66 protein-coding genes, 1 tRNA gene and 2 pseudogenes are annotated in these 52,983 nt (G+C 60.2%); 38 read left to right on the forward strand and 31 right to left on the reverse strand.

Features of this window, described 5'->3' with window-relative positions:
* Window positions 1–189: 189 nt before the first annotated feature.
* The 4 genes from CKW37_RS32400 (at window position 190) to CKW37_RS11040 (ending at window position 3,096) form a co-directional block, all read left to right on the forward strand.
* The gene (locus tag CKW37_RS32400; RefSeq protein WP_143501978.1) at window positions 190–411 is read left to right on the forward strand and encodes a hypothetical protein; all 222 of its coding nucleotides are present in this window, start codon (window positions 190–192) and stop codon (window positions 409–411) included.
* Window positions 412–836: 425 nt separating this feature from the next.
* Entirely contained in the window at window positions 837–1,019 is a 183-nt protein-coding gene (locus tag CKW37_RS11030) for a type II toxin-antitoxin system HicA family toxin (protein ID WP_095155731.1), read from the forward strand.
* 84 nt (window positions 1,020–1,103) lie between these two features.
* Window positions 1,104–1,508 (forward strand): type II toxin-antitoxin system HicB family antitoxin, encoded by a 405-nt coding sequence (locus CKW37_RS11035; protein ID WP_095155732.1) that lies wholly within the window; start codon window positions 1,104–1,106, stop codon window positions 1,506–1,508.
* 139 nt (window positions 1,509–1,647) lie between these two features.
* Complete coding sequence (locus tag CKW37_RS11040; protein ID WP_095155733.1) at window positions 1,648–3,096, forward strand: SEC-C domain-containing protein; 1,449 nt, start codon at window positions 1,648–1,650, stop codon at window positions 3,094–3,096.
* Between the two features lie 3 nt (window positions 3,097–3,099).
* On the opposite strand, the pseudogene CKW37_RS33185 reads toward CKW37_RS11040, so the two are convergent.
* Window positions 3,100–3,321 (reverse strand): annotated as a pseudogene (locus CKW37_RS33185) (hypothetical protein); the annotation flags it as partial.
* Between the two features lie 545 nt (window positions 3,322–3,866).
* Between CKW37_RS33185 and CKW37_RS32405 the strand changes: the two are divergent.
* From CKW37_RS32405 to CKW37_RS11055, 3 genes are all read left to right on the forward strand, one after another.
* A complete protein-coding gene (locus tag CKW37_RS32405) occupies window positions 3,867–4,055 on the forward strand; it encodes a hypothetical protein (RefSeq protein WP_143501980.1) in 189 nt (62 codons plus the stop codon).
* 410 nt (window positions 4,056–4,465) lie between these two features.
* On the forward strand, window positions 4,466–4,957 hold the full coding sequence (locus CKW37_RS11050; RefSeq protein ID WP_095155734.1) for a helix-turn-helix domain-containing protein: 492 nt from the start codon (window positions 4,466–4,468) through the stop codon (window positions 4,955–4,957).
* Window positions 4,958–5,006: 49 nt separating this feature from the next.
* Window positions 5,007–5,522, forward strand: coding sequence for a hypothetical protein (locus tag CKW37_RS11055; protein ID WP_095155735.1), 516 nt, complete (start codon window positions 5,007–5,009; stop codon window positions 5,520–5,522).
* Between the two features lie 323 nt (window positions 5,523–5,845).
* On the opposite strand, the pseudogene CKW37_RS11060 reads toward CKW37_RS11055, so the two are convergent.
* The 15 genes and pseudogenes from CKW37_RS11060 to CKW37_RS11135 all read right to left on the reverse strand — a co-directional run bounded on the left by CKW37_RS11060 (window position 5,846) and on the right by CKW37_RS11135 (window position 16,941).
* Window positions 5,846–6,120, reverse strand: a pseudogene (locus CKW37_RS11060) (hypothetical protein).
* On the reverse strand, window positions 6,117–7,097 hold the full coding sequence (locus CKW37_RS11065) for an integrase domain-containing protein (protein WP_095156093.1): 981 nt from the start codon (window positions 7,095–7,097) through the stop codon (window positions 6,117–6,119). The pseudogene CKW37_RS11060 and the gene CKW37_RS11065 overlap by 4 nt, the downstream one beginning before the upstream one ends.
* 905 nt (window positions 7,098–8,002) lie before the next feature.
* A complete protein-coding gene (locus CKW37_RS11075) occupies window positions 8,003–9,331 on the reverse strand; it encodes an integrase arm-type DNA-binding domain-containing protein (RefSeq protein WP_095155736.1) in 1,329 nt (442 codons plus the stop codon).
* A 307-nt stretch (window positions 9,332–9,638) separates the two neighbouring features.
* Entirely contained in the window at window positions 9,639–10,817 is a 1,179-nt protein-coding gene (xerC, locus tag CKW37_RS11080; protein ID WP_095155737.1) for a tyrosine recombinase XerC, read from the reverse strand.
* Window positions 10,814–11,026: a DUF4224 domain-containing protein gene (locus tag CKW37_RS11085; protein WP_095156094.1), complete on the reverse strand. Its 213-nt coding sequence runs from the start codon at window positions 11,024–11,026 to the stop codon at window positions 10,814–10,816. The genes xerC and CKW37_RS11085 overlap by 4 nt, the downstream gene beginning before the upstream one ends.
* 88 nt (window positions 11,027–11,114) lie before the next feature.
* Window positions 11,115–11,663 carry a hypothetical protein gene (locus CKW37_RS11090; protein WP_095155738.1) on the reverse strand — a complete coding sequence of 183 codons (549 nt, stop codon included), beginning with the start codon at window positions 11,661–11,663 and terminating at the stop codon, window positions 11,115–11,117.
* A gap of 12 nt (window positions 11,664–11,675) precedes the next feature.
* The gene (locus CKW37_RS11095; RefSeq protein WP_095155739.1) at window positions 11,676–11,909 is read right to left on the reverse strand and encodes a hypothetical protein; all 234 of its coding nucleotides are present in this window, start codon (window positions 11,907–11,909) and stop codon (window positions 11,676–11,678) included.
* Window positions 11,906–12,319, reverse strand: coding sequence for a DUF2528 family protein (locus CKW37_RS11100; RefSeq protein WP_256587728.1), 414 nt, complete (start codon window positions 12,317–12,319; stop codon window positions 11,906–11,908). The genes CKW37_RS11095 and CKW37_RS11100 overlap by 4 nt, the downstream gene beginning before the upstream one ends.
* On the reverse strand, window positions 12,316–12,594 hold the full coding sequence (locus tag CKW37_RS11105) for a hypothetical protein (protein WP_143501982.1): 279 nt from the start codon (window positions 12,592–12,594) through the stop codon (window positions 12,316–12,318). Before CKW37_RS11105 ends, CKW37_RS11100 begins: the two co-directional genes overlap by 4 nt.
* Before the next feature lie 79 nt (window positions 12,595–12,673).
* Window positions 12,674–12,976 carry a hypothetical protein gene (locus CKW37_RS11110; RefSeq protein ID WP_095156096.1) on the reverse strand — a complete coding sequence of 101 codons (303 nt, stop codon included), beginning with the start codon at window positions 12,974–12,976 and terminating at the stop codon, window positions 12,674–12,676.
* A gap of 5 nt (window positions 12,977–12,981) precedes the next feature.
* Entirely contained in the window at window positions 12,982–15,684 is a 2,703-nt protein-coding gene (locus CKW37_RS11115) for a toprim domain-containing protein (RefSeq protein ID WP_095156097.1), read from the reverse strand.
* 8 nt (window positions 15,685–15,692) lie between these two features.
* Entirely contained in the window at window positions 15,693–15,926 is a 234-nt protein-coding gene (locus CKW37_RS11120; protein ID WP_095155741.1) for a hypothetical protein, read from the reverse strand.
* 68 nt (window positions 15,927–15,994) lie between these two features.
* The gene (locus CKW37_RS11125) at window positions 15,995–16,234 is read right to left on the reverse strand and encodes a hypothetical protein (protein ID WP_095155742.1); all 240 of its coding nucleotides are present in this window, start codon (window positions 16,232–16,234) and stop codon (window positions 15,995–15,997) included.
* Window positions 16,231–16,710 carry a YmfL family putative regulatory protein gene (locus tag CKW37_RS11130; protein ID WP_095155743.1) on the reverse strand — a complete coding sequence of 160 codons (480 nt, stop codon included), beginning with the start codon at window positions 16,708–16,710 and terminating at the stop codon, window positions 16,231–16,233. Before CKW37_RS11130 ends, CKW37_RS11125 begins: the two co-directional genes overlap by 4 nt.
* A gap of 30 nt (window positions 16,711–16,740) precedes the next feature.
* On the reverse strand, window positions 16,741–16,941 hold the full coding sequence (locus tag CKW37_RS11135; RefSeq protein ID WP_095155744.1) for a DNA-binding protein: 201 nt from the start codon (window positions 16,939–16,941) through the stop codon (window positions 16,741–16,743).
* A gap of 84 nt (window positions 16,942–17,025) precedes the next feature.
* On the opposite strand from CKW37_RS11135, the gene CKW37_RS11140 reads away from it, so the two are divergent.
* Together CKW37_RS11140 and CKW37_RS11145 are read left to right on the forward strand one after the other, a co-directional pair.
* Window positions 17,026–17,364, forward strand: coding sequence for a transcriptional regulator (locus tag CKW37_RS11140; RefSeq protein ID WP_095156098.1), 339 nt, complete (start codon window positions 17,026–17,028; stop codon window positions 17,362–17,364).
* An 87-nt stretch (window positions 17,365–17,451) separates the two neighbouring features.
* Window positions 17,452–17,634, forward strand: coding sequence for a hypothetical protein (locus CKW37_RS11145; RefSeq protein WP_095155745.1), 183 nt, complete (start codon window positions 17,452–17,454; stop codon window positions 17,632–17,634).
* A 48-nt stretch (window positions 17,635–17,682) separates the two neighbouring features.
* Here the strand turns inward: CKW37_RS11145 and CKW37_RS11150 are convergent, their stop codons facing one another.
* From CKW37_RS11150 to CKW37_RS33190, 3 genes are all read right to left on the reverse strand, one after another.
* On the reverse strand, window positions 17,683–17,943 hold the full coding sequence (locus tag CKW37_RS11150; RefSeq protein WP_095156099.1) for an ogr/Delta-like zinc finger family protein: 261 nt from the start codon (window positions 17,941–17,943) through the stop codon (window positions 17,683–17,685).
* A gap of 73 nt (window positions 17,944–18,016) precedes the next feature.
* Complete coding sequence (locus tag CKW37_RS11155) at window positions 18,017–18,886, reverse strand: phage portal protein (protein WP_256587744.1); 870 nt, start codon at window positions 18,884–18,886, stop codon at window positions 18,017–18,019.
* Window positions 18,798–20,849, reverse strand: a complete 2,052-nt coding sequence (locus CKW37_RS33190; protein ID WP_095155747.1) for a terminase large subunit domain-containing protein — start codon at window positions 20,847–20,849, stop codon at window positions 18,798–18,800. Before CKW37_RS33190 ends, CKW37_RS11155 begins: the two co-directional genes overlap by 89 nt.
* Window positions 20,850–21,020: 171 nt before the next feature.
* Here CKW37_RS33190 and CKW37_RS32785 point away from each other — a divergent pair, with 171 nt between their 5' ends.
* The 25 genes from CKW37_RS32785 to CKW37_RS11280 all read left to right on the forward strand — a co-directional run bounded on the left by CKW37_RS32785 (window position 21,021) and on the right by CKW37_RS11280 (window position 39,248).
* Window positions 21,021–21,938, forward strand: coding sequence for a GPO family capsid scaffolding protein (locus CKW37_RS32785; protein WP_095155748.1), 918 nt, complete (start codon window positions 21,021–21,023; stop codon window positions 21,936–21,938).
* 1 nt (window position 21,939) lies between these two features.
* On the forward strand, window positions 21,940–22,962 hold the full coding sequence (locus CKW37_RS11170) for a phage major capsid protein, P2 family (RefSeq protein WP_095155749.1): 1,023 nt from the start codon (window positions 21,940–21,942) through the stop codon (window positions 22,960–22,962).
* Window positions 22,959–23,702 (forward strand): phage terminase small subunit, encoded by a 744-nt coding sequence (gpM, locus tag CKW37_RS11175; RefSeq protein WP_095155750.1) that lies wholly within the window; start codon window positions 22,959–22,961, stop codon window positions 23,700–23,702. Before CKW37_RS11170 ends, gpM begins: the two co-directional genes overlap by 4 nt.
* A gap of 95 nt (window positions 23,703–23,797) precedes the next feature.
* Window positions 23,798–24,259, forward strand: coding sequence for a head completion/stabilization protein (locus CKW37_RS11180; protein ID WP_095155751.1), 462 nt, complete (start codon window positions 23,798–23,800; stop codon window positions 24,257–24,259).
* Entirely contained in the window at window positions 24,256–24,702 is a 447-nt protein-coding gene (locus tag CKW37_RS11185) for a phage tail protein (protein WP_095155752.1), read from the forward strand. Before CKW37_RS11180 ends, CKW37_RS11185 begins: the two co-directional genes overlap by 4 nt.
* Entirely contained in the window at window positions 24,692–25,372 is a 681-nt protein-coding gene (locus CKW37_RS11190) for a phage virion morphogenesis protein (RefSeq protein WP_095155753.1), read from the forward strand. Before CKW37_RS11185 ends, CKW37_RS11190 begins: the two co-directional genes overlap by 11 nt.
* 11 nt (window positions 25,373–25,383) lie before the next feature.
* Entirely contained in the window at window positions 25,384–26,490 is a 1,107-nt protein-coding gene (locus tag CKW37_RS11195; RefSeq protein ID WP_095155754.1) for a DUF2586 domain-containing protein, read from the forward strand.
* Between the two features lie 12 nt (window positions 26,491–26,502).
* Window positions 26,503–26,952: a phage protein gene (locus tag CKW37_RS11200; RefSeq protein ID WP_095155755.1), complete on the forward strand. Its 450-nt coding sequence runs from the start codon at window positions 26,503–26,505 to the stop codon at window positions 26,950–26,952.
* Window positions 26,952–27,161: a TraR/DksA family transcriptional regulator gene (locus CKW37_RS11205; RefSeq protein WP_095155756.1), complete on the forward strand. Its 210-nt coding sequence runs from the start codon at window positions 26,952–26,954 to the stop codon at window positions 27,159–27,161. Before CKW37_RS11200 ends, CKW37_RS11205 begins: the two co-directional genes overlap by 1 nt.
* A gap of 38 nt (window positions 27,162–27,199) precedes the next feature.
* Entirely contained in the window at window positions 27,200–27,454 is a 255-nt protein-coding gene (locus CKW37_RS11210; RefSeq protein ID WP_256587729.1) for a hypothetical protein, read from the forward strand.
* Window positions 27,451–27,984 carry a lysozyme gene (locus tag CKW37_RS11215; protein WP_095155758.1) on the forward strand — a complete coding sequence of 178 codons (534 nt, stop codon included), beginning with the start codon at window positions 27,451–27,453 and terminating at the stop codon, window positions 27,982–27,984. Before CKW37_RS11210 ends, CKW37_RS11215 begins: the two co-directional genes overlap by 4 nt.
* Window positions 27,981–28,469 (forward strand): lysis system i-spanin subunit Rz, encoded by a 489-nt coding sequence (locus CKW37_RS11220; protein ID WP_095155759.1) that lies wholly within the window; start codon window positions 27,981–27,983, stop codon window positions 28,467–28,469. Before CKW37_RS11215 ends, CKW37_RS11220 begins: the two co-directional genes overlap by 4 nt.
* Window positions 28,466–28,753 carry a putative phage tail assembly chaperone gene (locus CKW37_RS11225; protein ID WP_095155760.1) on the forward strand — a complete coding sequence of 96 codons (288 nt, stop codon included), beginning with the start codon at window positions 28,466–28,468 and terminating at the stop codon, window positions 28,751–28,753. The genes CKW37_RS11220 and CKW37_RS11225 overlap by 4 nt, the downstream gene beginning before the upstream one ends.
* A 23-nt stretch (window positions 28,754–28,776) precedes the next feature.
* Window positions 28,777–28,917 carry a hypothetical protein gene (locus tag CKW37_RS33595; RefSeq protein WP_371864283.1) on the forward strand — a complete coding sequence of 47 codons (141 nt, stop codon included), beginning with the start codon at window positions 28,777–28,779 and terminating at the stop codon, window positions 28,915–28,917.
* Window positions 28,918–28,922: 5 nt separating this feature from the next.
* Entirely contained in the window at window positions 28,923–30,905 is a 1,983-nt protein-coding gene (locus tag CKW37_RS11230; RefSeq protein WP_095155761.1) for a phage tail tape measure protein, read from the forward strand.
* The gene (locus CKW37_RS11235) at window positions 30,905–31,225 is read left to right on the forward strand and encodes a DUF2590 family protein (protein WP_095155762.1); all 321 of its coding nucleotides are present in this window, start codon (window positions 30,905–30,907) and stop codon (window positions 31,223–31,225) included. The genes CKW37_RS11230 and CKW37_RS11235 overlap by 1 nt, the downstream gene beginning before the upstream one ends.
* On the forward strand, window positions 31,222–32,397 hold the full coding sequence (locus tag CKW37_RS11240; RefSeq protein WP_095155763.1) for a baseplate J/gp47 family protein: 1,176 nt from the start codon (window positions 31,222–31,224) through the stop codon (window positions 32,395–32,397). The genes CKW37_RS11235 and CKW37_RS11240 overlap by 4 nt, the downstream gene beginning before the upstream one ends.
* Entirely contained in the window at window positions 32,390–32,914 is a 525-nt protein-coding gene (locus CKW37_RS11245; protein ID WP_095155764.1) for a phage tail protein, read from the forward strand. The genes CKW37_RS11240 and CKW37_RS11245 overlap by 8 nt, the downstream gene beginning before the upstream one ends.
* 8 nt (window positions 32,915–32,922) lie before the next feature.
* Window positions 32,923–34,785 (forward strand): phage tail protein, encoded by a 1,863-nt coding sequence (locus tag CKW37_RS11250; protein WP_095155765.1) that lies wholly within the window; start codon window positions 32,923–32,925, stop codon window positions 34,783–34,785.
* 9 nt (window positions 34,786–34,794) lie between these two features.
* Entirely contained in the window at window positions 34,795–35,361 is a 567-nt protein-coding gene (locus tag CKW37_RS11255) for a hypothetical protein (protein ID WP_095155766.1), read from the forward strand.
* Window positions 35,358–36,281: a hypothetical protein gene (locus tag CKW37_RS11260; RefSeq protein ID WP_095155767.1), complete on the forward strand. Its 924-nt coding sequence runs from the start codon at window positions 35,358–35,360 to the stop codon at window positions 36,279–36,281. The genes CKW37_RS11255 and CKW37_RS11260 overlap by 4 nt, the downstream gene beginning before the upstream one ends.
* The gene (locus CKW37_RS11265; RefSeq protein WP_095155768.1) at window positions 36,278–36,823 is read left to right on the forward strand and encodes a DNA-binding protein; all 546 of its coding nucleotides are present in this window, start codon (window positions 36,278–36,280) and stop codon (window positions 36,821–36,823) included. Before CKW37_RS11260 ends, CKW37_RS11265 begins: the two co-directional genes overlap by 4 nt.
* Complete coding sequence (locus CKW37_RS11270; RefSeq protein ID WP_095155769.1) at window positions 36,820–37,530, forward strand: hypothetical protein; 711 nt, start codon at window positions 36,820–36,822, stop codon at window positions 37,528–37,530. Before CKW37_RS11265 ends, CKW37_RS11270 begins: the two co-directional genes overlap by 4 nt.
* Entirely contained in the window at window positions 37,503–38,450 is a 948-nt protein-coding gene (locus tag CKW37_RS11275) for a hypothetical protein (RefSeq protein ID WP_095155770.1), read from the forward strand. Before CKW37_RS11270 ends, CKW37_RS11275 begins: the two co-directional genes overlap by 28 nt.
* A 33-nt stretch (window positions 38,451–38,483) precedes the next feature.
* Complete coding sequence (locus CKW37_RS11280) at window positions 38,484–39,248, forward strand: hypothetical protein (RefSeq protein ID WP_095155771.1); 765 nt, start codon at window positions 38,484–38,486, stop codon at window positions 39,246–39,248.
* Between the two features lie 325 nt (window positions 39,249–39,573).
* Here CKW37_RS11280 and CKW37_RS11285 read toward each other — a convergent pair whose 3' ends face one another.
* The 9 genes from CKW37_RS11285 to CKW37_RS11325 all read right to left on the reverse strand — a co-directional run bounded on the left by CKW37_RS11285 (window position 39,574) and on the right by CKW37_RS11325 (window position 47,217).
* Complete coding sequence (locus CKW37_RS11285; protein ID WP_095155772.1) at window positions 39,574–40,341, reverse strand: hypothetical protein; 768 nt, start codon at window positions 40,339–40,341, stop codon at window positions 39,574–39,576.
* Window positions 40,342–40,825: 484 nt separating this feature from the next.
* The gene (locus tag CKW37_RS11290) at window positions 40,826–41,185 is read right to left on the reverse strand and encodes a hypothetical protein (RefSeq protein WP_095155773.1); all 360 of its coding nucleotides are present in this window, start codon (window positions 41,183–41,185) and stop codon (window positions 40,826–40,828) included.
* Between the two features lie 540 nt (window positions 41,186–41,725).
* A complete protein-coding gene (locus tag CKW37_RS11295; RefSeq protein WP_095155774.1) occupies window positions 41,726–42,307 on the reverse strand; it encodes a hypothetical protein in 582 nt (193 codons plus the stop codon).
* A gap of 92 nt (window positions 42,308–42,399) precedes the next feature.
* Window positions 42,400–42,475, reverse strand: a tRNA-Thr gene (locus tag CKW37_RS11300).
* Between the two features lie 424 nt (window positions 42,476–42,899).
* A complete protein-coding gene (locus tag CKW37_RS11305) occupies window positions 42,900–44,144 on the reverse strand; it encodes a methyltransferase (protein WP_095155775.1) in 1,245 nt (414 codons plus the stop codon).
* Between the two features lie 96 nt (window positions 44,145–44,240).
* Complete coding sequence (locus tag CKW37_RS11310) at window positions 44,241–44,930, reverse strand: ABC transporter permease (RefSeq protein WP_095155776.1); 690 nt, start codon at window positions 44,928–44,930, stop codon at window positions 44,241–44,243.
* Window positions 44,927–45,622, reverse strand: a complete 696-nt coding sequence (locus tag CKW37_RS11315; protein ID WP_095155777.1) for an ABC transporter permease — start codon at window positions 45,620–45,622, stop codon at window positions 44,927–44,929. Before CKW37_RS11315 ends, CKW37_RS11310 begins: the two co-directional genes overlap by 4 nt.
* Before the next feature lie 55 nt (window positions 45,623–45,677).
* Window positions 45,678–46,430, reverse strand: coding sequence for an ABC transporter substrate-binding protein (locus CKW37_RS11320; RefSeq protein ID WP_095155778.1), 753 nt, complete (start codon window positions 46,428–46,430; stop codon window positions 45,678–45,680).
* 13 nt (window positions 46,431–46,443) lie between these two features.
* A complete protein-coding gene (locus tag CKW37_RS11325; RefSeq protein WP_095155779.1) occupies window positions 46,444–47,217 on the reverse strand; it encodes an ABC transporter ATP-binding protein in 774 nt (257 codons plus the stop codon).
* Between the two features lie 112 nt (window positions 47,218–47,329).
* Between CKW37_RS11325 and CKW37_RS32415 the strand changes: the two genes are divergently transcribed.
* The 3 genes from CKW37_RS32415 (at window position 47,330) to ycaC (ending at window position 50,047) form a co-directional block, all read left to right on the forward strand.
* The gene (locus tag CKW37_RS32415; protein WP_143501986.1) at window positions 47,330–47,608 is read left to right on the forward strand and encodes a hypothetical protein; all 279 of its coding nucleotides are present in this window, start codon (window positions 47,330–47,332) and stop codon (window positions 47,606–47,608) included.
* 217 nt (window positions 47,609–47,825) lie between these two features.
* Window positions 47,826–49,220, forward strand: coding sequence for a GABA permease (gabP, locus tag CKW37_RS11330; RefSeq protein ID WP_095155780.1), 1,395 nt, complete (start codon window positions 47,826–47,828; stop codon window positions 49,218–49,220).
* Between the two features lie 197 nt (window positions 49,221–49,417).
* Window positions 49,418–50,047 carry an isochorismate family cysteine hydrolase YcaC gene (gene ycaC, locus CKW37_RS11335; protein ID WP_095155781.1) on the forward strand — a complete coding sequence of 210 codons (630 nt, stop codon included), beginning with the start codon at window positions 49,418–49,420 and terminating at the stop codon, window positions 50,045–50,047.
* A gap of 118 nt (window positions 50,048–50,165) precedes the next feature.
* On the opposite strand, the gene CKW37_RS11340 is transcribed toward ycaC, so the two are convergent.
* On the reverse strand, window positions 50,166–50,597 hold the full coding sequence (locus CKW37_RS11340; protein WP_095155782.1) for a hypothetical protein: 432 nt from the start codon (window positions 50,595–50,597) through the stop codon (window positions 50,166–50,168).
* Between the two features lie 57 nt (window positions 50,598–50,654).
* Window positions 50,655–51,089 carry a hypothetical protein gene (locus tag CKW37_RS11345; RefSeq protein WP_095155783.1) on the reverse strand — a complete coding sequence of 145 codons (435 nt, stop codon included), beginning with the start codon at window positions 51,087–51,089 and terminating at the stop codon, window positions 50,655–50,657.
* Between the two features lie 120 nt (window positions 51,090–51,209).
* Between CKW37_RS11345 and CKW37_RS11350 the strand changes: the two genes are divergently transcribed.
* Entirely contained in the window at window positions 51,210–51,752 is a 543-nt protein-coding gene (locus CKW37_RS11350; protein WP_095155784.1) for a hypothetical protein, read from the forward strand.
* Window positions 51,753–51,756: 4 nt separating this feature from the next.
* Here the strand turns inward: CKW37_RS11350 and ppk2 are convergent, their stop codons facing one another.
* Window positions 51,757–52,809 (reverse strand): polyphosphate kinase 2, encoded by a 1,053-nt coding sequence (gene ppk2 / locus CKW37_RS11355; RefSeq protein WP_095155785.1) that lies wholly within the window; start codon window positions 52,807–52,809, stop codon window positions 51,757–51,759.
* Window positions 52,810–52,983 lie beyond the last annotated feature (174 nt).

A 52,983-nucleotide genomic window follows, 5' to 3' on the forward strand; every position in this document is an offset into this window, starting at 1 on the left:
CTTTCTCGGTCACTTGCTTGACCGCTTCGATCTTGAATTCTTCGGGGTAACGCTGACGACTCATGGCTCCTCCTATTTGGGCCTCATTATGAGGCTTGGAGGTGTCTACGAAACTAGGGGCGATTCAGTGTTTCATCATTTGGAACGACTAAATGGGTCGACTGCTGTAGTTTAGACAAGGGGGCAGTCATGATCGATGAGAAAAAGGGGACAGATTTATTTCTCGCCGGAGATCAATGGACGGCTGAACCCAAACACTGCCCCTTAAATCGTGCGCACTCTCGAATTCCAACGGAACCCCAAAACGAAAAAACCCGCCAAAAGGCGGGTTTTTCGGAGGTCCCAGAGATGTCAAAAGCCTTCTCTGAACCCTTATATGGTGCCGGCACCATCGAACCCGGGACCTACTGATTACAAGTCCAAATTCGCAGCCAGTGTTCACAGTGAAAATCACTCAATCCGTTGTTTTTATTGGATATTGACGGATATTTGGGCCGCATATCCGTGCTCGATGTGGACACTATGTGGACGCTCTATACCGCACTTTCCTTCACTCTTTTTCAATTCCTTGCACACCGTGCAATGCCTCTCACCTGTCTTGCACCCACGGCGGGCCTGATCCGCGCGCCCGTGGCACCGTACCTGGTCTTTGCACTTTTTTCTGACGCAGAGCGCGTCGGCGGGAGGGGGATAAGTGATTTTCTCGATCTTTTTTTTCCGCGCTGCAGGTTTTCTAGCTTCTCGCTCAGGCGTGTGTATCGTGTGTATAAAATAGTTGCTCATGTGCTCTCCGGTGTGTATCATACACACCATCGTTAGGCAGAAAGGAGGGCCGGATGCGAAGCAGAGAGGTGATTGAATTGATTAAGGCGGATGGTTGGTACGAGGTGGCAGTGAAAGGTAGCCACCACCAGTTCAAGCATCCAACGAAGGCTGGCCGGGTAACTGTTCCACACCCTAAGTCAGAGATCGCTGTAGGAACGCTTCAAAATATCCTGAAACAAGCCGGCCTCAGGTGAGGCCGGCAACACCTCTCAAGTGCTCGGCCCCTTGTGTTACCCGGACTGTGCTACCCAGTCCACCAATCGTTAGAGGTTCAGAAAATGAAATTTCCAGTAGTGCTGCACAAAGACGCTGATTCGGACTATGGGGTGACTGTGCCCGATGTGCCGGGCTGTTTCTCGGCAGGCGCCACTGTCTCGGAGGCTTTAGAAAACGCGCAGGAGGCGCTTGCTCTTCATTTTGAGGGCTTAGTCGCTGATGGTGACCCGCTTCCCCAGCCTCAAGAAGTAGATGTCCATATGGGTAATCCTGACTATACCGGTGGGGTGTGGGCTGTAGTTGATTTCGACGTGACACCTTACCTGGGCAAAGCTGTTCGCTTCAACGCTACCCTTCCAGAGAATCTGCTGCAGCGGATTGATGACCTGGTGAAGAGAGATCATCGCTACGCTTCCCGTTCTGGTTTTCTCGCTACTGCCGCATTGCGAGAGCTATCAGTGGCTTGAGTCAGTAACTAAATAACAAGGGCGCCAAATGGCGCCCTTGTTATTTGTGAATGGTGATAACCAGCTAACGAAGCTTGTGCGTTTTATTTGATTATAGTATGAAGTGCTGCACTGCCCACATTTGAGTCAAGGAAGAATTATGCTCAAGCCAATAGTTAAAGAGCCAAGTGTAAATGAAAGTGAGAGGATTTTAGCAAAGGTTGCTAATAATAATTTCTTTAGCCTTTGGAGTTATCCTAGTCTCTTTCGGTCCGTTGGTAAAGGAAAGGAGTTGGCTGACTTGACTATATACTTTGACAATACGTTGATCTTGTTTTCAGATAAAGGGCAGGTTAAGTTTCAATCTCAAAATGAAACGCTTTTGGCTTGGAGTCGGTGGTATAGAACGGCAGTAAAGGAATCAGCAAAGCAATTGCATGGTGCGGAAAAGTTTGTCAGAAATTTACCGGATCAAATTTTTCTCAACAGCAAGCTCGTGGATCAATTTCCTTTTGATATATCAAATAAGGATCTTAAGATTCATCTTGTTGCAGTTACGCGGGGTATTACCAAAGAAGCAAAGAGATATTTTGATAGTGTCAAGCCCGGTAGTAGTGGCTCCTTGGGATTTTGCTATGCTATGACGGAGAAAGAGATATTACAGCATCCTTTCTTTGTAGGGGATGTAGACCCAAGTCAGACTTTCGTGCATATCCTAGATGAGTCAAGTATTGAGCTTTTACTTGAGGAGCTGTGCACGCCCTCTGACTTTATCCATTATCTCGAAGCCAAAGAGCAGGCTGTACGGCGGGGAGGATTGGTAGTTAGCTATGGTGAAGAGGAGACACTCGCGCACTATTTATTGCATGAGGATAAGCATGGATTTGGAGCGATTGAGGGAGGCAGTTACGAGAAATTTATAATCCCTGAGTGGCAATGGCGAGAGTTCAAAGGCTCTATCCCTTATGGCTTGCGATATGAACTTAGAAAGTATGCAAAAATTTGGAATAGTTTAGTCGCTCGTTTTTCGGACTGCGTCGTGAATGCGACGGTTGGCGAAGGCGGACATCTGCCTCTTCTCACGCATGCAAATGCCATTCAGGTTTTGGCCTCTGAAAACGTTGTTTCCAGTGCGGTATTAGCCAAGGCGCTATTTCAGAAATACGGCACAGTTCCCGAAATGGCTAGGTCGGCTCGTATTGTCTCGTCAACAATGCAGCCTGGAAGGATATATGTTTTTATTTTTTTTCCATGGGATACGGATTATAAAGATTATGAAAAATATCGGGAGGCCAGGCTTGAGTGTATGGGGCTCTACGCGCTGGTCGCACGATACAAATATCAGAAGGCCAAAGAGATTTTAGTGTTTGGTTCTGCAACCAAGGGCGGAACTCCGGGGTCGGAAACAATATTCGTGGTGGATAATTCCGTTCCACTCGCCGGCGAAGAGCGACTATTAGCTCAACGAGTCATGAAAAATGAGAACATACTCAATAGCGTTACCGAAAAACGGACTTCACTACCCGGAGGCGTAGGCAGAAATGAATTATGCCCATGTGGGTCCGGTAAGAAATTTAAGAAATGTCATTATCAAACTGGTTTCGCCTGATGTTCATGAACGCTGCAAAGTAATCGACTTCAATTGCGCTGCTAACTGCTGTGTGTTCGCCGCCTCGATCGTGAACGCCGCTGCGTTATTCGGTGGTGGACTCGATGCATGAACGTGTGCTGCGATCTGTGTGTTCATGTCCTGGACTAGGTCCAGCAGATCACACAGCACCTGCAGCACGTTCACCCCTTCCGACCCTAGCCAGGTCTTCGGCGCAACGCTCCGGGGAAAAAGGGGACAGATTTATTTCTCGCCGGAGATCAATGGACGGCTGAACCCAAAACACTGCCCCTTAAATCGTGCGCACTCTCGAATTCCAACGGAACCCCAAAACGAAAAAACCCGCCAAAAGGCGGGTTTTTCGGGGTTCCCAGAGATGTCAAAAGCCTTCTCTGAAACCTTATATGGTGCCGGCACCAGACGAACGGTTGCTTTCGGCGAGGCCAGGTTTTCCGGGCGTCTGGAATTTGGTGGAAAATTTGGCGTACCCCAACTAGTAACTATAAATAAATCAGCTAGTTATGGCTTTCTGTGGAATCGAACCCGGAATGCGGGATGCTGAGTAAATTTCGCGCCGGTGTTCTGGGCCGGCCGCTGGCGATCCTTTCCATTGCCGGAGGCTTGTCTCTGGTCCACTTCTTACCCTTTGTGCACAGGCCCAGCTAACGAGGAGTTGAACTATCGCCGCGCCAAGATAAATCCTGCTGATCAGATTCGATCCGAAGTCTGTCGTGACGGCATATTGGTCCAAACCGACGGAGGCCTTGGTCATGAGCGCAGCAAAACAGTTTCACGCCCAAATCGATGGCAAACAGATTCAGGGCTGGGTGGTGAAGGACGGACGCTCATACCTAGCTTATGCGGATTTTCGCGGAAAACAGATCGTTGTCCGTGGAAGTTCCGAACCAAATGCCATTAGCAAATGGCGTGAGGAAGCCAACTACGCAGCTAACGAATAGGACATTCAGTTCCAGGCGAGCACCCAATGACCCCTACGACCAGAAAAAACAAGCCGATGATTGCGAAATATGGGGCTTGAGTCAGTCGTAAAGCGCGTCTATGAGACGCCTTTTGAAAAAAAACTCAGAAAAATCAGTTTTTTTTTCACGATAGGGGAGGCTTTTATGACCCCCACTGGAGGCGTGGATGTCTTCCTCCTTAGAGGCGTAGCTTTCTCCCTCCAGGAGACATTGTCGACTCCCAAAACATACTCATCGCTAAACACATCCAACTTTGAAACACATTTAGCCAATCGAGACACAGTAAACTTAACTTAAGGGGCTGACACAGGCGCCTCCCCCCCCACCGTTGCCAGCCCTGTTTAGAGCCACCATACTCCAGCCAACGGTAAATTAAGGGGGATCAGGGGATGACTAAGTTAACGACAACGGTGAAGGCGAAAAAGCCGGCGCCGGTAGAAAGCAAGGAAATCGAGAAACGGTGGGGAAAGGATTTGGTAGCGGCGGGATGGACAGCCATTCCCAATGTGCTTTTCGACTGCTCACAACAACTGGGGCTGAAACACCTGCATATCGTGATTATTCTGCATCTGGCCGGCTACTGGTGGCAGGCGGGCAATGATCCTTATCCGACCAAAGAGACCCTTGCTAAGAAAATTGGGGTAACGGCCCGGACAATCCAGCGGTCAATCGCCGAGCTTGAGGAAATGAAATTCATCACTCGACACGCCCGAAAGTCGAAGTTGGGCGGTAACCTCGCGAATCGCTATTCCTTCGATGGGATCATCGAGGCCGCTACCCCGTACGCTAAAGCCATCGTGGACGCGCGCGAGAAGCAAAAAGCTACTGGTGACGGCCGTGCTACACGTAAAAAGCCAGCCACTTTGGAATTGGTCAAATAAGAGGACAGCGGTGGACGATTCAGTCGTCGAACCCAAAGGAAGTACGACGATGAAAAAAACCGCCACACAACTGGGTGATGAAAGCCTGGCACATGCCTTCCGTGAGTTGATGAGCGTCGTCATCAGCATGCGCGAGGCAGGTGTCGAATTGAGCCAGGTGCAGCATGCGCCTGAATTCACCTACTTGCTGACTCCCAAGCAGTTTGACCGGATAAAGCGTATTTGCCGTGAAAAGGGCTGGTCGGAGCCAAACCGGAGGGGCATTTTGATTGACCTTCAAGCCATCGCTCATCCATTGGATTCTCGCGAGAGCAAAGACCACTGCACCCCAGAAGAAGCTTTGCAGATCCTGGTGAACGCGTACTGCGCTTACAGCCAGATAGGCTTGAACAAGCCCAAGCATGCTCAGGGTATTCTCTTTAACACCGGCAGAAAGGTCAGCGTAGGCAACGGCAGCTATTACGCCTTGGCGGTCGTAAAAGTATGCGAGGACGGGGCTATAAGGTACTTGGCCCCGGTTACTGCGTATCACGCAACCGAGGCCAAGATCCGAAACATTAAGTGACTACGAGGAAGGACGGCCTCGAAGGCAAGTCTCCTGCACTGAAGCAGAACAACCCATATGCCTGCGATTTCCCTTCATATGACCCTGGCTAGCCAGGCCTCCGCAGCTCCGCCGACAAATTTTCTGCTGTCTGCGTAGTCGAGATCAATGTTAAGCAAGCGCTAAGCAAATTGCAAACATTTCTCCCCCTCCAGTCCCCTACGCCTCCCCCCTAGATCCCCAGAATGTCATCATTTGGCTCGCTCGATGCCGCCGGTTTGACTCTCTTTCAAGCACATCAGGTGATGCTTGGACCGGATAGCCGGCTCTCAGCGTGGTTCCGCTTAGCGGTTGAATTGCCAGAGTTTTCCTAGGCGATGAGTGAGCAATTGCAGGGTCAGCAAATAGTAATAGCGCGTCGATTCAGTGTGCTGGTTTAAGTGGTGATTCAAAAACCACGCAAGATGTTTTCTCTGCAAGTCCATGGATTGTCGCGTTGCCAGCGTTCAGCGATAACTGTTTGGATAGTCTTCGCCTGACGAAGGTGGCGCTGGCGTGTGGTATGTGACCCGGTCAGGATGCCCGCCAAGAACAGCTCCATATGGAATGGCTTGCTCATGCTCGGCCACCGATGTAAGCCGATACCACGCTGATACGGCCGTGCCCCAGCTCATAGCTGATTTGCAGTCGGGCCTCCTGATCAAGGCGTCGGTCGAGCTGGTAGCAGTTGCCGCCGTAGATGGGCGCAAGATGTCGAGTGATTTGCTCATAGCGTTCGCACGCGTAGGCTGCCCGCAATTCGTGGAAGCCTTTGAGGTTGTGCTGATGGAGGATGTCCCGTGCGGGGCGGACGATTCCCTGCAAGAAATCGAGGTAGCGTTCGTTCGGTGCAAGCAGGTTGCGGCTACCGTCGGGCGAGACCTGTCCGGCAAACCTCAGTGCGTCACGAATATGATCATTTACCGTAATCCAACGAGGTGCTGATGCGCCTGAACGGCCACCTTTGGTGCCGTCCTGGATGTTGATCTTGCCAAATTGTTTGGCTTCACGTTTTAGACGGGGAAGGTCGGCCAAAATCGCCTCGCGCAAGCGCATACCGGTGGCTCGGGCCAATTGCACAATGGCTGCGGCACGGAGTAGTTGGTCTTCGCACAGTGCGTTGACGACCCCCTTAACCTGTTCAAGATCCTGGCCTTGCGGTGTTGATATTCGGACGGTGGTGCGCTGCATGCCCAACGCCTTGCTCGGGCTCGGCACTTTCATATACTGATCACCGCGAAGCGCGGCCATGGTCCGATTCACACTGGACAACCGGTTTTGTGCGGTTGCGATGGTAAGGTCCCCGTTCTCAACTTGCTGACGCAAATGTTCGGCATAGTCCAACAAGGTCTGCCGATCAATCTGCCGCGCATCGTTAAATCCTGGTCCATCCTCCGACCGACACCACCGAACAAACGCCTGCCAGCGATCACTGTGCGCTTTGACCGTCCCGTAATGCCCACCGCCAAACAGATCTTTCAGCGCTTGCGGCCCCGCATAGCTCAATTGCCGGCCATAGCCAAAATTGCGCCCATCCCGTCTACCTACCAATGCCATGATCAAACCTCTCAAAGCCAAAACCTTTGAAACCTTCCCCACGTCATCCCGCCTAGGATGTTGAGTGTTATCAGGGATCAAGGCCCCTGCGGCCTGTGAGGGTTGTCCACTGACGCGGGACTGGCGGCTCTTTACGGCCGGGAGCTTGGGCATCTCATGATCTGACCTCCTGAGCACTTCCGAAGAAGTGGGCGGGTGGAGGTTGCGCTGGCTGACGAGACCAGTGCCGCGAGATCCTGAGTCGGGTGAAGGCAGTGAAGCGATGACCGGGGCATGCCTGACTGTCAGTCAGGTGCAGTCCATTCCGTGGGCTGCGGCACCATCATCTGCATCGCTGTTGCTGGTGACTTTTCGGTGTTTGTCACGCCGATTGTCACAAAGGGGAATGCCGCAAAGCCTTGTACGAGTTGGGCTGCAGCAGCGGTAGGAGCGCCCGTCTCTTTCCGGGAGAAAGAGACGGGCGCAGGTTGGCGCAGTGAAATGGCCAAGCGGATAGGTTGCTGCAGGGCAGCTGGGTAGGGGGATGTATTTGCGCAATGGCAATGATCTGAAGTTGGCATCCATCACTCGGTGAGTGACCGTGCGAGCCGCCGGACGCTAATCGCACTTTGGGAGAACCACCACGGTGTGGCGTAGCCTCAAAGGCTCTGGCTACCTGGGTTGCTGTCAACGACAGCGCTTTGCCCGATCTTTTCTACGCCTGTGGATAATTTGGGTCAAGGCTCGAATTTTCGGGAATTCTACGGCTGTGGATGAAATTATCCACCGGTGGAAATCTGTGGTTTTCCACAGACAGTTTGCGTGGGCTTTAGCTTTTTTAAATGAGGTCCATCCAAGCAGGGCGGCTTTGCAGCCCCGCTTGGATGGACCCGCGTGGAAGGGCGGACTGCGGTGATCTCATTGGCTTACCCGCGTTTGGATGCGCCAGGGCTATTTTGTAGGGCGGTAATGTTATCGCCGACGGGATGAGCGAATTCGTGAGGCGTTACATGTCCGCTGCGGTTGGCATCGATGTAGTTGCTCCACCACGCCATGATCAGCCGGCGCTGCTCCAGAAATTCAGCTTTGTGGATATACGCGGCGCGCACGCGGTTGCGTTCCTTGTGACTCATTTGCCGTTCGATGGCTGCGTCGGTCCATAACCCGGACTCCAGCAGGGCGCTACAGGCCATGGTCCTGAAGCCGTGGCCGCACACGTCCTTGCTGGTGTCATAGCCGACGTTGCGGAGCATGGTGTTCACCGTGTTCTCGGACATGGGCTTCCAGTACTTGTGGTCGCCCGGTAGCACCAACTCGGAAAAGCGACTCAGGCTGCGCAGGCGCTCCAGTATTTCGATGACCTGCGGCGATAGCGGAACCATTTGAATGTCGCCGTTCATCTTGGTCCCACGTGTGGAGTTGCGTACTCCTTCAATCGGTGCGCGCGTATCGGGGATTTCCCACATGGCGCGTTGAAGGTCGAACTCACTCCATCGAGCGAAGCGCAGTTCGCTGGAGCGGACGAATACATGCAGAGTCAGCAGCACAGCAAGGCGCGTTAGCTCGCGGCCGTTGTAGTTGTCGATACGGTGTAGCAGTTCGGGTAGGCGGTTGAGGGAGAGGGCCGGGCGATGGACTGTGCGCGGCGCGTGAATCGAGCCTGCCAGATCCAGTGCAGGATTCATGGTGATCTGCCGAGCCCTTTTGGCTCCGCGCATGATGGTGGATAAGTAGTTCTGTACCCTTAACGCCACATCCATGGTGCCGCGCTCCTTGATGCGCTGGGTGATTTCTAGCAGGTCGTGGGTATCAAGTTCGGCGATGGGTCGTTGGCCGATCAGCGGGAAGACGTGGGTGCGCAGTCGGCTCATCACGGTTTTTGCGTGTCCTTCTGTCCAGCGACGAGACATGTCGGCGTGCCACTCCAGAGCAACGGTTTCGAAAAGCAGTGCCGCCCGCTGGGCTACGATCTTGGCCTTCTTCTTTTCTTCCATTGGGTCGAGGTTGTCGAGCAGCAACGCCTTGGCTTCGTCTCGCTTACGCCGTGCGACGGAAAGGGTAACGATGGGGTAATTGCCGATGATGAGCGTCCCTTCCTTGCCGCTGGGCTTGGTGTACTTCAAGCGCCAGGTCTTCACGCCATTGGGTTTGACGAAAAGGTACATGCCGCCGCCGTCGAACAGTTTGTAGGCGCGTTCGCGGGTTTTTGCCGTGCGGCATTGCAGGTCGCTGAGGGGGATCGCTAGACGTGGCATAGGGGTACGCGCTCCTGACCGGGAAATCGCAGTACCCCTAACATACCCTCGGGGAAGGGGGATTTTGTTGGATCCCGACAGAGGGTCCTGGAACGAAAAAACCCGCCAAAAGGCGGGTTTTCGGGGCTTCCAGAGCATTCGGTGGAATGCAATGGAGCCTAATGTGGTGCCGGCACCAGGAATCGAACCCGGGACCTACTGATTACAAGGCACCTGCGCTCAACAGTGAAATCAAGGACTTAGGTTGCATCCTTGTTACGCACGCACACCCGGAAACCTAGACTTTTCGGGGGGCTGCACGCACTTGTTACGCATGGGGAGGGGAGGATTTTGGTGTGTTGGACGGGTTTACCAGGGGGAGGCCTAGATCGTAGATGTCGAGCATTGCCTCGTTGCGGTGGCCGCTGGCTTGCTGCTTGTCGGCGCGTGTTCCGTGGGTATCGGTGATACCCCGCCGCTTTAGGTCATGCAGGCCATACCGCTGCTCTTCGAGAATCACCCCGACCTCGATCGCCTTGGCCATGAAGCGCTGCCACGCGGTGTCGAGGCCTGACTTGCCCAGGGCAGAGCCGTGGCTGTTCACAATGAGAGGACGGCGGGAGGGGTGAAGGTGGGCAGGGAAGTTGCGCTGCATCCATATGCTCGCGCGCAGCTGCTTCGCTTCGTTCCACACCGCTCGCAAGCGTGGAGTCCAACGCACGATGTTGTCTCGGCTTCCTTTACGGCGGTTGGTCTGGACGCCCTCGTCCAGTTCGTTCGCGTCAGTGAGGGTCACAACCTCGATACCGCGCAGCCGGCAGAGGTAGGCCAGCTCCATCACGATGCTGAGGTAGGCAGGGCAAGCACCCGGTATGTTGCGCGGCAAGCGCCCCATTACCTTGGCTCGGCCAATCAAGGTTTCCATCAAGTCAGCTGCAGGCAGTCGGCGCTGCTTGCGTTCGGCTGGCGCCTCTACGCCCTGGGCAGGGTTTTCGGTCAGGTTGCCGATGCCGCGGTTCCTGCCCCACTGCAGGAGCCGCCGCAAGTAGCGCAGCACGTGAGCCGCTTTCGACGGCGTGCCCTCGTCGGCGATCTTGTCGACCAGCCGCTGGATCAGGGCAGGGGAGAATCCTCGCACCGCGAGCTCGCCCAGCGGCTTGCCCATCCTGGTTTCCTGGCCGACGAGTACGTCGCGGCAGTAGTTGTAGTCGGCCTGGGTACTTGGAGCGAGCTTCTTGAACTTGGGGCTGTCGTGGAACTGCTTGCACAGGAAGCGCAGGGTGTCCCGGTCAGGATTACTGACTTCGTCCATGATGCGGTGCAACTCTGCCAGCGTTGCGTCGGCCGGAGCGACATTGTGCCGGCGTTGCTTGCCGTTCTCGTCGCGGTGCGAGGTGTACCAGATCCCGAACCCACGATGGTCAAAGTAAATAGCCGCGGGGAGCGCGGCTTGGTCGATGTGGCTGGGAATGTGCGGGTTATGCTTCCGCTTGCGGGCCTTTCTCATAGGATGTCAGCGTCGTATCGCTCCGAGTGGCCGGGGGCGATGCCGGCGGCACGGTTGATCAAATCAATGGTAGTCCAGGGCCCGGTTCTGCCGCGGAACATGCGAATGCCCTGCTGGACCAGGGTTCGCTCTACGTCCGATCGGCGCTGGTAGCCGGTGATGCGCTGCAGGTCCTCGAAGCTGAGAACGTCGGTAGTTCCATGCGCCATGATGCGTCTCGCAAAAGCACCCGCCGACATTGTTGTTCAATGCCGGCGGGGTCGTTATCAGAAGTTGTGATCAGACTTTCTAGGGTTGTTACGCCGGCGCGCTGCAGGGGACCAGCGGCACTACTGCTTGGCCCGTCAGCTCCGCGTCTCGCTCAGCCTCGGCCTGGCTCCACCAGATTGCGGTGCCAACGATCCAGGCGACAGCATTGTGAGAGCCAGCAGGTCGGGCGTCGCGGGCTGCAGTGAGATCAGCAATGATGCTCTCGTAAGCGTCAACGCCTTCTCGCAGGATCTGGAGCTCCTGCAGATGCAGCTTGCGCTCTACCTCCAGCCTCTTGACCACCACCAGGCACTCCTGCAGACAGCCGTTGTACTGCTGTGCCATGTCCCAAGCGTTGTAGATGTCATCACCGACAACGGGCAGCTCGGAGTCGTCGACAGGTTCTGGCATTTCGCTGGACACCACATCTGCGATCCGGGGTGGCTGAGGTGCTGCAAGCACCATCGCTTCGTAAATTGCATAGAGGTTGTTTCCACCCGTGCGCTCCATGTACTCACGGGCGGCGTCGGCGCCGGCTTGTTCCATGTCCTTATTCGCTTTGGTTGGCAGAACCAGCCACTGAACGTTGTTCGTCATTTTTTGCTTCCTTCAGTTACTGCGCTGGGCGGTGTATTGCACAAATTGATCGGTGCTGGTCCGGCTTGCCGCGAACAGATCCGGTTGGGGCAGCTCGAAACCGAGCTTCTTGGCCAGGGCGCGGGCGGCCTCTTCTGCGCTGATAGTGCTGCTGGCCGTGGTCTTCTCGCCTCGTGCACGAGCGATGAAGCTGCCACTGCTCAGGCGCACGGTAATGACCAGGTTGTCGGAACGATGCGTGCTCACGCGCTCTCCTCTGACATGGCCAAATCCTCGAATCCGGGCTGTGCGATCTCGGCACCGACGACGCGAATGCCGCAACGGCCGAAGTCGTCGCCCTCGATCATGCCGCCCCAGCCTTCGCTGTCCTGGAGAACGTTGGAGGTCTTCTTGCAGTACCAGGTATCCGCATCACCGAAGTCAGCACCGCCGTCCTCGAGGATCTCGCACATCACTTCGAGGCCGGCCAGGCGGATCACGGTGCGGACTACGTCCCCGCTTTCCTGATCCAGCCGATCCTCTGCACCGGTCCAGAAGCTGTTGATCTGTTGGGCCAGCTCGACGGTGAGCCGATCGAGGTCGACCTCCAGGGTTACCTCGAAGTCCTTCCAGGTGTCCTTCACCTTGAAGCGCTTGATGTTGTTCGAAGTGGTCATGCGTGGGCTCCTGGTGCGGAAAGGTTGTGTGGTTGGCCAGCGTCGTAGCGGGCGATCAGGGTGGCGACGAGCTGGGCTTCTGCGCCATCGAGCACGCCAAGACGTTTGGCCATGTCGGCCGCGCCTTCGAGGCGAGCCCGGCTGACGTCGGTACGGTGCACCTGGTGGTCGACCAAGGCGGCGCCGACGACGCCGATGGCCAGCAGGCGCGGGGTGTGGGGCATTGCGGGTGTGGTAGGCTTCGCGGTACCGCTGCTTTGGGTATTTGGGTTCATCGCTCTTTCCTCTGTGGTGGTTGGCGTCGAGGAGGTGCAACTCCTCGGCGCCGTTCATTCGCCGGCGTTCGCCGGCCTTTCACCTGGCGCCGCTTTCTCGCCGTACCAGGTAAATCTCCAAGCCCTGCAGCTCGCCTTCGTCGTGGAGGCAACTCCACTCCAGAACCGCCTGCACTTGCTCCGGCGAGCAGGCCATCACCAGGATTTCCTGCTCACCGCGGCCAGCTCGCACTTCCAAGATGTCCAGCAGGCCCTGGACTGCGTATGCCTCGGCCTGGACGATCGGGAGGCGTTTGGCCGATGGGACGAGCTTCTTGGCGAACTCACCAACCTGGTCTGTTGCCTGTCTTGGTCGATGGCTGCTGATAACTTGCACCTCCATGGCCATCACTCCCGGAAAACGAAGCAACGGACGGTCGATGGGATGCTGGCCGTTGGCGCGGCCATCGCCTGGCGGGCACGGATCGCGCTTTCCACGCGCTTCTGGTCTGCCAGGCACTGGTGGGCCCTGCAGTCTTTGAGCAGCCGGCGCAAAGTCCCCAGCTCCGGGATCCGCTGCCGGTATTCCGTTGCCACTTGCTGGAACTGGTTGAGGTTGATGGCGATCTCGCCGGTCTTCTTGCTGTGGTTGACCAGGGGGGCTTCTGGCAGCGACTCAAGGAAGTCGTACACCTGCCAGAACTCGTTCACTTCCTTCGGATCGGTGGTGATCGCCGCCTGGCGCTCGCCGGCGGCTTTGACGACGTACTTGCGGCAGGCCTGGACCATATCGCTGGGCAGATCGATGACCAGCTGCAGGCAGTCGAGCAGCGCGAGCATCATGGCGTGGTTCTTGATGACCCGGTCCGAGGTCAGCTTGCGGGCGCCCCACAGTTCAGCACGGTGCTTTGGGTACACCTCTGCGAAGCGCTTGAGCACCTGGTGCTCGGCTCGCATCGCTTTGACCATGAAGTGGCTGACGTCCTCGAGCTCGGTCTGAACGATCGCGTCAGCGGCCTTACGGCTCTCGTCGGTGATGGTCGGTTTGAGGAACGGCAGGCGGAAGATTCGGCTGATGATGGCCTCATGACCGGTGACGATGGCGTTCTGCGCGATCACGATCGAGGCGCGGAAGGGCGGTTCGTAGGTGTCGTTGGTGTTCGACTTGACACCACGGGTACGGAGCGTGCCGCCGCCGTAGAAGTCCTTGAACTGGTCCCACTCGAAGGCTTTCGCGTTGTCCTCGTTGGTGTTGCGGTCGGCCTCCAGCAGCACCAGGGGCAGGTTGGCCACCTGGCCCATGGCGCGGCTCAAGCCAGAGAACGAGCTCTTGGCCGGGTCGAAACCCTCGTACAGCCGCCCGAACAGCTTCCAAATGAACTTGATCAGCGTGGTCTTGCCTGAGTCAGGTTCGCCGGACATCTCCAGGAAGGGGAAGCTCTCATATTCGGCGCGGATCTGCTCAGCGAACAGCGACCCGAACCAGTAGGTCAGGGCAAGTACTCCGTTCTCGCCGAAGCAGGTCCACAGGTTGTTCAACCAGTCTTCGCGGTAGTCTTTGGCGTCCAGGGCGTGCTTGATCTTCACGGATTTCATGAGGCACTTGACCTTGTGTTTGCCGAACTCGAAGTAGTCTTCGTCGTTGGCCTTGTAGATGGAGCCGTTGTGAATGGCGATGTCGTTGAAGATGTAGGCCTGGTGCTCGCGGCTGTACCCAAGAAAGTCGATCGTCTCGACGGTCTTGAGGCCCTCGGTCTGCCGCAGGATGATCTGGTCCAGGTGCTTCTGAGAGCCCAGCCAGGTCGTGCCGGAGTACATCAGGCGGGTCTTGAACTCGCTGCTCGAGGAGATCTGCTTGGGGGTGAAGGTGTAGTTTGCGCCCTTGTCGTCGTCGGACTGCGCCACCTGGAAGTAGAACCAGGCCTCGTTGGTGACATCGCTGACCTGCTTGTACAGGGCCTTGAACCGGCAGTTGGCCAAGAGCTTCAGGCCACAGACGTTCTGCAGCACCTTGCGGCGGGCAGCCTTGTCATTCAGCAGCTGGTCGTCCTGTTCCTCGCTACGCTCAAGCCGGCTCTGCTCGTCCTCGAGCTTCGACAGGTCGAACTTGGCCCAGTAGGTGTTGTTGCCGAAGTCGAATGCGAACTCAGGGAATCCTTCGTCCCACATGTACATCAGCAACGCCTTCTCCCGGGGCGTTGGGGCCAGCAGCAGATCCCCCTCATGGCGTGCGGCCGCGAGATCACGCTTGCGCTTGTGGTCGCGGGCCTGGCCCTCGTCCTCGAACTGCCAGCGCTGATGCAGATCGTTCCAATCGACCTTCCTGTCCCGTTGGGGGATCAGCGCTGCCTTGCACTTGAAGCCCAGCTCGCTGGCCATTTTTGCCCAGCGCTGCAGGTAGCCGCGGGCGGTCGGTTCGTTGTCCAGGGCCCAGACCAACGTCGGCAGGTTGCCGGGTCGCTGCTCCACCAACTGCTGCAGCGCCTCCATGGGGAACAGCACGCTCGACATTGCAGCCACTGCGCTGATGTCGTTCTGCTGCAGCGCCACGGCGTCGAAAATGCCCTCAACGATCCAGAGTTCTTTCACGCTGGCCAAGTCCACGCTGGGCGGACACCACCACTGTCCCTGTGGGCTGTACTTCGGCTTGAATCGGGCTTTCATCTTGCCGAACCGGCTCGGCCGATCGATCAGCCGCTCCCAGTAGCCGCCGTTGGGCATGGCGAACCGGATCGTGGCGCTGGACTCGTTCGTTTCGTGGTTGACGTAGTTTTCCTGGGTGAACCAGCCGGTCATCTTCCCGGTGTCCAGGCCCCGGGCGAACTCCAGGTATGCGCGGGCAGTCACCGTAGGGTCGTTGTCAGTAGCCGGCGCGCGTTTGCTCCAGTCCTCAAACAGATCCTCGTACAGTTCCTTGACGTGCTCGATGTGGCCGCAGCGCTCAGGCCGGCCGCAGCGGATCTGCCAGGGCTTGTCGTAGCGGGCGTACAGCTCTTTCTTGCCGCAGGCAGGGCAGACACCGCCGCGCATGTAATCGGTGTTCACACGGTGTTTCAGGCCGAAATCACCTTCCAGGCGCTGGAGCACTTGAGTGCGGATATCTTCATTCATCATTTCGACTACTTCGCAGTTTTAAGGCCGTAGGTAAGCGCGCCGATCAGCCGGCGTTGCGCTCCCATGACAGGGTTTTTCAGGACGATTTGGGTGTGCCGGTCTTCGTCCGGCACGTAGCGATAGGTATCTGCCCACCAGTGTTCGGTGAGCGCGGCGCGGTATTCGGCCTTGAGAGAGGCCAGCAGCGCGCTGGCCTGTTCGGGGCTCATTTCGGCCTTGATCAACACCTTGTTCTCCATGAACACCTCGATTTCGGACGCAGCTCACCCAAACCCACTGCAAGCGGGGGAGGGCGTTGATTTACGGATTAGGTGCGCGGGATGCGCGGGAACGGGCTATCAGCGGTGCCCAGGGCGAGATCGGTCATGGCCAGATGCACGGCTTTCTGAGCTGTCGGGACCGAGACGTTGTGGTCTGCCACCAGATGACCAACGGTGCGGACGAACAGTTGGTTGTCGCCGCTCAGGTGTTCAGCCTGGTGACGCTGCAGGTAGCGCATGGCGAACGTCTGGAGCACTTCCTGGTAGTCGGGATGGGGGCGGTTCATGCTGCCACCTCGGCGCGTGCACGGTGCAGCGCGATCGCTGACAGCACTTCTGTGTGACGGGCTGACATGTGGGCGTCATGGGCGCGCATGATTTCGTCGGCCTCGGCCTGCGAGATCGATCCATCGGCCAAGGCCTTGGCAATCTCCAGATCGACAGCCCCGCGCTTGGCAGAGGTGACCATCGACATGGCGTAGAGCTCGATGTTGTCCAGCTCACCGACGTCGGCGACCTTGACGAAGATTCCGCCGTACAGGGCGGCGATGTAGTCGGGAAGAAAGGTGGTTCCAGTGGTCGCTTCGAGCTGGCGGACCTGGACGTCGTAGAGAGGGCGTGTGCTGCCGTTCTCGTAAGCGTGGTTGTCGAAGTGCTTGAGGTTTACACCGAGGTCAGCGGCCGCTTGGACTCGCCCGCCTGGATAGGCACGGATGATCTCTTTCATCACGTCCTTCCGGGTCTTGAGAATCGAACTATTCATGTTCTGTTACATCCCTGATGGCTAGTGGCCTTAACCTTCGATGACACCGTCCTTGATCCCCAGGAGTACCGCGGCGCGGTGTGCCTCCCCCCTCAAGCCCTTGATGCGACCGTTCAACAGGTCGCTGACCAAATTTTTGTTCAGACCATGAAGACGACTGAACTTAGCAATGCTCATACCCTTTCGATCAAGCGCGGCGCGGGCTTGCTCAGGCGTAACTGGCGCGGGCATAGTGTTTGTTCCTGTTTAGTTGTGTTCGTCTGTGGTGATTCTTGGTCAAAAATTTATTCACGTCAAGGCGCGATGGTCAAAAAAATGCTAATCGCTGATGGAGTCAATTTGCGGCTCAGGGAAGAGCGTGAGCGGTTAGGTCTTTCTCAATCGGACTTCGGTGCCTTGGTCGGTGTGAGCCGTGGCACGCAAAAAAACTATGAGGTCGGCAGTGCGGGGGGCTCGATGGACCTCAAGTACATCGCCGCCATAGAGGCTGCCGGCGTTGACGCTCGCTACGTGATTACGGGTACCAGATCCCTGGGCGACGGATTGAGCCCTGTCGAGGCCGAAATCATTGATCGGTACCGTCGGATCTCGGAGCAAGATCAGCGTGCGCTCCGGCGATTCCTCAAGGCTATGTTTGACGACGTTGAGGAGTGATCTCCCGCCCATTGGTCGCTTCCCCCTGTAAAGGTCACTACCTGCCCCGATAACGCCATTCCGCATTGCATATCAAGGAGTTAGCGCATGTTGGAATTGGCAGTAGCTGGGCAAGAACGTGTCGAGGGTGTCGATCTGCAGTGGCCGAATCTGAGTGAACATGAACGCCGGTTGATCCGTCGTTTTCGCCAGATGTCCGATCTGGAGCGGCACCAGGTGCGTCGGTTGCTAGACCAGTTGGCCAAGCACCCCGAGGACTCTGAAAGCTGAGTCCTTTCCCCCGAAAACATATCGCCGACTCAGTGTCGGCGATTCCCTTCAAGCCACAGCCTGTCCCTTCATCAGGTCCATCAACTCTCGCTGCTGATCGGCCGGCAGGCTCCTGAACCGGTCCACCAGGAGCGTGTCCAGGTGCTGCGCTGATGGTCGCAACGTATGTGAAAACGCCAGGGTCGAAACCCAGGTGTGGCCGCACTGGGCATCCAGGCACTGGCAGTACAGCTTCACGTACGTCCTGGTAACTTCTTCTCGCGAACTGATGCGCCCTTTGTGGCCGCAGGTCGTGCAATAAATCCGCATGTGTCCCTCCCCAGGGTTTATTTGCGCCATCATTATGCCGTCACGATCCCGTTAGATCACTGCATAAAGCCTGTTATTCAGTGGTCGTTCCTGTTTCTTTCGGTTCTTTCCAGTTGAACCGCCGGTCTTCGCGTAGGCATCCATTGGCCTGGCTGAACAGCTGGCAGATCGGCAGGATCTCGTTGCTGGTGTACACACGATCGATCTTCTCGATGTCGCCGAAACCGCCCGTGTTCTCGGGGATGATGCCGGCCAGGGCGGGGTTCATCCGCCAGGCGGCGATCACGTCGTTCCTGGTGATGTTCTTCACCTTCTCCAGCTCGTCCTTCGCCTGGAAGTCGCCGATCGGGATGATCTTGATCGCGTTTTCCGCGCCGCCCGGGATGTTCACGAACATCGAGCGGAAGTTGCCCACGCCCTTGCTCGCGGAGATCTGCGTGCGCAGCTCGTTCTCGTCTTCCTCGGTCATGTCCGGGTCGTTGGTGTAGAAGATGTAGCCGGCGTGCGCGCCGTTGCTGTAGTAGCGCCGGCGGAACAGGGTCGCCGCCTCGTTGAGCAGCAGCGCCTGCAGGCCGCCCAGGTAGTCCGGGATCCCGTAGATGTTCTGCTCGACGTCGTAGTCCATGACGTGCTCGATCTCATGCTCTTCGAAGTCCTCGAACTCGTTGTCCGGTAGGAGCATCCGGAAACCGCCGTCGACCTTCTTGCGCATATTGATGGCCATCAGGTGCTCCAGCTCCAGGATCTGCCCGAACGAGTTAGGCACCCGGTAGAAGTACGCCTCGCCGAACACCATGTAGTCGAGCGAGGCCTTGGCCATTGTCTGCGCGCTGCAGCCCTCGGACGGGACGAATTCACGCAGCAGCAGGTTGCGCTTGAACTTCGGAATGGCGCCGTGGTGCGCGTTGGCGCGCAACAGCTTGGCCAGGCCCGCCCGCGACACCGGTGGCTTGTAGATCTCGCCGTCGTCGCTGGGGAACACGCCCAGGTACTCGCCGATGTTGCCGGTCAGCACCTGCTCCGGCGCTCCGAAGGTGAACATCCTGGTGGGCTGTTGCGAGCGCGCCGCCGGCGCGGCCTTGGGTCGTCTGTGTCGTTTGGGCATTGGTTCCGCTCGTGACGTAGCGGCTACGGCGCCGCTTGTTGGTGTTCAGGGGTTCGTTGTAGAGGGCGTGCATGATCGACCAGGCGATGTCCGCGTGGCCGGTGGCCTCGGTGCGGGATGCGCTGAATGTGATCTGGCCGCCGTTGGTGGTGCCGCGCTTGATCGTTAGGAACGCCTGGGCGATGTCGGTCCAGCCGGCCTCCCACTCGATCCGGCCCGCTTGGATGACGTCTTGGGCCTTGAGCACCAGCCTAGTCTTGGTCTCCAGGCTGTAATGGATCTGCATGACCCGTGGGTAGAAGTCCTTGACCAGGTCGAAAACGCCGTAGCCGACACCGGTCGTGTCGATGCCGATGTGCTGAACGTTGAAGCGTTCGGTGATCTTTTTGACCTGAGCAGCCTGGAACGTGAACGACTGGCCTCGCCAGCTGTGCTTCTCCAGGATACGGAACTTGCCGCCCGGCTCGTCCGGAGGGGCAACCACGACACAGGTCGCGTCGTCCCGGGTACGGCTTGGGTCGTAGCCCACCCATACCGGCCGATTGCCGAAGGGGCGATCATCGTCGGGCAGGAAGTCGTCCCACAGCGTGAGGTCGGAGTAGCAGTTCTCCAAGTCCTTGAGACCGAAGGCGCTCTGCGTGCTGTCGATGAACTTGCAGTAGAACAGTTGCTGGAACTTGTCGTCGTCGTACTCCAGCTGCAGTTGCTCGACGTCGAACAGGTCGCATCCGCCGGCGATCGCGTCGTCCAGGGTGATCGTCTTGCGCCATTGGCCGTCCGGGCACAGGGCACCCTGCGTGTACGCGGCTTCTTCCGGCCAGTTGCCGGCGATCTTCTTGCCGCGCTTGCTGTTGCGGAAGGCCTCGCCGGTCCAGAACGGATACGCCTGGTGCGATACCGCGCTGGGCGTGGAAAAGTAGGTCTTGCGCCATTTCTTGTGCGTGCCCATGGCGCTGGCCACGGTGCTCAGCTTCTCGAAATCGCGGATCCAGAAATATTCGTCGACGTAGACGTGGCCGTGGTAGCCCTGGGCGGTGCTGCTGTTGGTGCTGAGGAAGCGCAGCTCGGCGCCGTTGCTGAGGACGATCGGGTTGCCGGTCAGCTCGATGTTGAACCAGGACTTGGCGAAACCAATGATGTAGCTGCGGAAAATCTCGGACTGGGCGCGGCTCGCCGACAGGAACACCTGGTTGTCGCCGGTCAGCACGGCGTCCATGAAGGCCTCGCCGGCGAAGTAGTAGGTCAGGCCCACCTGGCGAGACTTGAGGATGTTCCGGATCCGGCGGGTGAGCGGGTTCTGCTTGGCCTGGAAAAGCTCCTGCTGGTACCGATACATCTTGGAAATGAACTTGTCCAGGAAGTCGACTTCGGTCAGCTGGCTGATGTCGTTCTTCTGCACCTTCTCACGCTTTTTCCCCTTGCCGCCCCGGCGCTCGCGCTGGCCGTCGTCCTGGTGCGGCCGGCCTTCCAGTTCCTCTCCGTTGCTGGTGTCCCTGGGCGGTGCCGGCGCCGGTTTGCTCGACTGCTTGAGCAGGCGTTCTCGCACGGTCGTCAGGCGATCCAGCTCGTCCAGGTCGCCCTTGGTCAGCGCCTCGGCTTTTTCGAGGATGAGCGTGATCCGCCGGCTGACCGCAGTCAGCGGTTCCTCATCCGTCAACATCTCGTCCCAACTGTAGGTCCGGATCCAGTGATAGATGATCCGGACGTTTGGCAGCTTGAGCTGCGCCTGGATCTCCTTCACCGAGGCACGGCGCAAGTAGAGGCGTTTGGCGGCTTCCTTGACTTCGATCGAGTAGTTCATGGGCCGCAGTCTATGCGGCGATCGGCAGCGAAACGCCCGGAAAAAATCCGCGTTTCTCCTAGATTTGGAAAGTAGGAAACACCCGGAATCAAAGCGTTTGGCCGGGCTGTTTCCGGTGCCTATGGTGGGGGCCTCTGACCTCGTCGACCACCACCGAGCACCGTCCCGACCATGCCACGTTCCCTCGTCTCCTACTGGAAGCGCGTAGCCCTCAGCGGCCCAACCTGCGACGGCCGCGAGATCCTGCCGCAGGATCTGCGCGACATGGCGGAGACCTACACCCCGGCGACCTATACCGCCGTGATCTGGTGTGACCATGAGCGGTGGCCAGGCTCCCACGGCACCGTCTTCGCCCTGCGCCTGGATGACACGTCCGAGGACCTGCAGCCGGGCCAGGTCGCCCTGGAAGCGCAGCTCAAGCCCAACGACAAGCTGCTGTGGCTCAACGATCGCGGCGAGAAGCTGTTCACCAGCGTCGAGATCACCCCGAATTTCGCTCAGACCGGCAAGGCGTATCTCACCGGCCTGGCCGTCACCGACGAGCCAGCGAGCCTGGGCACCCAGGAACTCTACTTTTCGAACAAGACCAGCAAGGCCTCGTACTTCGCCGCCTCGCAAGAGCTGGGGCCGCTTGAAGGCGAGCCAAAGGGGGAGGTCGGCAAGTTCATCAGCCTGCTGACCAAGCTGTTCAGCCGCTTCGCGTCGACCAATGAACCCACCGAAACAGAACCCACCCCAACCGAGAGCAAACCCCCAATGGATGAAGCTACCGCCACGGCCTTGAAGGCCCTGCTGGCTCAGCTGCTCGTCGTCGCCGCCGGTATCCAGGCCGTGATCGAGCCTGCCGCCGAAGAAGCCGCCGAGCCTGACCAAGAACCGATCGACGACGTTCAGACCGCGGTCGATGAAATCGTCGCCACTGCCGAACAGGAGCGCGAGTTCGCCCGCAAAGGTGGCGGAAACAAGGCCGTCCTGGCTGCGATGGAAAAGCTGCAGAAGCAATTCAATGCGCTGCAGAACACCCCGACCGGTCGCCAGTTGCCGCGCACCTCCGGCCCCGCTGCTACTCACAAGAAGCGGGTGCTCTGACATGGCCCGCTCCCTGAGCGCCAATGGCGCGGAACACTTTGCCCAGTTGCAGCGCGACATGGCTGAAAGCTACGGCGTCCAGTCGGTCAGTAAGCATTTCAGCGTCGAGCCGACCATTGCCCAGGAGCTGAACGACGCGATCACCGCGAAGGCCGACTTCCTGGAGCGGATCAACGTGGTTCCAGTCTCCGAGATCAAGGGCGAGAAGGTCTTTATCGGTACCAACGGCCCGGTGACCGGCCGCACCAACACCAAGACCAAAGCCCGTGAGCCGAAAGACGCTTCCGGCCTGGACGACACCCAGTACGAGCTGGTTTCGACCGAGTCCGATGTCGTCCTGCGATACGAGAAAATCGACGCCTGGTCGAAATTCCCGGACTTCGCGCAGCGCTTCTCCACCGCTGTGCAGAAGCAGATCGCCCTGGACCGCATTACCATCGGCTGGAACGGCACCCACGTGGCTGTCGACACCGACATCGACCAGTACCCGCTGCTTCAGGACGTGAACAAGGGCTGGCTGCAGCAACTGCGCGAGCAGGTCCCCCACCAGGTGCTCAAGGAAGGTGCCGTGGGCAGCGGGAAAATCACCATGGGCGCTGGTGGCGACTACGCGAACCTGGACGCCCTGGTGCACGACGCCAAGCAACTGGTTGACGAGCGTCTGCGCGAGGCCGGCGACCTGGTCGCGATCATCGGTTCTGACCTGCTCGCGGCTGACAAGGCCAAGCTGTACAGCAAGCAAGGCGACACTCCGACCGAAAAGGAGCGCATCGAGCTGTCCCAAGTGATCGCTACTTACGGCGGTCTGCCGGCCTACAGCGTGCCGAACTTCCCTGTGGACGCCGTCTTGGTCACCAGCTTCGACAACCTGTCGATCTACTACCAGGATTCGAGCTGGCGTAAGTCGACCGTCGACAACCCAAGCCGCTCGCGCACCGAGGACTACAACAGCCGCAACGAGGGCTACGTGATCGAGCAGTTGGAGAAGGCCGGCCTGATCGAGAACATCGAGGTGCTGAAGTGAGCCTGGCCCTGGCGCACAAGCGCCGGATCCTGGCGGGAGGAGTGGCCGCCTTGGCCGCTGCCACCGCCGCCGACGCGCTGCCGTACTCGCCAGGCGAGGCCCTGAACAGCCCCGCGAATGCACGGAAGCACCTTGCGCTGCTGGAGGCCAGCCTGGATCAGGATCTGGCGCGCCTCAGCGATATGTCTGGCCGAACTGCCGCACGACAGGATTTGAAGCGCGACGAGCTGCTGCCCAAGTACCAGGACTATATCGACCGCTACCTGGCGGCTGGCCTGGTTTACCCGAACCGCGTGTTGGTCCAGGTGATGATCTGGCTGTTCGACACCGCCCAGCTCGACGATGCCCTGGCGCTCGCGGACATCGCGATCGAGCAAAAGCAGGTCATGCCCGAGGGCTTCAAGCGCCGGGATATCCAGACCTTTGTCGCCGATGCGATCTGTGAGTGGGCCTACGACGAGTACAGGGCGGGCCGCAGTCCCGAGCCCTACCTGTCGGACCTGGTGCACCGCGTCGATGGCGAGTGGCAGGTGCCGGAACAGATCCCAGCCAAGTACCACAAGCTGATCGGGATCCGCGCAATCGAGGCCGAGCCCAAGGACTGGGCCACCGCGCTGCTGCACCTGGAGCGTGCGACGAAGCTGTATCCGAAAGTTGGCGTGGACACCCGGATCGATAACTGCCGCAAGGCGCTGGCGAAGGCTGAGGCCGTGAAGGCGGCTGCCGCCCGCACCCCATAACGACTACCCCCCCCAGCGGGACCCGTGAAACGAGTCAGCCACTTGTGGCCAGCCTCGCGGCAACGGTGTTTCCCGCCCTTTTCGAGTGGCCAGCAATGAGCTTTTCAGGCAAACCCACCACGGTCGTAGATCAGACCATCGAGAACAACGGCTTTTGGCCGCACATCTCGCTGGCTGAGTACCAGAAGGCGTATCGCCTGCCGGGCGAGTACCTGGGCGAGGTGCTGGTCACTCAACTTGAACTGGCGATCGGCGACGTCAACAACGACCTGCAACGCCTGCAAGATGCCTGGCAGGAGCTGGGCATCACCGAGGTGGCTACCGCTGACACGCTGTTGCTGCCTGAGCGCGCCTTCAAGGTGAAGCTCTACAAGCGCGCCGTGTTCTGCCGGGCCAAGGCCACGGCCCTGACCGACTTTGCCACGGTCACCCGCCGCGAGGTCGCGGAAAACACCGGCAAGGAAGCCCCGGAGCGCGCCGACACCTACCTGGCGTTCAGCCAAGCGGCCGTCCGCGCCCTGCAGGGCCGCAGCCGCATCACGGCGACGTTGCTGTGAACAAGCTGCAAGGCCTGACGGCCTACCTCCTTGAGGCCAACCTGGTGATGCCCGAGCAACTGGATAGCTGGGTCGACCAAGTGAACCTCGACTTGATCTGGAAGCCCACCGGCGCCGGCGGCATGCACATGGGCGACATGCGTTACCGCGCCGTCCTCGGCCTGGAGCGCTTCACCGGCAACCCGTCGCTGCTCATGGCCCTGGTCGGCTGCTGGCTGGAGTCGAACGACTCCGATCGCGGCGACGACCTGCCGGTGCCAGCCTTTGTCGTCGAGCCCTTGGACAACGACGTGTTCGACGTCGAGCTGACCATTGAGTTCGAAGAAGAGCAGCACCTGGTCGAGGATCCGGACGGTCAGATCACTTCCGGCGGCAAGCGATACGGCCTCGGCCAGGCCGAGCTATGGGTTGCCGAGCATGGCGAGGTAAAGCATGGCGCGTAGCACTCTCGACCTGGACGTGCGCGGCCTGCTCGACGCCCAGGCCCAGCTCGACCTGCTGGCCTTGCCCCCGAAGATGCGCCGGCGCCTGCTCAACCGCCTGGGCAAGAGCGCCCGCAGCCTCAGCCGCAAGCGCATCCGCAGCCAGCAGAACCTTGATGGCTCCCCGTTCGCGCCGCGTCGTGATCCCGACGCCGGCAGGAAAAAGATGGAGGCCGGCCTGGGCAAGCTGCTGCAGGTCACCCGCGTTGACGCGGATGAAGTCGTCCTGGGCTGGAAGAACAACCTCACCAGTTGGGTTGCGGCGCAGCAGCACAACGGCGCCTCCGAGCGCCGCACCGCGCAGCAGATGCGCCGGTGGAACAACGTCGAGGAAGGCGCCAAGAGCACCGAAAAGCAGGCCAAACGCCTGCGCCGCCTGGGTTTCCGCGTGCGCATGGCCGGCAAGAAACGCCTTACGCGCCCGCCAGTGGCCTGGATCCTCGCCAACGTCAGTTTCATGCAAGCCGGCGTGCTGATCCGCGTCCTCGATGAGGAGCGCGGCGAGTCAACCGGCGCCCAGAGCTGGGAAATCAAGCTGCCCAAGCGGCAGTTCCTGGGCGCCGGAAACGAGCAGGAGAACGGCGAGCTGCTGCGTCACCTGCTGGACCAAATCATCAATTCACCCCGCTAACGAGGCATTACATGGCACTCGGCAAAGTCAGCGTGAACAATCTCAACCTCGGTCAAGGAGCCGTGACCGAGATCGAGCGCTATTTCCTGTTTATCGGCGTCGCCGGCAAGAATGCCGGCCAACTGCTGCCCCTCAATACCGACAGCGACCTGGACGCCATGCTTGGCGTGCCGGCGAGCGACCTTAAAACCCAGATCACGGCCGCACGATTGAACGGCGGCGACCGCTGGGCGTGCATCGCGGCCCCGATCGGCGCCGATGGCAGCTGGCAGGGCGCACTCGAAAAAGCCCAGCAGCAGGGCTACTCCGTCGAAGCCGCGGTAATCACCATGCCCGTGACCGCTGGCGCCGAGCTGTCCGCGATGAACGATGCCGCGACCGCCGTCAACAACACTTACGGGCGCCGCATGTTCGTGATGGCCGCCACCGTTGGCATCGGCGCCGACCAGACCTGGGCGGAGTACATCGCCGCGCAGAAGGCGATCACCAAGGACGTGATGGCGGCGCGTGTCCTGGTCGTGCCCCAGTTGCACGGTAACGACCTGGGCGTGCTCGCCGGCCGGCTGGCCAACGCCGCCGTGAGCATCGCCGACAGCCCTATGCGCGTGGCAACCGGCGCAGTGCTGGGTCTCGGCGCGGTACCGAAGGACAAGGAAGGTATCCCGCTCCCGTCCGCCATTCGCGCCGCTCTGGACGCCGATCGATTCTCGGTTTCCCAGACCTACCCGGACTACCCGGGCGTGTACTGGGGCGACGGCAACATGCTAGACGCGCCGGCGAGCGACTACCTGGTGATCGAGTACCTGCGCCTGGCCGACAAGGCCGCCCGGCAGATCCGGCCGTTGCTGATCCGCCGCGTCGGCGATCGCAGGCTGAACAACAGCCCGGGAAGCATGGCCGCTGCTGTCACCGCGTTCATGAAGCCGCTGCGCACCATGGCCAAGTCCACCACGTTCGCCGGCGAGCAGTTCCCGGGCGAGATCGAGCAGCCGAAGGACGGTGACATCGTCCTGACCTGGGTCACGAAGACCCGCATCGAGGTGTACATCAAGCTCACCCCGCTGAACTGCCCGAAAGACCTCACCGCGAACATCGCCCTCGACCTTTCCAACGAGTAACCAGGAGTCCCTATGTCCCGCATCGGCGGCAAGAACTTCGATATCAGCGTCGGCGACCTGCAGGTGCACGTCGAGTCCTGCACCCTCGATATCACCGACAACAGCGCCGTGGCGCAAACCCGGGGCGTACCGGACGGCTACGTCGACGGCGACGTCTCGGCCAGCGGCGAATTCGAGTTCGACAGCATGAACTTCAACCTGCTGATCGAGGCGGCGCGCACTGCCGGCAGCTTCCGGCAACTGGGCGTGTTCGACAGCGTGTTCTTCGGCTCTGCAGGTGACCAGGAGCTGAAGGTTGAGGCCTTTGGCTGCCGCCTGAAAGTCTCCAGCCTGCTCAGCGTCGACCCCAAGGGCGGCGAGAAGTCGAAGCACAAGGTGCCGTTCGACGTCACCAGTCCGGACTTCATTCACATCAACGGCGTGCCGTACCTGGCCGCGTCCGAGATCGAGGGCCTGAGCTGATGGTCTGCCCGTTCGATCGCGCCCAAGCCCTGGAGCAGCGTCAGCGCGACCAGGCGATCTCCGCCGCGCTGGCCAACGGCCGGTCGACGGGCCCGAGCCTGGAAGACTGCCAGGACTGCGGCGAAGAGATCCCCGAAGCCCGCCGAGCATGGGGCGGAATGACCCGCTGCGTCGGGTGCCAGACAACTTTCGAGCGCAAACAACGATGACCGCACGCTTGCATCAGAAGCCAAAAATGGAGATCCGCGTGGCCCTCCTGGAACAGCGCCTGGCTGACCTGGTCACGCACAACGAATCCGTACCCGGGCGCGTCACACGCCTGGAGGGCGAGTTCGAACACATGGCCACCCAGTTGACCGCGCTGAACGATGGCCAGCGGCAACTGACGGCAACTGTGGCTGACCTCGGTACCAAGGTCACCCGCATGATCGCGGTGCTCACCGTCCTGGGCGTCGTCGCCCAACTGGTCGCGCCGGCCCTACTGCGCATGGTGTTCCCATGAGCCTGCGCAAGCGGATCCTGGCCGGCACCGTTGCCCTGGTGCTGGCCAGCCCCGGGCTGATGGCTTTCCTGGGCAAGTGGGAGGGCGACGGTCAGAACGTCGTCTACGCCGACAAGCTGGCCCGAGGCCTGCCGACAGTGTGCAAAGGCATTACCCGCTACACCAGCCCCTACCCAGTTGTGGTCGGCGACTATTGGTCGCCGGCACGCTGTGCTCAGGTCGAGCACCTGGTGGTGGAAAAGGGCCAGTTAGAGCTGGCTGACTGCCTGACCAATCCCAACATCACCCAGGACACATTTGACTCCCTGAGCAGCCACTCCCACGCATTCGGCACGCCCAACACCTGCGCGAGCCGCGCCGTTGGCTGGATCAATGCCGGCGACATCGCCCGAGGCTGTAAAGCGCTGGCCTGGGCGCCGGACGGCAAGACCCCGGTGTGGGCCTTCGTGACGGATGCGAAGGGCAAGAAGGTGTTTGTCCAGGGCCTGCACAACCGGCGCCTCGCCGAAGCGGAGCTGTGCGCCCGATGACCTTTTTCACCCAAATCCTGCTCGCCCTGGTGCTGGCCGGCGCCGTGTTCTGGACGTTCGACGACATGAACGACCAACTTCACCAGGTGCGCCTCGAGCGCGACCAGGCGAGCTATGAGCGGGACGGGCTGCGAGAAGCGGCCCGTATCACCGGTGAGCGTCTGGCCCAAGCCGCCGCCCTGGACAGCAAACACACCCAGGAACTGACCCATGCACTCAATCAAAACCAGGATCTGCAGCGCGCTGTTGATCGCCTCGATCAGCGGCTGCGCGTCCATGCAAGCTGCCCCGCTGCCGGCGAGCAGCCCGGTACCGGCGCCGCCGGCCTGGCTGATGCTGGATCCCCCGAACTCACTGCAGACGCTCGACAGGCTTATTTCACCCTCCGGGACCAGCTCGCCGTCAGCCGGCAAATGATCCTGGGCCTGCAGGACCACGTCCGCACCTTTTGCACACCTCAACCAACAACTGGAGCAACACCATGACCGACCGCCGCGAAATCACCCTGGAGCTGGGCGAGCAGGAATTCACCTTCACCCTGACCCCGGCCGACGTGACCAAGTACTTCAACAGCATGACCCAGAACAACAAGGTCGCGCCGGCGAACAACCTGCTGGTGACCACCGTTCACCAGGAAGAACGCGCCACTCTGAAGCCGCTCCTGGTTAACCCGGTCATGACCCTGCAACTGGCCGGCGCGCTGATGGAAGAGTACGGCCCACAGGTCGACATCATCGTAAAAAAGCCCTCGAGCACACCGAGCGCCTGACCGAAAACGGCCTGGGCCAGCTCCTGGCCCTGACCAACCGCTGGCTACCTGGTGCCGAGCCCTCAATCGAGAACATGGGCCTGGCCAAGTGGCTGGATGACGAACACTGGCGACGGATGGAGATTGCCGTCGCCAACGGCATCGCCCTTGCGCTCAACGGATAACCCCCATGGCTGACAGATCCTCCCGGCTGGACTTCATCCTCGCACTGACTGACAAGGTCACCGCGCCGCTGGGCAAGGTGACCCAGGGCTTTAACGAGCTGGCGGAGAAGAGCGAGGCGAACATCAAGCAGATTGGCACGGGCGTTGCCGGCCTGTGGGGCTCGCTGACCGGGCTGGAGGCCTCACTGGAGCCCGCGCTGGAGGTGAACCGCGCCCTGGGCGACGTCCGATCGCTCGGCGTTGCCGAGGAAGCGCTGGACGCGCTCAACCAGAAGGCCCTGGATTTCTCGATCCAGTACGGGGAGAACGCCCACGAATTCGTGGCCTCGGCGTACAAGATCGAGGGCGCCATCAAAGGCCTGGCCGGATCGCAGCTCGCCACCTTCACCAACACCAGCTCGGTACTGGCCAAGGCCACCAAGGCCGACAAGGAGGTGATGAGCGACTACATCGGCACGATGTACAACCTGCAGAAACAGCAGGCTGACGCCATGGGCAAGGGCGAATGGGTCGAGCGCCTGGGCGGCCAGACCGCCCTGGCGGTTCAGCTGTTCCGGACCAGCGGCGAACAGATCAAGGATGCGTTCAAGGAATCCGGCGCGATCGCCACCGCCGCCGGCATCGACCTGGCCGAGCAGATGGCCGTGATCGGCACCTTGTCTTCGACCATGGAGGGTGGCGACGCCGGCGGCCGCTACAAGGCGTTCTTCGAGAACATCGGCAACGCCTCGGAAAAGCTGGGCATGAAGTTCACGGACACCAACGACAAGGTGCTGCCGATGGTCGACATCCTGGCCAAGCTGCAGGGCAAGTTCGGTGACCTGCGCGGCGCGGCCGCCAACGCAAAGCTTGTCGAGGCCTTCGGCGGCGAGGGCGCCCAGGTGATCGGCGCGCTGGCCAGCGACACCGAACGGTTCAAGAGCGGTTTGGATCAGTTGGGCAAGGTCCGCGGTCTGGAGCAGGCCGAAAAGATGGCCCAGGCCATGGTCGACCCGTGGCAGCAGTTCGGCAGCGCTGTCCAGGCCCTGCGCATCGCTTTCGGCCAGGCCCTGATTCCCACGCTGCAGCCGCTCATGGAGCGCCTGGTGGGGATCGGCAAGACCCTGGTGCGCTGGACAAAGCTGTTCCCGAACATCACCCGCGTCGTCGGCATCGCCACGCTGGCCGTGCTGGCCATCACCGCCGCGTTGAGCGCGCTGACGATCGTCGTCGGGATGGCCAAGATGGCCTGGCTCGGCCTGAGCGGCGCCTGGGCGGTGCTGACCTGGACCGGTTGGAAGAGCATCGCCATGTTCTTCAAGCACACCATCGTGCTTTCGCTGTTCCTAGTCCGCCTGGTCGGCATGATCGCCTGGATGGGCATCGTCAAGGTCGCGATGCTCGCCTGGCAGGGCGTGATCTGGCTGGTGAACGCGGCGCTGACGGCGAACCCCGTCGGCGTGATCGTGATGGGCATCGCCGCCCTGGTCGCCATCGTTATCGCGGCCGTCGTGTACTGGGACGAATGGACCACGGCCCTGATGAACACGGCCGCGTTCCAGTGGGTCGCCGAGCAGCTGCAGGCACTCAGCGCCTGGTTCGACTCTATGGGCGGTTGGTCCGGGATGGCCAAGGCCGCTTGGGACGGCATCGTTTCGGTGTTCCAGGCGGCGGTCAACGGCCTGATCGAGCTGCTCAACAAGATCCCCGGGGTGAACATCGAGGCGCGCCTGGGCGACATGCCCACGATCCCGGGCGCCGACCAGGCGGTGACGGCCGCCGAGACCGCCAACATTTCGCAGAACGCCCAGCAGGCCCTCAGCGCCTCCGTACCGAGCCTGGCCCCGACGCGGCCCAACGCCGTGCCGAAGGGCGGGCTGCTGAGCAGCATCCAGAACACCAGCAGTCAAACCGACAGCAGCAAGAAGGTGGAAAACGTGAACATCTACAGCAGCCAGCCGATGAACCCGGCCCAGCTGGAAAACATGCTCGAAATGGCGGTGGGCTGATGGACGGTCAATACATCGACCTGCAAATCCAGAACAACGACCTGGTGCTGGACCTGGCCCGCCAGCCGGTACCGATCCAGGACCGGGCGAGCATTGCCCAGGACATCGCTCACATGATCCGCGACAGCGGCCTGTTGGTGACCCTGGTCGCCGAGCGGGACCGCCTGCGGCAACGCGACTGCATCCAGCAGCTGGAGCTGCTGGTGGAGGAGGACGAGCGCCTGGTACCGGGTACGGCGCAGATCGTTGACCAGGGCAACGGCGTCTACCTGGTCACCGCCACCACGCTGGCGTTCGGCGATATCGGAGTGACCGTATGAGTGACGTTGATTTCACCCAGGCGCTCAAGGACGCCGGCATACCGACAACCGAGGCAGGCCTGCGCCAGGCATGGGAGGCCGAGGTTATCGCTCAGGGCAGCAAGCTGAGCAACACCAGCGCCTACTCGCCGTTCTGGCGGGTGGTGACCGCGCTGGTGACCACGCCGGTGCTGTGGATCCTGCAGTTCCTTGTCACCACGGTGCTGCCGAACTTCTTCGTCAAGACCGCGACCGGAAACTGGCTGGACATGCTGGCCTGGGCGGTCGACGTGACACGCAAAGGGTCGACCAAGGCGATCGGCGTTGTCCAGTTCACTCGCACCGCGCCAGGCGGCACGCTGACCGTGCCGGCCGGCACGGTGGTCCAGTCGCCGGCGATCAATGGCCACATCTACCAGCTGGTGACCACGGCCGAGGGCCAGTTCAGCGATGGTCTGATGCAACTGGATGTCCCCGTCGAGGCCATCGAAGCCGGCGCCGGGTTCAACCTGGCCCCCGGGTACTACGCCATTCTGCCCGTGCCGGTGGACGGCATTGCCCTAGTGGTGAACGGCGAAAACTGGCTGACCACCCCGGGCGCCGACGCCGAGCCCGACGACGAGCTGCGGCTGCGCACCCGCAACCAGTTCAGCGCGGTCAACCAGTACCACACCGACGCCGTGTACCGTGCGATGATCTCGGCCTTCCCGGGCGTGCGGCCGGACGGCGTGTATTTCGAGCACGGCGCGCCGCGTGGCCCGGGCAGCGCGAACGCCTATGTGCTGTTCGATGCCGGCGTGCCGGCGGACACGTTCCTGGCCGAGATCAACGCCTATATACGCGACCAGGGCAACCACGGCCACGGCGACGACCTCCTGGTGCTCGTCATGCCTGAAACGCTGCACAACGTCACCGTCGAGCTGTGGCCCCGAGCCAACCTGACCGCGACCCAGCTGGCACAGCTGCAGGACGACGTCGCGCTGTTCATCCGCACCGCATTCCGCGAGAGCACAACCGCCGACTTCACCCCGACCCTGACCTACCCGCAGTCGCGGTTCTCGTTCAGCCGCCTGGGCGAGGAGCTGCACCAGCAGTTCCCGGCCCTTGAGTCGCTGCGCTTCGCGAACCTGGACATCGAGTCGGAGCTGGAAATCCCGCGCATCAACAAGCTGACGGTGCAGACCCATGATTAAGCTGAAACTGCCGTTTTGGCTTGAGGGCGTCGAGCTGGCCAAGCTCAGAGACGCCTCGCAGGCATGGTGGGAACGGGTCGAGGACTGGCTGCGCTGGCCGTTGCAGCAGCTCGATGCCGAAACCTGCCACCTGACCATCCTGGATCTGCTCGCCTGGCAGCGCGATATCACCCGCTTCAAGGGTGAGCCCGAATCGCTCTACCGGTTGCGGGTCAAGTACGCCTACATCAACGCCGTCGACGCCGGCAGCGGCGCGGGAATGAAGCGGATCCTGGTGCGCCTCGGCGTCGGCTACGCCGAGATCGAGGAGCGCGACCCAGGCCGGGACTGGGACGTGATCATGTTGCGCCTGTCCGACTCGCAGTTGTCGCAGAACCCCGAACTGCTGCGCGTCCTCATCCAGCAGTACGGCCGCACATGCCGGCGGTACGACTTCATCACCATCACACCCGTGACGCTGCAGATCGCGGCCGTTCACTTCAATGACGATCAGCAGACGCTGGTCGCCCGCCTGTAGGAGCCTCCATGGCCACTATTACCCTCGCCGGGGAAAGCCTGATCGCCCGCCAGCAAGCCGCCCGCCAGCCGCTGGTGATTCGTCGCTTCCTCTTTGCCAACGTGCCCGGGCTTGACCCTAACGCGGCGGTCGACCGTACCGCCGCCGGCAGACCTTCGGCCGCTCGCATCGTCCACACCTACGAAATGCCCCAGGAAAACGCTGGCTACGTCAACCCGAACCAGGTCGTCTACAGCTGCCAGCTCGGGTCCGACCTGGGCGACTGGGATTTCAACTGGATTGGCCTTGAGGCCGAGGACGGCACGCTGTTTGCCGCTGCCCACGTCCCGCTGCAGCAGAAGCGCAAGAACATCCCGCCGCTGCAGGTGGGCAACAACATCACCCGCAACTTCCTGGTGGCCTTCGACGGCGCCAAGGCGCTGACGGCGATCACCATCGACGCCAAGACCTGGCAGCACGACTTCACCGTGCGTTTGAAGGGCATTGATGAGCGCGAGCGCTTGTGCAATCGGGACGTCTTCGGCCGCGCCTGTTTCTTTGATACCGGCCTGCAGGTCAACAAGGTCAACACGACGTACGTCCTGGGCGGTGGCGTCGCCTACATCGAAGGCGTTCGGGTCTACAGCGGTGCGACGGTTCCTATTACCCCCACCAGTTACCCGACCACCGTCTGGCTCGATGTCGCGCTGCAGCGCGAGCTGAGCGACGTCGTCGCGGCCTGGAAAGTGAGTTTCGGCGCCGCGATGAGCGACTACACCGACGCCTCCGGCGTGCTTCACTACTGCGTCGCGCTTGCCGATATCTCCGCTGCCGGCGTCATCACTGACCGGCGATCGGTGGAGTCGATCACCGGCCCGCTGATCCAGCACTTCGCCGCCCGCGTCGGCGACTACCCGAACCTGCGCGCTCGGGCCACAACCGCAGACGACGTCGGCCTGGGCAATTTGCCGAACGCAAAGAGCGACGACCCAGACAGCGACAGCAGCTATATCCTGGCGACCACTAAGGCCCTGCGCCGGCTGGCCGAAGGGTTCAACCTGGGCACGCCTGCCGGTCCTTACACGCAGGTGTCGGTCAACACCCGGGGCCAGGTCACGGGGGGCTCCCGCCCGATCAAAATCCGCGACCTCGGCGTCACCGATGCGCTCATTCCGGGTGACTACGGAAGCCCCACGGCGGCGACCAGCCGTCACTTCAGGATTGTCTCGGAGGTCGAGCCGGCAACGACGCACTGGAATTCAATTACTTCGGAGGGACTGCACTACAAGCTCGTTCACGGTAAGAACCCGGGTGGGCCAGGCGACGATCAGTATTACTACGTGCGCGTATACGTGCGGGGCTATGCGCCAGGCATCGTGGCGCTGCAACAGTTCGCCGAGCCCTACGCGACCCCGACCTTTTCTGGACGGTCTTGGTGGCGCGGTCTTAACGACACCTGGGCGCCGTGGATCGAGTCATTGGACAGTTCCCGTCTCGGTAGCTCCTCGGAACTTCACACCGGTGCCTATCCGACCAGGATCCCCACATTCGACATCCTCTTGAACGGTCTGCTGGGCTCTGCGAGCCCGAGCCACATCATGATTCCGTCCCGCGCCGGCGGCCGCGTCCAGTTCAAGCTGGTGCAGTTCGGCAAGACGGCCAACGTCCCCTCGGACGGCTCGATCAACGTCACTTTCCCTCTGCAGTACGCCAGCGAACCGGTGGTGATCGGCAACATGACCTACCCGACCTTCAGCGCGCTACGCACCAGCAGCTTCGCACCGGTTGGCGTGACAACCACCGGATTCACTGTCGAGAACCAGGCAATCATGGAGTCCACCTCACTCAACGTCGGGCCTGCCTATTGGTTGGCGATCGGCGAACCGGCATAAGGAGCCACCATGTACGCAACATGGATTGAAAAGGATCAACGGTTCGGTTTTCGCATATCTGAAGGGGATCACGAAATCGGTGAGGAGGAGCACAACCGCCTGCTGACCGCCGAAACCCTGGGCATGCGGCTGGTTCCGGACCCGGCCACTGGCCGGCCGATCGCCGTTCCGGCCGTGGGCCCCGGGATCGAGCCCGCCGAGGCGCTGAAAAAGTTGCATCAACAGACCATCGCTGAGATCAAGCGCCAATGCGAGGCCACCATCACGGGTGGTTTCTGGTCGAACGCATTGGGCGAGCGTCACCGCTACAACAGTCAACAAGAAGACCAACTGAACCTCACCGGCGCGGTGCTGCGCGGCGAGCCCATGGCGTTCCCGTGCCGCGATCTGTGGCTGGTGAAGGCCTACCGGATGCACACCGCCGAGCAGCTGCGCAAAGTCAGCGACGAGTTCACGCTGTTCAAGATGCAGCTCCTGCAGCGCGCCGACGAGCAGTGCCAGCTGGCCGACGAGGCCTTGGCCGAGGGCGACCTGGTGACACTGGAGTCGCTGCACTGGGAGGCTCCAGCGTCATGACCTGGTCGTCGGTAAACATGCAATGGCCTGCGCAGAGCACGGGCTGGATGGATCAACTGGCCGGCGCCCAAGCGCTGGCCAGTCACGAGCTGGGCAGCACGGGCGATCGGCTGGCCAGCCTGGCCGACCAGGTGCAGACCAACCCGGGGCCGGTCGGCGAGGCCGCCCAGGGCGCGATCGCCGCCGGCCGGGCTGCGCTCCAGGAGCAACTGAGCCAGGCGCCGGCCTGCCTGCTGGTGACACCGTTCCAAAGCGGGGTTGGCCAAGGGCGCGGGCATCAGCGCTATCTGTCGGCCCCGAACCTGCTCCAGGTGATGGCTGACAAGCTCCTCGAGGACGGCGCCGTGGGCCAGGCCAGCGGCGAACTTCATGCCCTGTCGATCATGTTCCTGGGCACCAGCTTTGCCGACTTGGCCAACGTCCTGTCGCGGTTCAATGCCTTGATGCCGATGCCTGACCTGGTGAGAGCTGAGCGCCGCGCCGGCCAACTGTCCCGCCTGGAGAGCGAAAAGTGGGAAATTCCCGTTGCTGGGCCTTTGCCGCGCTGGCAGTCGCTGCCGATGGAGCGCTGCACGGTGCTCAAGACGATGAAACAGGCCATGGCCGGCCAGGTCGCAGTCCTGGAAGGCTACGCGGCCGATAGTTCGCCCATGGCTGACCTCGCGGCGCTGTCGCAGCGCAAGGCCTCGCAGCAACTGCAGCGTGACGGCCAGATGGCCGATCTGCGCGCACTGCTTGCCGGCGGCGTGCCGGATGAGCGGATGAAAGCCCGTCTGGTCGGGCCCGGCGACGTCGGCCAGTTGCGCCGTGCGCTCCTGCAGGAGGAAGCACCAGGACACGAATGGGTACTGAGCGCCGGCGTCGTCTTGGTCGGCTCGCTCCCGGGCCTGGCCCTGGTGCGGGAAATGGTGGGCCTATGACCTTGCTTCTCGATGGCCAGAAGGTCCAGGGCAAGCGCATGAAGGTCACCGCGAACCTGCGCATTGAAGCCGACGACATGTCGGGGCAGACCAGCGGGACCGAGAAGGCGCACAAGGGCTTCAAGCCCAAGACCCTGACCGTTTCGCTGACGATCCCCTACGTCGACAAGGACAACCTGCGCAGCCTGATGCGCCTGGCCGAGGCCACGGTCGGCGGCGGGCAGTTGAAGACGTACCGCGTCGTGAACGACACGGCCGCCGCGTTCGGCATCCGCCAGGTGCAGTTCGCGGAAGGGGTGAGCGCCCGCGAGGACGACGTGCTGGCTCAGTGGATCGTCCAGTTCACCCTGTCCGAAAAGCTGTCGAACCCGGAAAAGGTCGAGAGCCGGCGCAAGGCCAACGGCACGACGGCGCAGTCCGCCCCGGGCCAGTCTGTTGGTGCCGGCGGCGAGTCGGGCAGCGGTACCGGCGGCGCCCAGGAGCTGACCGGCTTCGAATCCGTGCTCAAGCGCGTTGATGACTACCTGGGCGGTGCCTCATGAGCATGAAGCTCCACAAGGTGCTCACCGTCGCCGGCGCCGAGCTGCCGCTGATCCAGGACGAAGTCCGCCTGCAGCTGCGTCACCCAGGCCGGGCATCGTTCACTGTCCAGGCCGGCGCGCCGATCAAGGGCCTGGTGACCCTGGACATCGGCTACAACGACAGCCCGCTACAGCGCCACTTCATCGGCTACGTCGAGCGCAGTACCGCGGTAAACGGCCAGCAGCAGATCCTGTTCTGCCGCGAGGTGGCCACCGTGCTCGAGGCGCCGCTGCCGCTCAACCTGCGCCACATCAGCCTGCAGGGCGTGCTCGAGGAGATCAGCAAGAAGACCGACCTGCGCTTTCGCGTGCCGGCGCAGGCCTACGCCCAGGTGAAAGCCCCGTACTTCTATAGCCTGGGCGGCGGGTATCAGGCGATGGACAACCTGGCCACGGTGTTCGGCGTGCCGGACTTCATCTGGCAGCAGCAGGGCGATGGTGAGGTATTCGCCGGCAGTTGGGCGGATAGCTTCTTCGGCGCACGCTCGCCGCTGCAGCTGCCGATCGAGCTGTTCGACGGGTACCAGGGCAACCAGAGCGCCACGATCTCGGCCCTTCCCGGGCTGCGACCTGGTGCAACGATCAACCAGGGCGAGCGGATCACGAACGTGACGCTGGCCGGCAACCAGATGGCAATCAAATGGACAACGCAATCAAGCGCAGCGTAGAGCGCCAATTCCCCGAACTCACCGGTGGTTACCACCTGCCGCGCTTCGGCCGCGTTGTCGCGGTACCGGACGCGCCGGCGGCGCCCGGGCTATGTGACGACTTCCGGCCGCGCTTCGGCGTCGACGTCCAGATCCTGCTGCCGGACGGTGAGCCCGATCCGGACCTGCCGGTGCTGACCAGCCTGCCTCTGCCGGCGCCGATGGGCGGCCAAGAAGCGGGCATGTTCGGTTTCCCCGAGGAGGGCACCACCGTGGTGGTGGGCTTCGCTTACGGCCTGCCGCATAAGCCCTTCATCCAGCAGATCCTGGCCCACGGGCTGAGCCTGCCCCGGGTGCCGAAGGGCGATCAGGTCTGGCAGCACAGCGAGGCCTGCCAGCAGCGCGTCGACGCGGACGGCAACTGGCTGCGCCAGACGGACGGAAAGATTCAGGACAAGGCGGTCGAGCGCGAGGTGGAAGCCCTGGCCAACACCGAGCAGTACCAGAGCCACACGGTGAACGTCGACGACCACAGCACGGAGACGGTGGGCGGCATCAAGAAGATCGAGGCCCTGGGCGCGCTCAAGCTGCTGTCGGGCGGATCCGCGAGTCTGGCGGCGGTGGACGACCTCCACCAAGCTACTGGCCGGGACTTGAACTTGGTTGTGGGGCAGAAGCTGAACGCCACAGTCGGCGGCGACCTACAGGAGCGGATCCAGGGTATTCGCCGGAGCGTCGCAGCGAAGACCTGGCTGGGATCGGAAAACGTGAACGTGTTGCAGGTGTTGTGCGACCTGCTCGACCTGGTAGAGCAGATGAGCACGCAGATCGCTGGCCATGTTCACGCTTCCAGCCCGGTACCGATCAATGCTGCATATTTCTTACAAACGAGCCTTCTAACTAAAGCTCTCGGGCTGAAGTTGAAAGACGTGACGCAGTAGAGATATAGTTTGATTTTTCCAAGGAAGAATAGAATGGATCTCTACGAAATTAAGCCAAAGCTACAACGTGCTAAGGATTTTCTGGTTGATCCACAACAGCATGAAATTAGATATGCCTGCCTGGAGCTTCGGCTTTGCTTGGAAACGATAGCGTATCGAAATCTCAGGCAGTATGGCGATGAGATACCAGGGAGCATTGTTGGGAAGTGGCAGCCAGATCAAATATTGAAGCTGCTAGCGTCATTTGACCCAGCCTCTGATCAAGATGGCATATTAGAGTATGGATTACAGTCTTCTCCCGAGGAGCTGCCCAAAGAATGGTCTAAAGTCGCGGATATCAGGGCTATTCCTTGGAGGGTCTTCAGGTCTCACTACCAGAAACTTGGATCATTTCTGCACGAGTCAATGACAGAAAAAGCTAAAGATCTAGATCCGTCAAAACTAGAAAAAATTATTAAGGACATTGAACATGTGATGTCCACTAAAATCATCCTTGCTCTGAAACGAACCATCAACGCTGTATGCGACTGCGGCGAAAAACTCTTCATCGGTGCAGGCGAGTTTGAGAATGATGAACTTGTAAAGTGCCGTAATCATAACTGTGGGCGTTACTGGGTTAAGAAAACTCTGGAGGACGGCGAGCAGGTTTTGAAACCGGCGGCAACTTTCTTTTTTAGATGTAGTTGCGACGGCATTATGAGTGTGCTTCCTGAGAAAATCTGGGAGCGGTTTAGCTGCAACAACTGTCGTAGTACCTACAGAATAAACCTGGGATACTCCAGCGTTACTAAGATTTAAATTCAAAAGCCGCTCTCCAGCGGTTTTTTCATTTGAAGCCAGGCGGCACCACCAGGACTGTGCGTAAGCGCACTAGTCGATTACTTCGAAACCGCTCACCATATACTCCATCTTTGCCGTGCGGGATAGAGCGTCGTAGAGTGGAGGAAGTCCAGCCATGGTCGCAGGGCGCGTCAGTTGCTCCCGCACATGCCACGGTGTGGCTGGTACTCACGCCGCTGTTCCTAGGTCAGCTCGATGTCTCCCTGGCTTAGCGGCATTACTCGGGCATGCATTGGCTTCTACCCACTATTCCTCAGCAATTATCGAAATGCCCCTGAATATTCTATGGTCGAGGCGTATTGCTGTGTACTATCAACTTGAATTCAAAGTCAGTACCGCAGTCTAGACAATTGAATCGGTGCCCGTTCGTAATGTTTTTAAGGGGTATAGGTATTTGCGCTTTGCAGACGTGACACGAAAAATGATTGCAGTCAGCGCTCAATTGCACACCGCTATTATCCCTATTGGTTATCGAGTATTCGATTTCGCACTGTTCATTTTGGCATGCGATTTTACTCTGGTTTTTCAAATAGTGGTCGGTGTAAATAATTGGCTTTCCGCACTGCATGCAATCGACTGTTATGTAGTTGATCTTCAGTATAATTAAGTTTCCCTCAGTGAGTCTTTGCAGCTTGTCGCACCACTTAATTATTTTTTCTTTATCAATGGCAAACGTCTCAATATCCTTCGGCATTGGTAGGTGCAGGTAGCTGCCAAGGCTGTTATATATTTTTATGAGGTCGCTTGACTTTATATTGTTGTAGTTGACTTCCAGCGTGTCGCCTGCCCCCTCCAGTCTCAACTGAAAATCCATATCTGCGTATTTGTCGAACTGAGTATGCAGTCGAACTGCCTTGCTTGGCTGCCAGGTATTTATAATGCTCTTTGGTAATTCATCAATCTCAGCTAATAGTCGTTGGTAGACATGCGCTTCAATCAACATGCGCAATTCTAGACAAGCATACCTCAATGATCTGATTTCGCCTGATTCAATTAGTGATCTTGCATTGTTGAGGTGGTAATTCTTGTCATAGCGTTGAAACTCTTTCATGACCTCTCCTTTAGCTATCCACGTAGCGTACTTCTTGGCCAAATTTTTCGCATCTAACGCTACCTTGCTTCGGTCGTCAATAAAACTAACGTCGACGAAAAAAAAACATCCCAAAAATCACTTATCCCCCTCCCGCCGACGGGGTTTGTGTCCTTTTTTTGTGCAAAGTCGGAAGTAGTGCAAACGAAGCTGCAGCCCAAGCGGGCCGTGGGGCTCTGCAGGCGATCGGCAATTTCACAGATTGCAAAGTTTTGAAGAGAAATGCAGTGCGGCTGCACGGCAGTGCTATGGGAGTGCTTCAGCAGCGGACAGCCTAAGCCCCGGCTTCATTGGGCGAAAAATGAAAAACGCCGTAATTTGTGGGTTTTCATTCTTGGATGGGCTCTTTTGAAGGCGCCTCGCTGATCGATGGCCGAAACGCCCTTTTGCTCTGGAGTCCCCGAATACTGTGGGCTGTAGCCGATGCGCTCCATTACAGGGAGTTTCACACCGATTCGGAGGCGGCCAAGCGAAGGTGGGGCAGCTCATTCAGCTTCTGCAGGCGCGTGAATTCATTCTGCACAACAGGGATCAGCAGGCGTTCCAGCGCGTCACGCAGCTTTGTTGCCTGCTCTTCGGTCAACTTTTTAACCGAGCCGGTCACGCTGCTGGCGCAGAGGACGTTAGCGGGGAGAATGCCCAACGCATCCATGGAACCGTCAATGTAGCCGCCCAAGTATTCCTGCCGTTTGAACAGTACGGAGCTCTCGGGGGCTTCCTGGTAATCCCAATGAACCTCCCAGGTCGAACTGTTCTTCTTAATTTCGATGATGGGTTCCGCTGCCTGGGACGCTGGCTTACGCATGCTTGCTTCCTTTGATCAGTGCGCGGCTGAGCATTCTGAGCATTAGCTTCGAGGCGTCCGCATTAATGTTTATTTAGGTTGCCCCCCAAATCCCTGTCAGACCATGGATATCTGTCAGGGAGTGCCCTGCAGGCCCCGTTTTTACTGGGGTTCAGCTCTGACAGCGGGGTTGGATGTTTGTGTCAGTTTCTCCCTCAAAAATAAAAAACCCTTGTAAATCAAGCAGTTGAAAACAGCAAATCTGACACTGCTGTTTCGTCAGGTTTTGACAGGTCGCTGACAGCTTTCTGACAGTGATGCAAAACGCTGAAAGGCTTGAAATACAAGGGTTATAGAGTAGATGAATATAAATCTGACAAATCTGACAGGCTTTTAAGGGGTCAACCTTAATTTTTTTTTCGCTTCGCATAAGGGGTGTTTGGTCATACGCGTACACATCGCACAGGCCCAAAAAACTCGGCCTATCACACCGCGATACTGCAGATACTCACACCTTCACGCATGGCCATCAGTGCATACCGCATCCTGCGCAACAGTTGATCAACCACTGATGAAATCACTCTGCGCCTTACTATAGGTGCTGATGCTCTCTACCAATCGCGCGCAGACATCTGCCATTGCGACCGCATCGTCGTAGGGTATTTCTCGATCCAGCATGTGCACCGCTTCGTTGCGAAGTTTGAATGTTCGTAGTACGGCCCGATACGTTGGCCCGTTTACGTGGCCCGCATCGCGAAGCAGGTCCAATTTCTGTCGCGGTAACGCGTGGGTGTTTGAATCCAGCCCCTCGCGCTTTAGCACCGCGTTCAAAGCACCTTCAACTTCGAGCCACGCGGCGATCATCCCTGCTCTAGGTGAGACGGCGGCAATTTGTAGTGGTACAGAAAGTTTGGGCGGTGGCGCTTCCGGCTGCGCGTCCGGCTCGTTTGCTGCAGCTGGCAGCTCTTCCTGGAGTGATTGCAAAGCTTCGGTGAGGTCAACATGGAGCTCGCCGTACTTGAAGCTTCGAATCTTGGGTATGAGGCCGAGGATAGGGCCTTTAAGGAGACAGACGACCGTAACAACCGCTGCCGGCCAGGCGACGGCGGAAACTAGAGCTGAAACAAACTGCATCCAATCCATGGTCACACTCCAAAAGCAGGCTCTTGTTACGTGGGTTGTTACGTGTGACACAAAAAACAAAGGCCTGCATCGCTGCAAGCCTTTGTTTTATATGGTGCCGGCACCAGGAATCGAACCCGGGACCTACTGATTACAAGTCAGTTGCTCTACCATCTGAGCTATACCGGCGGTAGGGCCGCCATTATAGCGATCGGTTTGGATCTGTAAACCACTTCCTTGCAATCCTGTTCAGAGCCCCGTATTTCGGGGCTTTTGGCGTTTCTGGCGGGGCGTTTTGTGGGGGCTTGTGCGCTTGGAAACCTGGATGCCGGTGTCGTTGGGTTTTGCGGTGGCTGGGAGGGCTTTCGCGAGCAAGCTCGCTCCTACGGGGTTTGGGTGGGGAGGGGAGCGCGGGGTTTGTGGATAAGCTGATCTGAAGCACTCCCGCCTAATTCGCTTTAACGCTTATGCACAAACCACATCGACCCCTTGCACCCCATGCAAGCACGCGACCGCGTCACAGTGTCGCGCGACCAAATGGCTGTTTTTGCTGGCCTTTAGCAGATGATCCGTAAAGCCTCAAGTGGAAAAATCCGACGCGGCAGGATTTTTTTCAAACCTTGGTTGTGAAGTTGCGCACAGAGTTATCCACAGGTTGTTCCGCCAGCAGCATGAGGTTGCGCGGGGTGAGGGGGTGGGGGCAGAAGGTGCCGAGGCGGACGTTGTAGCCCTGTTCGCGCAGGTAGAGCGCGCGGTCGAGGACGAGCCAGAGTTCCAGGGGGCGGCGGAAGAGGTTGCGCAGCAGTTCGAGGTTGCGCACTTCGGCCAGGCGTTTCCAGCCGGCAGCTTCCAGTGCGTCCCAGTCCGGGGCTTCCTTTATAGGCAGGCCTTTGAGGTCGGCGAGGTCGCGGCAGTAGTCGGCGAAGGGCTTTTGTAGCCAGGCGCTGGGCAGTGAGGGGGTGGGCAGGTAGTCGTCGGTTTGGCGCAGTTGCCGTTGCAGGACGTCGAAGCCGAGGCGGCGGGCCATGGACTGGTCGCGCAGGCGGCGGACGCGGCTGCCGGCGGTGACGGTTTCGCTCAGGGGCAGGCCGAGGTCGTCGAGGTCGAGTTGCAAGGCGGAGGCGCGGGCGGCTGTGGATAACGGCTGGTAGTGCGGGCCGGCGGTGCGGTTGTAGCAGCACGGGGCGATGGCCAGTTGCGGGCAGCCGGCGGCGCTGGCGAGTTGCATCAGGCGTACGTGGAGGTCGCCGCAGGCGTGCAGGGCCACGGGGGTGTGGGCCGGACCGAGGCGGGCGGCGGCGTCTGTGGCCATGACGTCTTGGAGGTGGTGGCTCGCCGGCAGGTGGTGGTGCTGGCTGAGGTGTTCTCCGGCGGCAACCAGCGCGGGGTCGTATTCCAGGCAGGTGAGGTGTTGGTCCGGGTTCAGCAGGCGGCGGCCGAGGTGGCCTTTGCCGGCGCACCAGTCAAGCCAGTGGCTCGGACGGCGGGCGAAGTCGAGGTGGCTGGCGAAGGCTTCGATCTGTTGCCATTTGCGGCCGGGGACGTCGGTGCTGAGGCGCGGCGGCGCCGGGGTGAGGGCGATTGTGGATAAGTCGCCGAGGGCGGACAGCGTCTGGGTTTCGGCGGCCAGTTGTGGGTAAGGCGCGGGGGCCGGGACGGTGTGCGGCTGGTTGTGGGCGGATTCGGCCTGTTCAAGGGTGCGGGCGCGTAGCCATTCGGCGAGCTGCGGGTGGGAGGTTTCCCACGGCAGGTGCCGGGTGGTGAAGGGGCGCGGGTGCCAGAGGGCGTGGTGCTGGCGGAGGAAGTGGTCCAGGGCCTGGAAGCGGGGGAGGAGTTGGTCGTTTTCCAGGTGGGACATGGGGGTGGCCTGGTGGTGGGGCGGCGGTTTGGGGGGCTGTTCGCGAGCAAGCTCGCTCCTACAGTGGAGTGGGAGCGAGCTTGCCAGCGATGGGCGTCAGCGGCCTTGTGCGGCGTCCACCCGCAACCAGCGTTCCAGTCCTTTGAAGCCTTGCACCAGCACGAAGGAGATGACCAGGTAGAACACGCCCGCGGCGAAGAAGATCTCTACCGGCATGTAGGTCCGGGCGATGATGGTGCGGGCCATGCCGGTGATGTCGAGCAGGGTGACGGTGCTGGCCAGGGCGCTGGCCTTGAGCATCAGGATCACTTCGTTGCTGTACGCCGGCAGGCCGATGCGCGCGGCGCGCGGCAGCATGATGTGGAGCATGGCGGTGGCGCGGGACATGCCCAGCGCCCGCGCCGCTTCGATTTCACCCCGCGGGATGGCTTGCAGCGAGCCGCGCAAGATCTCGGCGATGTAGGCGGCGGTGTGCAGGGTCATGGTCAGCGCGGTACACCAGAACGGGTCGCGCAGGTACGGCCACAGCGCGCTGGCCTTGACCGCTTCGAACTGCGCCAGGCCGTAGTAGACCAGGAACAGTTGCACCAGCAGCGGCGTCCCACGGAAGAAGAAGATGTAGCCGTAAGGCAGGGCGCGCACGTACCAGTGCCGCGACGAGCGGGCGATGCCCAGCGGAATGGCGATGATCAGGCCGAGGATGACGGCGATGGCCAGCAGCTCAAGGGTGAGCGTGGCGCCTTGGGCCAGGCGTGGCAGCCACTTGATGATGACTTCCCAATTCATGAGTTGGCCCTCGCGAAGCCGCGTGCGGCGCGTTTTTCCATGAAGTGCATGCCTGTCATCGCAAGGACGGTCAGGCCGAGGTAGATGAAGGCCGCCACCAGGTAGAAGGTGAACGGTTCCTTGCTGGTGGTCACGCCGTTCTGCGCCTGACGCATGATTTCTTCCAGGCCGATCACCGAGACCAGCGCGGTGTCTTTCATCAGGATCATGAACAGGTTGCCCAGGCCGGGCAGGGCGATGCGCCACATCTGCGGCAGGATCAGCCGCGAGAAAATGCGCCCTTTCGACAGGCCGAGGGCCATGCCCGCTTCACGGTGTCCCTTGGGGATCGCCAGCAGTGCGCCGCGGAATACTTCCGTGGCGTAGGCGCCGAAGCACAGGCCGAGGGCGATGACGCCGGCGGCGAAGGCGCTGAGTTCCAGCCCGGGCAGCCCGAGCAGGTCGCCCAGTTGGCTCATCAGGGCGACGGAGCCGAAATAGATGAAAAGCACCCAGAGCAGTTCTGGCACGCCGCGCACGATGGTCGAGTAGGTGCCGCCGAGCCAGCGCAGGGGTTTGAACGGCGAGGTCTTGGCCAGGGCGCCGAGCAGGCCGAGCACCAGCCCCAGGCAAAGGGCCGAGAGCGCCAGTTTGACGGTCACCAGCGTGCCGGCCGCGAGTGCCGGGCCGAATCCGTGTAGATCAATATTCATGGGCAGGAGTGTTCAAGGGACTGGCACCGCGCAAGGCGGTGCCGGTCGGGGCGAATCAATAGATGCTGAACGGGAAGTACTTGTCGTTGATCTTCTTGTACGTGCCGTCGGCGATGATTTCTTTCAGCGCGGCGTTCAGCTTCTCGCGCAGCGGGTCACCTTTGCGTACGGCGATGCCGATTTCGTCGCTTTCCACCACGGGCTCGCCCTTGAACTCGTAGTTCTTGCCGGCATCGGATTTCAGCCAGTCGTAGTTCACGTACTTGTCAGCCAGCAGCGCGTCGACGCGGCCGGAGGTCAGGTCGAGGTAGGCGTTTTCCTGGGTGTCGTACAGCTTCAGGGTGATGTCGCTGCCGTAGGTGTCTTCCAGCCAGGTGCCGGACAGGGTGGCGCGCTGGGTGCCGATGGTCTTGCCCTTCAGGTAGGACTTGTCGGTTTTGAAGTCGACGTTTTTCGGCGCGATGAACTGCAGCTTGTTGGAGTAGTAGCGGTCGGTGAAATCAACGGCCTGCTTGCGCTCGTCGGTGATCGACAGCGAGGAGACGATGAAGTCGTACTTCTTGGCCAGCAGCGACGGGATGATGCCGTCCCAGTCGGAGGTGACCACTTCACACTCGACTTTCAGCTTGGCGCACAGGGCGTCGCCGATGTCTTTGTCGAAGCCGACGACCTGGCCGCTGGCGTCCTTGCTGTTGAACGGCGGGTAGGCCGCTTCGATGCCCATCTTCAGTTTTTCGGCGGCCATGGCATTGGCCGAGAACACCAGCGTGGCGGCAGCGGCCAGGAGGAATTTCTTGTAGTTCTGCATGCGTGTTGCTCCGTTAGCGGTTGCTGGACATGAATTGCTTACAACGCGCCGAGGTCGGGTTTTCGAAAACCTGCTGCGGCGATCCCTGCTCTTCGATCAGGCCCTGGTGAAGGAAGACGACTTCACTGGACACCTGGCGGGCAAAGCCCATTTCGTGGGTCACCAGGAGCATGGTCCGGCCTTCATCGGCCAGGGCCCGGATGACGTTGAGTACTTCCTGGACCATTTCCGGGTCCAGGGCGGAGGTGGGTTCGTCGAACAGGATGACCTTGGGTTTCATGGCCAGGGTGCGGGCGATGGCCGCGCGCTGTTGCTGGCCGCCCGAGAGTTCGGCGGGGTAGCTGTGGCGCTTGTTGTGGATGCCGACCTTGTCGAGCAGTGCTTCGGCGTGCTCGATGGCCTCGGCCTTGCTCTGGCCGAGCACGCGACGAGGGGCCTCGATGATGTTGTCGAGGATGCTCATGTGCGGCCACAGGTTGAAGTTCTGGAAGACGAAGCCGATTTCGCTGCGCAGGCGGTTGATCTGCTTGTTGTCGGCAGCCACCAGTTCGCCGTTGCGCGCGGACTTGAGCTTGAGCGACTCGCCCGCCACCAGGATTTCGCCCTGGTGCGGGTTTTCCAGCAGGTTGATGCAGCGCAGCAGGGTGGACTTGCCGGAACCGGAGGAGCCGAGGATGGAGATCACGTCGCCGTCGCGGGCGGTGAGGGAAATGCCCTTGAGAATTTCCTGGTCGCCGTAGCGTTTATGCAGGTTGCGGATTTCCAGTGCGGGCGTGGCCTGGGCCATGTGCGGTCCTCATTGATTCGGTGCGTTCTGCTGTTGGCGGCCTTCCTGGCGAGGCGCCACGCTAGCATAGCGCCCGGATCACAGCCAACAAGGTCGAGCAGGGTGGTCGGCCATGGGAAAGGCGGGTGTCGCATCGCTGCAGTGGACTGTCGCGCTGCTGTCCGCCGTTTCGCTTCGCGGGGCCGGAGCCATGATGAAAAAAGGCGCGATGGTGCCAGTTTTGGCCGCTGCTGGAAAGCCGTATTTGGTCGCGGCGATGGTTGGTAACACCTGGCTGGAGGTCTGGTTGCGCTTTTTGGTTGCACCTTTTTCGCGCTGTGATTTTGCAAAGGTGTTACCTGTGATTGGTTATGGCGCACCCATTTCTAATTGTAAGTGGGTATTTCAGTAATCACGCAAAGTCGGGCATCTTTGGCGACCTTTCGGCCAGTGACTGGCTGAAAGCGCCGCAAGCCTTATGAATCGTGGTTACAGAGTGTTTCGGAATGGGCGGTCATCAAGCTGGCCCGCTGATTGCTATCAAGCTGCCACGAACCGCAGGGCGCCTCACGAGGGCATTGCGGCTCCAAAACGCGGGAAGATCCCCCATTCTTTGCAAAGGTAGTTTTATGAGCGGTACGCACAATTCCAATGACCTCGCTCAGGGGCTCAAGCAACGGCATGTGACCATGCTGTCCATCGCAGGCGTAATCGGCGCCGGTCTGTTCGTCGGCTCCGGCCACGCTATCGCCGCCGCCGGTCCTGCCGTGCTGCTGGCTTACGCCGCCGCGGGCACGCTGGTCGTGCTGGTGATGCGCATGCTCGGCGAAATGGCCGTGGCCTCGCCGGATACAGGTTCTTTCTCCACCTATGCCGACCGTGCCATCGGTCACTGGGCCGGCTTCACCATCGGCTGGCTGTACTGGTGGTTCTGGGTGCTGGTCATCCCGCTGGAAGCCAACGCCGCCGCAACCATTCTTAATGCCTGGTTCCCCGACGTGGCGATCTGGGTCTTCACCCTGGTCATCACCCTGTTGCTGACCGCGACCAACCTGTTCAGCGTGAAGAACTACGGTGAATTCGAGTTCTGGTTTGCCCTGCTCAAGGTCGTGGCGATCATCGGCTTCATCATTCTCGGCCTGGCGGCGATCTTCGGCTTCATGCCCCACAGCCAGGTCAGCGGCGTCAGCCACCTGTTCGACACCCAGGGCTTCATGCCTAACGGCCTCGGCGCGGTACTGGGCGCGATGCTGACCACCATGTTCTCGTTCATGGGCACCGAAATCGTCACCATCGCCGCCGCCGAATCGAAAGACCCAGGCCGGCAGATCAGCAAGGCGACCAACTCGGTGATCTGGCGGATCTTCCTGTTCTACCTCGTGTCGATCTTCATCGTCGTGGCCCTGGTGCCGTGGAATTCGGGCGAACTGGCCGAAGTCGGTTCGTACCAGACCGTGCTGCAACTGATGGGCGTGCCGCACGCCAAGCTGATCGTCGACATCGTCGTGCTGATCGCCGTGACCAGTTGCCTCAACTCGGCGCTGTACACCTCGTCGCGCATGCTGTTCTCCCTGAGCAAGCGCGGTGACGCGCCAGCCATGGCCCAGCGCACCACCTCCAGCGGCACGCCGCACTACGCGGTGCTGCTGTCGACCGCGGCGGCGTTCCTGACGGTGTTTGCCAACTATGTGGCCCCGGCGCAGGTATTCGAATTCCTGCTGGCCAGCTCGGGCGCGATCGCGCTGCTGGTGTACCTGGTGATTGCCGTGTCGCAACTGCGCATGCGCCGTCAGCGCATGGCGCGTGGCGAGAAAATCGACTTCAAGATGTGGGCGTTCCCGGTGCTGACCTGGGCGACCATCTTCTTCATCGTTGGTGTACTGACCCTGATGCTGATCCGTCCGGATCATCGGGCAGAAGTGATCTCCACCGCTCTGCTGAGCATTGCCGTGGTTGCGGCGGGCCTGCTGGTGGCACGCAAGCGCAAGGCCGAGAAGGCTGGGGCGTTGGCGCTGGATAACTGAAGTTGTTGAAGTGAAAGAAGGCCGCGCAATGCGGCCTTTTTTATTGCCCTGAAAAACTACATTGGTCTTCGTTCTATTTGAGGAACGCTAAAGCCAGTTTTCACTATCTACCGCGCCAAAGGTTCTGAATTTAATCTTCTCCCATCAACGCGAAACACCACCCCTTACGAAGATCAGAACCTTTAGGAGCAACGACCATGACCGCATTCAAATACAACCGCCTGAACAAAGACGACGCCGCTGTCCTGCTGGTGGACCACCAGGCTGGCCTGCTGTCTCTGGTGCGCGATATCGAGCCGGACCGCTTCAAGAACAACGTTCTGGCCCTGGCGGATCTGGCCAAGTTCTTCAACCTGCCGACCATCCTCACCACCAGCTTCGAACAAGGCCCCAACGGCCCGCTGGTACCGGAACTGAAAGCACTGTTCCCGGATGCCCCGTACATTGCTCGCCCTGGCCAGATCAACGCCTGGGACAACGAAGACTTCGTGAAAGCGGTGAAGGCCACTGGCAAGAAGCAACTGATCATTGCTGGCGTGGTAACCGAGGTGTGCGTGGCGTTCCCGGCGCTGTCGGCCCTGGAAGAAGAATTTGAAGTGTTTGTGGTGACCGATGCTTCCGGCACCTTCAACGCGATGACTCGCGATGCCGCTTTGAACCGTGTGAGTTCGGCGGGCGCGCAACTGATGACCTGGTTCGGCGTGGCCTGTGAGCTGCACCGCGACTGGCGCAACGATGTCGAAGGCCTGGCGGCGCTTTGCTCGAATCACATTCCGGATTACCGGAATTTGATGACCAGCTATAACGCGCTGACTGCTGGCAAGTAAGAGCTGGGGCCGCTTTGCGGCCATTCGCGAGCAAGCTCGCTCCTACAGATTCATCACCGTCTCTGTAGGAGCGAGCTTGCTCGCGATGAGGCCCCATAGTTTTAACTGACGGGCCTCTTCACTGCTCGCCAGCCACCTCAGCCTCTATCTGCTTCGCCGCCTGCTCGTACGCTTCAACGAACTCCGGGCTCTGGATCCAGGCGGTGGCCGTATCCTGATCCGCCTCGTCCAGCCAGTCGCGATAGGCGCAGAGCACGCCATAGATGTAATCCGCCGCAGCGTCCTCGCCGTAGGTGGTGACCACCAACGAGAGCAGCGAGTCCGCAAGGAATACGCTGCACATCTCGGTCAGGCTGGTTGCCTGAGCCTCCTTCATCCCCTCGAACAATTCGTCGTAGAGGCCGGCGCCCATGGCCGTCTCGAAAAACTCGTCGACGGAGGGCGGGGCGGAATCCTTGTTCTTCGAGACATTGTTGCGTGTGACGCGGTTTTGCTTGGCCTTGGTGGCCGCACGTTTGGCGCGTTTTTGCTGTTTGGTGTTGGAGGCCACGGAGGAGTTCCTTATTGCCGAATCTGGCGCGAGCGGTGGTGGGGGCGGGCGGTTTCGTCAGCCGAACTTCTTCTGCTTCGACACCATCTCCGAGGCCGCCACATACGCGTCCTGGAACTCATCACTTTCCAGCCACGCCATGGCCGCTTCTTCCTCGGTGCCATCCAGCCAGTTGCGGTAGGCGCAGAAGACCATGCAAATGTAGTCGCTGGCGTCGTTTTCCTTGTGGCCCTTGAGCACCAGGGTCAGCAGCGGGTCGACCATGAACACGGCGATCATCGCTTCCAGGCTGGTGTCCTGCGCCGTTTTCATTTTTTCGAACATGCCGGTGTAGCTGCCCGAGTCCATGGCCTTCTTGAACACCTGCTCGACGCTGGCGCTGGACCCCTCGCCGCCGCTCTTCACCGCCTGGCCGCTACGCACCATGCGGTTTTCGCGGGCTTTGCTGGCGGCGCGTTTGGCGCGTTTCTGTTGCTTGGTGTTAGAGGCCATCGGTGTTCCTTTGTGCGAAGTCAGTCAAATTCCGCGTATTGAATCGCAGTTGACCGGGAAACCCAAGCCGCGAAGCAGTGTCACAGGCGGATTATCGGACAAACAGGAAGGGAATCCCGCATGAAAACCATCGTTGTGCTTAGCCTCGCCGCCACCGTCTTGAGCGGCTGCGGCAACATTGCCGCAGTCAAATCCTTCAACACGCAGTTTGCTTCGCCTGCCAGTGGCGAGACGGCGCGTCTGCGGGTGATGTCTGACGGGATGGTGCGCGGTGTGCCGGGCCTTGCGTGTGTGGATTGGTACAGCCCCGGTGCGGGTGTGATCATCGTGCCGAACGAAACCTTCGCCCAGCGCAACAATGAGAAACTCGGCATGCCTGCTGGCAAGCCAGTGCCGGCGGGGTGGGCCACCAGCGAGGTGCGTGTGGCCGCGGGCAAGCCGCTGACCCTGACCTTCCTCGATGGCGGCCGGGCGGTGAGTTATGACCAGAAGAGTACGTGCCTGGGCATGTTCACCTTCACTCCGCAGGCCGGTGCCGATTACGAGCTGGAGCTGCGTGGTTATCGCGGCTGCGGGGTGGACTTCACGCGGATCGATGGCGCTACGCCGGAGCCGGTGAAAGCCACCAAGGCCGAGTATTGCAGCGCCATTGCCAACTTCTGAGGCGTCAGCCCGGCAGCAGCAGCGAGCTGACCCGGCTTTGCAGTTGGGTGTCTTCTTCGTCGCGCAGGTCTTCTTCCTGCTCCCGCGAGGCACGGCCCACCAGCAGCGGATCGGGTTCGTGGGCGACGCGGAAATCCTTGCCGGGATAGTCGAGGGCGTTGAGGAAGTGACGGATGCAGTTGATCCGCGCGCGCTTCTTGTCGTCCGACTTGATCACCGTCCACGGCGCATCGGCGGTGTCGGTGTGGAAGAACATGGCTTCCTTGGCCGCCGTGTACTCGCCCCACTTGTCCAGCGACTTGATGTCGATGGGCGACAGTTTCCAGTGCTTGAGCGGGTCGTCGCGACGGGAAATGAAGCGGCGCAGTTGCTCCTCGCGGTTTACCGAGAACCAGTACTTGAACAACAGGATGCCGCTGTTGCACAGCATGCGCTCCAGCTCCGGCGCCTGGCGCATGAATTCCAGGTACTGCAGCGGGGTGCAGAAGTCCATGACCCGCTCGACGCCGGCGCGGTTGTACCAGGAGCGGTCGAAGAAGACCATTTCACCCGCGGTCGGCAGGTGCTGGATGTAGCGCTGGAAATACCACTGGCCCTTTTCCTGCTCGGACGGTTTTTCCAGGGCGACGATCCGCGCGCCGCGCGGGTTCAGGTGTTCCATGAAGCGCTTGATGGTTCCGCCCTTGCCCGCAGCATCGCGGCCTTCGAACAGGACGACGACGCGCTGGCCGGTTTCCCTGACCCAGTTCTGCACTTTCAGCAGCTCGATCTGCAGCGAGTGCTTGGCCTTGTCGTATTCGGCGCGGCGCATGCGCGTGCTGTACGGATAGGTGTGCGGAAGCTTGGCCGACAAACTGTCTTCACTGGTGCCGTGCGGGGCGGTAGCGACTTCGAGGGCGGCCGGGGTGTCCGCAGCGATGTCGGTTTCGACGATCGGGGCGGGCTTGCGAGGGCGGCGATGCGGGCGAGAGGTATTGGCTTTGTGTGGCGTGGTCTGATGCTGGCCTGCCCCGGATAACGGCTCTGGAAGCGGGAGGGCGGGGGATTCTTCACTCATGGGAGGGGCCTTCTGTTCCTTCGAATGTCCACCTGCCACCTTACATATTCCGGGTGATGGCATATTGATGTCGGTCAATGCGCCAGCGGTTTGTAGCGTTTTTCGCGTGTCGTGGACGTGCGCTTTTTCGAGCACAAACAAAAAACCCCTGAATCTTTCGATTCAGGGGTTTTT

The organism is Pseudomonas sp. Irchel 3E13 (assembly GCF_900187455.1).
Classification (GTDB): Bacteria; Pseudomonadota; Gammaproteobacteria; order Pseudomonadales; family Pseudomonadaceae; genus Aquipseudomonas.

What these genes read in the sequence shown, in the direction of transcription:
- CKW37_RS11105 (WP_143501982.1), bottom strand. Translation starts at nt 12,594, where the DNA reads ATGAACCCAAATACCCAAAGCAGCGGTACCGCGAAGCCTACCACACCC.
- ycaC (WP_095155781.1), top strand. Translation starts at nt 49,418, where the DNA reads ATGACCGCATTCAAATACAACCGCCTGAACAAAGACGACGCCGCTGTC.
- CKW37_RS11260 (WP_095155767.1), top strand. Translation starts at nt 35,358, where the DNA reads ATGACCTGGTCGTCGGTAAACATGCAATGGCCTGCGCAGAGCACGGGC.
- CKW37_RS11135 (WP_095155744.1), bottom strand. Translation starts at nt 16,941, where the DNA reads ATGCCCGCGCCAGTTACGCCTGAGCAAGCCCGCGCCGCGCTTGATCGA.
- CKW37_RS11270 (WP_095155769.1), top strand. Translation starts at nt 36,820, where the DNA reads ATGAGCATGAAGCTCCACAAGGTGCTCACCGTCGCCGGCGCCGAGCTG.
- xerC (WP_095155737.1), bottom strand. Translation starts at nt 10,817, where the DNA reads ATGAGAAAGGCCCGCAAGCGGAAGCATAACCCGCACATTCCCAGCCAC.
- CKW37_RS11180 (WP_095155751.1), top strand. Translation starts at nt 23,798, where the DNA reads ATGAGCTTTTCAGGCAAACCCACCACGGTCGTAGATCAGACCATCGAG.
- CKW37_RS11190 (WP_095155753.1), top strand. Translation starts at nt 24,692, where the DNA reads ATGGCGCGTAGCACTCTCGACCTGGACGTGCGCGGCCTGCTCGACGCC.
- CKW37_RS32785 (WP_095155748.1), top strand. Translation starts at nt 21,021, where the DNA reads ATGCCACGTTCCCTCGTCTCCTACTGGAAGCGCGTAGCCCTCAGCGGC.
- CKW37_RS11350 (WP_095155784.1), top strand. Translation starts at nt 51,210, where the DNA reads ATGAAAACCATCGTTGTGCTTAGCCTCGCCGCCACCGTCTTGAGCGGC.
- CKW37_RS11325 (WP_095155779.1), bottom strand. Translation starts at nt 47,217, where the DNA reads ATGGCCCAGGCCACGCCCGCACTGGAAATCCGCAACCTGCATAAACGC.
- CKW37_RS11230 (WP_095155761.1), top strand. Translation starts at nt 28,923, where the DNA reads ATGGCTGACAGATCCTCCCGGCTGGACTTCATCCTCGCACTGACTGAC.
- CKW37_RS11065 (WP_095156093.1), bottom strand. Translation starts at nt 7,097, where the DNA reads ATGGCATTGGTAGGTAGACGGGATGGGCGCAATTTTGGCTATGGCCGG.
- CKW37_RS11320 (WP_095155778.1), bottom strand. Translation starts at nt 46,430, where the DNA reads ATGCAGAACTACAAGAAATTCCTCCTGGCCGCTGCCGCCACGCTGGTG.
- CKW37_RS11345 (WP_095155783.1), bottom strand. Translation starts at nt 51,089, where the DNA reads ATGGCCTCTAACACCAAGCAACAGAAACGCGCCAAACGCGCCGCCAGC.
- CKW37_RS11085 (WP_095156094.1), bottom strand. Translation starts at nt 11,026, where the DNA reads ATGGCGCATGGAACTACCGACGTTCTCAGCTTCGAGGACCTGCAGCGC.
- CKW37_RS11130 (WP_095155743.1), bottom strand. Translation starts at nt 16,710, where the DNA reads ATGAATAGTTCGATTCTCAAGACCCGGAAGGACGTGATGAAAGAGATC.
- CKW37_RS32415 (WP_143501986.1), top strand. Translation starts at nt 47,330, where the DNA reads ATGGGAAAGGCGGGTGTCGCATCGCTGCAGTGGACTGTCGCGCTGCTG.
- CKW37_RS11255 (WP_095155766.1), top strand. Translation starts at nt 34,795, where the DNA reads ATGTACGCAACATGGATTGAAAAGGATCAACGGTTCGGTTTTCGCATA.
- CKW37_RS11090 (WP_095155738.1), bottom strand. Translation starts at nt 11,663, where the DNA reads ATGACGAACAACGTTCAGTGGCTGGTTCTGCCAACCAAAGCGAATAAG.
- CKW37_RS11120 (WP_095155741.1), bottom strand. Translation starts at nt 15,926, where the DNA reads ATGGAGAACAAGGTGTTGATCAAGGCCGAAATGAGCCCCGAACAGGCC.
- CKW37_RS11200 (WP_095155755.1), top strand. Translation starts at nt 26,503, where the DNA reads ATGTCCCGCATCGGCGGCAAGAACTTCGATATCAGCGTCGGCGACCTG.
- CKW37_RS11235 (WP_095155762.1), top strand. Translation starts at nt 30,905, where the DNA reads ATGGACGGTCAATACATCGACCTGCAAATCCAGAACAACGACCTGGTG.
- CKW37_RS11035 (WP_095155732.1), top strand. Translation starts at nt 1,104, where the DNA reads ATGAAATTTCCAGTAGTGCTGCACAAAGACGCTGATTCGGACTATGGG.
- CKW37_RS11110 (WP_095156096.1), bottom strand. Translation starts at nt 12,976, where the DNA reads ATGGAGGTGCAAGTTATCAGCAGCCATCGACCAAGACAGGCAACAGAC.
- ppk2 (WP_095155785.1), bottom strand. Translation starts at nt 52,809, where the DNA reads ATGAGTGAAGAATCCCCCGCCCTCCCGCTTCCAGAGCCGTTATCCGGG.
- CKW37_RS11305 (WP_095155775.1), bottom strand. Translation starts at nt 44,144, where the DNA reads ATGTCCCACCTGGAAAACGACCAACTCCTCCCCCGCTTCCAGGCCCTG.
- CKW37_RS11290 (WP_095155773.1), bottom strand. Translation starts at nt 41,185, where the DNA reads ATGCGTAAGCCAGCGTCCCAGGCAGCGGAACCCATCATCGAAATTAAG.
- CKW37_RS11295 (WP_095155774.1), bottom strand. Translation starts at nt 42,307, where the DNA reads ATGGATTGGATGCAGTTTGTTTCAGCTCTAGTTTCCGCCGTCGCCTGG.
- CKW37_RS32400 (WP_143501978.1), top strand. Translation starts at nt 190, where the DNA reads ATGATCGATGAGAAAAAGGGGACAGATTTATTTCTCGCCGGAGATCAA.
- CKW37_RS11215 (WP_095155758.1), top strand. Translation starts at nt 27,451, where the DNA reads ATGAGCCTGCGCAAGCGGATCCTGGCCGGCACCGTTGCCCTGGTGCTG.
- CKW37_RS11075 (WP_095155736.1), bottom strand. Translation starts at nt 9,331, where the DNA reads ATGCCACGTCTAGCGATCCCCCTCAGCGACCTGCAATGCCGCACGGCA.
- CKW37_RS11030 (WP_095155731.1), top strand. Translation starts at nt 837, where the DNA reads ATGCGAAGCAGAGAGGTGATTGAATTGATTAAGGCGGATGGTTGGTAC.
- gabP (WP_095155780.1), top strand. Translation starts at nt 47,826, where the DNA reads ATGAGCGGTACGCACAATTCCAATGACCTCGCTCAGGGGCTCAAGCAA.
- CKW37_RS11125 (WP_095155742.1), bottom strand. Translation starts at nt 16,234, where the DNA reads ATGAACCGCCCCCATCCCGACTACCAGGAAGTGCTCCAGACGTTCGCC.
- CKW37_RS11310 (WP_095155776.1), bottom strand. Translation starts at nt 44,930, where the DNA reads ATGAATTGGGAAGTCATCATCAAGTGGCTGCCACGCCTGGCCCAAGGC.
- CKW37_RS11055 (WP_095155735.1), top strand. Translation starts at nt 5,007, where the DNA reads ATGAAAAAAACCGCCACACAACTGGGTGATGAAAGCCTGGCACATGCC.
- CKW37_RS11195 (WP_095155754.1), top strand. Translation starts at nt 25,384, where the DNA reads ATGGCACTCGGCAAAGTCAGCGTGAACAATCTCAACCTCGGTCAAGGA.
- CKW37_RS11225 (WP_095155760.1), top strand. Translation starts at nt 28,466, where the DNA reads ATGACCGACCGCCGCGAAATCACCCTGGAGCTGGGCGAGCAGGAATTC.
- CKW37_RS11040 (WP_095155733.1), top strand. Translation starts at nt 1,648, where the DNA reads ATGCTCAAGCCAATAGTTAAAGAGCCAAGTGTAAATGAAAGTGAGAGG.
- CKW37_RS33190 (WP_095155747.1), bottom strand. Translation starts at nt 20,849, where the DNA reads ATGAACTACTCGATCGAAGTCAAGGAAGCCGCCAAACGCCTCTACTTG.
- CKW37_RS11100 (WP_256587728.1), bottom strand. Translation starts at nt 12,319, where the DNA reads ATGACCACTTCGAACAACATCAAGCGCTTCAAGGTGAAGGACACCTGG.
- CKW37_RS11245 (WP_095155764.1), top strand. Translation starts at nt 32,390, where the DNA reads ATGATTAAGCTGAAACTGCCGTTTTGGCTTGAGGGCGTCGAGCTGGCC.
- CKW37_RS11315 (WP_095155777.1), bottom strand. Translation starts at nt 45,622, where the DNA reads ATGAATATTGATCTACACGGATTCGGCCCGGCACTCGCGGCCGGCACG.
- CKW37_RS11250 (WP_095155765.1), top strand. Translation starts at nt 32,923, where the DNA reads ATGGCCACTATTACCCTCGCCGGGGAAAGCCTGATCGCCCGCCAGCAA.
- CKW37_RS11050 (WP_095155734.1), top strand. Translation starts at nt 4,466, where the DNA reads ATGACTAAGTTAACGACAACGGTGAAGGCGAAAAAGCCGGCGCCGGTA.
- CKW37_RS11275 (WP_095155770.1), top strand. Translation starts at nt 37,503, where the DNA reads ATGGACAACGCAATCAAGCGCAGCGTAGAGCGCCAATTCCCCGAACTC.
- CKW37_RS11285 (WP_095155772.1), bottom strand. Translation starts at nt 40,341, where the DNA reads ATGAAAGAGTTTCAACGCTATGACAAGAATTACCACCTCAACAATGCA.
- CKW37_RS11115 (WP_095156097.1), bottom strand. Translation starts at nt 15,684, where the DNA reads ATGAATGAAGATATCCGCACTCAAGTGCTCCAGCGCCTGGAAGGTGAT.
- CKW37_RS32405 (WP_143501980.1), top strand. Translation starts at nt 3,867, where the DNA reads ATGAGCGCAGCAAAACAGTTTCACGCCCAAATCGATGGCAAACAGATT.
- CKW37_RS11150 (WP_095156099.1), bottom strand. Translation starts at nt 17,943, where the DNA reads ATGCGGATTTATTGCACGACCTGCGGCCACAAAGGGCGCATCAGTTCG.
- CKW37_RS11280 (WP_095155771.1), top strand. Translation starts at nt 38,484, where the DNA reads ATGGATCTCTACGAAATTAAGCCAAAGCTACAACGTGCTAAGGATTTT.
- CKW37_RS11170 (WP_095155749.1), top strand. Translation starts at nt 21,940, where the DNA reads ATGGCCCGCTCCCTGAGCGCCAATGGCGCGGAACACTTTGCCCAGTTG.
- CKW37_RS11220 (WP_095155759.1), top strand. Translation starts at nt 27,981, where the DNA reads ATGACCTTTTTCACCCAAATCCTGCTCGCCCTGGTGCTGGCCGGCGCC.
- CKW37_RS11205 (WP_095155756.1), top strand. Translation starts at nt 26,952, where the DNA reads ATGGTCTGCCCGTTCGATCGCGCCCAAGCCCTGGAGCAGCGTCAGCGC.
- CKW37_RS11145 (WP_095155745.1), top strand. Translation starts at nt 17,452, where the DNA reads ATGTTGGAATTGGCAGTAGCTGGGCAAGAACGTGTCGAGGGTGTCGAT.
- CKW37_RS11240 (WP_095155763.1), top strand. Translation starts at nt 31,222, where the DNA reads ATGAGTGACGTTGATTTCACCCAGGCGCTCAAGGACGCCGGCATACCG.
- CKW37_RS11265 (WP_095155768.1), top strand. Translation starts at nt 36,278, where the DNA reads ATGACCTTGCTTCTCGATGGCCAGAAGGTCCAGGGCAAGCGCATGAAG.
- CKW37_RS11140 (WP_095156098.1), top strand. Translation starts at nt 17,026, where the DNA reads ATGCTAATCGCTGATGGAGTCAATTTGCGGCTCAGGGAAGAGCGTGAG.